The following is a 56,956-nucleotide window of genomic DNA, read 5'->3' as shown; positions in this document are numbered from 1 at the left end:
GGGCGTCGCCAGTCCGCTGCATATCGGGCTGCTGACCGCGATCCCGCATGCGGCGGCGGTGGTGGCCATGCTGATCAACGGCGCGCACTCGGACCGAACGCGCGAGCGCCGCTGGCATATCGTGGTGCCGGTGCTGTTCGGCGCGTTCGGTCTGGTCGCCAGTACCTTCGTCACCGGCCACACCGGCGCCACGCTGGCGCTGCTGACGCTGGCCAACGTCGGCATCGTGGCAACGTTCCCGGTGTTCTGGTGCCTGCCTTCGACCTTCCTGAGCGGCACCGCCGCCGCGGCCGGGATTGCGCTGGCCTGCTCGATCGCCAATCTGGGCGGGTTTGCGGCGACGTATCTGCTGGGGTGGATGAAGGACACGTTCAACAGCCCCAGCGCCGGCTTGATTCTGTTCGCCATTTGCCTGCTGGGAAGCTGCCTGCTGGTGCTGGCGATGCCGGCGAAGACGGTCAATCGATAGGAAGGCCGGGGGTATCGCCGAGCCGGGGCGGCGCCTCGGCCGGCGATGCGCCTATTGATCCCGCCGAAGGTCGGCGAGCAGCGATTGGCGCTCGCTTCGGCGCCTGATCTGCTCGGTCTCGATGGTCGCGCCATGCAGCTGCACCTTGTCGCCCGATACCGCCAGCGCGAAGCGGCGCCGCGCACCGATCGGCAGGTCCTCGGAGCCATAGACACCGACAACCGTGATCGTCACGGCTTCGATCGCCTCGCTCGCCTGCAGCCCCTCGACACGATCGCCGATCTCCCGAAGCGCGGGCGCGATCAGACGATCGAAGGAGCCGATGTCCCGAATCTGCGCGGGCTGAAGCGGACCCTGTCTGGTCCGCTGCAAGGCGTGCGCGTCCCGTTCCGCGTCGTGGATCTCGGTCGCCGGCATGACCAGGGTTCGCTGCGGCGCTTCGAGCTTGACGATGACGCTCTGCACATACACCGGCCCCGCGCTCATGTTGGTCACGAAGCAGCGCGCGGCGAGGCCTTCGCCGGGGCCGCGCGTGATCAGCAGCGTGGCGCGAAGCTGCCGGCGGTAACTGCTGACGAATACCTGCAGATAGATGACCCACACCAGCAGCGTGCCGACGCCTGTCAGCGCGGTGATCAACTGGCTGTGGTCGCTAATCCATTGCAAGAGATCCTCCTCGCGCCATCAGAGCGGGCCGTCGTCGATGGGTTCGGCATGCCCCGGAGCGCGATTGAGCAGAAGCGTGCGCCGGTTGGCGCTCAACGACAGGTAGCGCTCATATTGACGCAGGATGTCGGCGATGATTTCCTCGCCGCGCAGGTACTGGATGTCGTACCCCTCCCGGCCGTCCTCGAAGAAGGTGATGGGCTCGTACACATGCGATCGGCGCTCGCTCGATTCCGCCGCCTCGCGCATCAGGAACGCCGGCAGCGTGCGGCGCACCGGCCTGACGCCGTAGACGAAATCGCGCAGGCCATCGACCGGAATGGTCAGACGCACGCCACCATCGCCCGCTTCTTCGAAATGGACGCTGGAGTCGACGCCGCGGTGCCGCAGTTCCTTGCTGACCTCGTGCAATGCCGGCAGGACAGTCTCGCGCAGGAACTGGCGCACGTCCTTTTCGGTCGGCTCATGGACGATTTGCGCCAGCCGCTTGCGCCAGTGCTGACCGCTCCAGAAATTGGTCGCCGGCGCAAAGTCCCGGGAGTAGTGGGCGCGGTCGGCGACCAGGCCACGCCATAGCCCGTAGCACAGCGCCAGCATGATCAAGGCCACTGGCAATGCCGCGACCAGCGTCATGGCCTGCAGGGCCTTGAGGCCGCCGGCCACCATCAGCACCGCGGCGGTGGTGCCCAGTACCGCGGCCCAGAACAGCCGTTGCCAGGCCGGCGACCCGGGTGCGCCACGGGAAGCGATGGTGTCGATGACGTAGGCGCCGGAGTCGGCGGAGGTGACGAAGAACACCGTGATCAACACGATCGTCAGCCACGACAGCACCGTGGTCAGCGGCAGATAGTCGAAGAAGCGGAACAGCAGCGCATCGACGTTGGTCGCCGATTCGGCCAGCGCACCCATCGCGGCATGGGTGTCGAGCCAGATCGCGCTGTTGCCGAACACCGTCATCCACAGCAGGTTGAACGCGGTCGGCACAAGCAGCACGCCAACGACGAACTGGCGAATGGTGCGGCCTCGCGAAATACGCGCGATAAACATGCCGACGAACGGCGACCACGAAATCCACCACGCCCAATACAGGATCGTCCAGCCGCCGAACCAGCCCGGCTCTTGCGTGGGCGTGTACGAATAGGTGCGGAACGACAGATCGACGAGGTTGGTCAGGTAGTTGCCAATGTTGTCGCTCAGCGCCTCGAACAGGAATTGGGTGGGGCCGCTGATGGCGACGAACGCGAGCAGCAGGAAGGCCAGTATCAGGTTCATTTCGCTGAGCCGGCGCACGCCCTTGTCCAGGCCCGATGCCGCCGAAATGCCCGCCAGCGAGATCACCACCACGATCAGGCCGACGCGGAACGTCGACGAGGATGTCTCCCAGCCAGCCACCGTGCTCAAGCCCGCGCTCAGCTGCAGCACGCCATAGCCAAGCGTGGTGGCGATACCGGCGATGGTGCCCACCAGGCCGAAGGTATCGACTGCGTGGCCCAGCACGCCGTCGATTCGGCCGCGCAGGATCGGATACAGGCCCGAACGCAGCGTCAACGGCAGGTTGTAGCGAAAGCCGAAGTACGCGAGCACCAGGCCCATCACGCCATAAACCGCCCACGCATGAAAACCCCAATGGAAGAAGGTCATCAGCATCGCCTCGCGCGCCGCCGCCGTCGTTCCGCCTTCGGCCAACGGGGGCTTCAGGAAGTGCTGCATCGGCTCGCCGACCCCGAAGTACATCAGGCCGATGCCCATGCCGGCGGCGAACAGCATGGCCGTCCACGACACGAAGCTGAACTCGGGCTTGGCATCGTCGGGCCCCAGCTTGATGTCGCCGAAGCTGCTGGCCGCGATCAGTACCAGGAATACCAGGAACAAGGTGACCGACAGCGTGTAGAACCAGCTGAAATGTCCGGTGACCCACGACTGCGCCGATGAGAACACCGCGCTGGCGCGGTCGGGAAAGAGCGCGCAAAACGCAATCAAGGTGCCGATCAGCAGGATGGAGGGCACCATCACCTTGAAATCGAAGGTCGTGCGGAACCCTCGGGAAGGCACCGGGGAAGTGCGTTCGTCCGCCGTGGCTGACGGATCGCCGGCAGCAGAAGGGTTGGGTGCGGAACGCGGCGGCTCGGCGGTGTTATCGGGGTGGTTTGGCATGATCGAGAATCCTCATGTTGGCCGCCCGGCAAGGCCGAGCAAAATTGCGGGCCTTGTCCAATAGCGAACAAGGCGTGGCAATGCTGAGGCGCCATTATCCCACTCTGGTCGTCATATCGAGCCGCTGGACGGGCCTGCACAGACCGCGCCCGCCGCGCCGACGATGACTTCGACCGCAGCGCAGCGCGGTCCGGCGTCGGGAAGCCGGCGCCGGATGATGGGTCCGGGTCATGCCGGCCAATTCCATGGCATGGAATTGCGGGGCTGTCGGCCGGCGCGGCAGGCCCTAAGCTGTCACCAACAAGAAAGCGCGCCTTGGCAGTCGCTCCGACTGCCAAGGCGCTCCAATCTTCAGGAGACAGACCATGCATTCCACTTCCACCGGACGCTTCCGGCGTTTCGCCATGACCGCGGCCGCCGTTGCCTTGATGATGGCCGCCGCCCCGTCGTCTTCATTTGCCGCCTACCCCGACAAGCCGATCCGCATGGTCGTGCCATTCGCCCCGGGCGGCGGCACCGACCTGATCGCGCGGGCGATGGGCGTCACCATGAGCGAGGACCTGGGGCAGCCGGTGATCATCGACAACAAGCCTGGCGGCGGCACCATCATCGGCACCGAGGCGGTCGCCAAGAGCGCGCCCGATGGCTACACGCTGGTGATGGCCACCATCGCCCACGCAGTCAATCCGAGCCTGCACCGCAAGCTGCCGTTCGACACCGACAAGGCCTTCACGCCCGTGATGCTGGTGGGCCGCTCGCCCAATGTGCTGGTGGTCAAGCCCGACAGCCCGATCAGGACGGTGCAGGACCTGATCGCGGCCGCCAAGGCCAAGCCCGGCAAGATCAACTATGCGTCCCAGGGTGCCGGAACCTCTGCCCACCTCGCCGGCGAACTGTTCAAGAGCATGGCGAAGGTGGACCTGATCCATATCCCGTATCGCGGCGCGGGACCGGCGATCACCGATCTGCTCGGCGGTCAGGTCGACATGATGTTCGCCACGGCGGCCGCGGTGGCGCCGCATCTGGAGAGCGGCAAGCTGCGCGCGGTCGCGGTCACCACCGCGCAGCGCTCGCAAGCCCCCGGCTTGAGCAAGGTGCCGACGATCGCCGAGAGCGGCGTGCCGAACTACGCCGCCGACAGCTGGTACGGCCTGTTCGCCCCGGCCGGCACGCCCCCGGCGGTAATCGCGCGCCTGAACGAGGCGGCGAAGAAGGCCGTGCAGACGGAGTCCTTCCGCAAGCGGGCGGAGCAGGAGGGGCTGATCATCGGCGGCGGCACGCCGGAAGAGTTCGGCCGCTACGTCAAGGGCGAAAGCCAGCGCTGGAGCAAGGTCGTCAAGCAAGCCAACATCACGGTCGACTGAGCGCGGCCGGACACAACGAGAACAGGATCATGGACCAACATTCCCACCAATATTCCCTTATCGAGCTGCGGGTGGAAGCCGGCATCGCGCTGCTGACCTTCAATCGCCCGGACAAGCGCAACGCGATGAGCGACGACATGCGCGCGGAGTTCATCGACGCTCTCGAGCGGGTCGCGGCCGACAAGGCGATCCGGGCGCTGGTGCTCACCGGCAATGGCAAGGGCTTCTGCGCCGGTGGCGACGTGGCCGGCATGCAGCGCCGCATGGAAGCGCCGCAAGGGGAAGTGGCCTTCAACGGCTGGAGCCGCCAGCAACGCGTGCACCACACCGTCAAGCTGCTGCACACGATGCCCAAGCCGACGATCGCCGCGGTCAACGGCGCCGCGGCCGGTCTCGGTGCCGATACCGCGCTGTGCTGCGACTTCGTGCTGGCCTCCGAGGCGGCCTCGTTCTCCTGGTCCTATATCCATCGGGGACTGATTCCCGACGGTGGCGGCATGTATTTCCTGCCGCGCCGCGTCGGATTGTCGAAGGCCAAGGAACTGGTATTCACCGGCCGCAAGGTCGAGGCGCAGGAGGCAATGGCGCTGGGCATCGCCGACCGTCTTAGCCATCCCGATATGCTGATCGCCGACGCGCTCGCCTGGGCAAAGGAATTGAGCCAGGGCTCGGCCACGGCGATTGCGCTGGGCAAGAGCATCATCAACCAGTCGTTCGAACTGCCTGCCGACCAGGTGTTCGCGCAGGGCAGCCAGGCGCAGGGCATCTGCTATACCAGCACCGAGCATCGCGAAGCCGTGCTGGCCTTCCTGAACAAGACCGCCAGCAAGGGCCGAGACAAATGAACGCGATCCAACGACTCGTCAGCCCGCGTAGCGTGGCGGTGATCGGTGCCTCGGCCGATCCCGCCAAGACGGCCGGCCGCCCGGTGTCCTATCTGCGCAAGCATGGCTTCGGCGGGGCGATCTATCCGGTCAATCCCAAGGTCGACTCGATCGACGGCCTGCGCTGCTATCCCGATATCGCGTCGCTGCCCGAAGTGCCGGACGTCGGCATCGTGCTGCTGGGTGCCGAGCGCGCGCATCTGGCGGTGCGCGAACTGGCCGCCAAGGGCACGGGCGCGGCCATCGTGCTGGCAAGCGGCTATACCGAAACCGGGGCAGAAGGCGCGCGGCGCCAGGCGCAGTTGATCGAAGCGGCCGGCAGCATGCGTCTGCTCGGGCCCAATACGATCGGTCTGGTCAACCTGACCGACAACATCCCGCTGTCGGCCAGCGGTGCGCTGGAAATGGACGCGTTCCCCGCCGGCAATATCGGCGTGGTGTCGCAAAGCGGCGGCATCCTCGGCGCGCTGCTGTCGCGGGCCGCGGCGCGCGGCATCGGGCTCTCCAAGCTGGTCTCCACCAGCAACGAGGTCGACCTGGATCTGGCCGACTTCATGGACTACCTGGCCGACGACGCGGCGACCCGGGTAGTGGCGCTCTACATCGAGAGCGTGCGCAACCCCGAAGCATTTCGCCGCGCCGCGCTCAAATGTGCCCGTGCCGGCAAGCCCGTGGTGGCCTTCAAGGTCGGCCGTTCCGAAAGCGGCGCGCGTGCCGCGGTGTCGCATACGGGCGCACTCGCGGGCGCGGACCGCATGTACGACGCGTTGTTCGAGCAGCTGGGCGTGATTCGCGCGCAATCGTTCTCCGACCTGCTGGACATTCCCGCGGCGCTGGCCACGGGGCGCAAGCTCAAGGGCAGGCGCATAGCGATCCTGACATCGACGGGCGGCGCCGGCACGCTGGTATCCGACAGCCTGGGGATGGCCGGCTTCGATACGCCGCCGCCGGACGAGGCTACCGCGCCGAAGCTGCGCGCGCTGCAGAAGGGCGATCATGCCGCGCTGGATCGCAACCCCATCGACGTCACGCTGGCGGGTCTGCAGCCCGATCTGCTGCGCGCGGCGATTCGTACCCTGCTCGATAGCCCGGGCTACGATGCCGTGGCGGTCATCGTCGGCTCGTCGGGCGTGGCCATGCCCGACCTGATGGCCAATGCGATCGGCGCTTGCCTAGCCGACACCGACAAGCCGGTGGTCGCCTACGTCAGTCCGCATGCGCCGCAGGCGCTGGCGCTACTGAACCGCAACGGGGTGCCGGCCTTCGCCGACCCGGAGGGCTGTACCGTGGCGTTCGATGCGATGCTGCGCTCCGCACAGCTCGGTGTCGATGACGACGCCGGTACCCCGCTGTTTGCCGTACCGGCGCTGGATCGCTTTGGCACAGGCTCGCTGGACGAGGCCGCCGCCAAGGCCCTGTTTGCCCGCTTCGGCGTACCGGTCGCGAGGGAAGTCGTGGTTGGCAATGCCGGGGAGGCCGCCGCCGCGGCGCAGCACTTCGACGGCAACGTCGTGCTCAAGATGCTGTCGGCCGAGATCACGCACAAAAGCGATATCGGCGGAGTCGCGGTCAATGTCCCGCCTTCCGCGATCGCCGCGCGGCTCGACCGAATGGCCGCCGACGTCCAGCGTGCGACCGGCAGCGCTCCGGAGCGCTACCTCGTGCAGGAAATGGTCCAGGGCGGGGTCGAGGTCATTCTCGGCATGCACCGCGACGCGATCGGCACGGCGATCCTGCTTGGCATGGGGGGCGTGACGGCGGAGCTGTTCGGTGACACCACGCTGCGTCTGCTGCCAGGCAAAGGAGGACTGACGCGGGACGCTGCCCTGCAGATGGTGCAGCGGCTGAAAACCGCGCCGCTGCTGCAGGGCTTTCGCGGACGGCCCAGGGCCGATATCGATGCGCTGGCCGATGCCATCGTGGCGTTCTCGAGCATGGTGGCGACGCTCGGCGACAAGCTGGTCGAGGCCGAGATCAACCCGCTGTTCGTGCTGCCGCAAGGACGGGGCGTGGTCGCGGCGGACGGCGTGGCAGTACTCGCCGATGGCGACGGGCGTTGAGCGGCATCGGCCTCGGCCTCGGCATGGATGACACGGCCGCTATCATAGGCAGCCTCTTCCATGCCGGTCCTTCTTCATGCCGAACAGTCCTCCCACGCTCGACCGGACCATGCCCGGTCAGGGCAAGGCGACGCCGAACCGCTCCCTGGAGCGCGGCGTGGCGATCCTGCGCGCGTTCCGTGCCGGCTCGTCGATGCTCGGCAATAGCGAGATCGCGGAACGCACCGGTCTGTCACGCTCGACCGTCAGCCGCCTGACGCAGACGCTGGTCGAAACCGGCATGCTCGACTACATCCCGCAAGCCCGCGCGTACCGGCTGGGTGTGCCGGTGCTCAGCATGGCGCATGCGATGCGGGACAGCTCGCAGGTCCTCAAGGTCGCCACGCCGATGATGGCCGACGTCGCGATGCGCCACAGGATCAATGTCGGTCTGGCCGTCGCCGACGGCGACGAGATGGTCTACCTCGAATCGTTCCGCTACAACCGCCGCCAGTCGCTGCGCACGGTCGTGACGGGCCAGCGCATTCCGATGGAACTGACATCGCTGGGCCGCGCGCATCTGGCGACGCTCGGCTCCGACGATTTCGCCCGGATGATGGCTTCGTTCGCCGAAAAGGGCCGGGGGCGAGGATGGCGAGAGCTGCGCCGGGAGATTGACGCGGCCCTGCAGTCCGTGCATCGGCGCGGGTACTGCGCCGCATCCTGGCAGCCCGAGGTGGTCGCCCTTGCGACGCCGATGCGGTTCGACGGCTATGCCGTCCATGTGCTGAACGTCAGCGTCTCGGGGCAGCAGGACAAGGCGGCTGCGGAAGCCGCGCTGGCCGGACCGCTGATGTCGTTGGCGGAGGCGATACAGGAGCGGGTGCGCAGCGCGCAGTGGTGATGACTGGGGCGAACCGATGCCGCCGGTGCAGCAATCGACCGCGCGCTGCGGCCGCTAACGCCGCTCAACCGCCATGGCGAAGCGCCGCGCGAAATCGCGGCGCCGCCTTGCCCAGATGCTCCCACAGCCTGTTCGCGACAGGCCCATGCGGGCGATCGCGCCGGCGGGCCGCGACGAGCTCCTCGACACGGCCGGGAAGATAGCGCCCGGCGATCGACAGCAGTTTGCCTTCTGCCAGCTCCTGCTCGATCAGGAAGCGGGGCAAGTGGCCCCAAGCCAATCCCTGCAGGATGACTTCCTTTTTCATCATCGGATCGGGCACCGTGCATTGCGGCGCGCCCGCAATGACGAAATGCTCGACAGCCAGTGCTTCTCGGGCACTGTCGCGGATCACGCACTGCGTCAGCGCGCGCATTTGCTCGGGGCGGATCGCACGCGAAACCGGAAACGGCAGAAAACCGGGCGCCACCACCGGAACCAGCTCGATCTTGCACAGATCCACCCATTCGATCCGCGTATCGCTTTTATCGACGCGATGCACGATCAGATCGGCCTCACCTTCGAACAGCCGCTCCCACGGTCCGGTCACCGCCTCCACATGCAGGTCCAGCCGCGTTGCGGCGTGTTCCGCGAAGAACGGACCCAAGAGCCGTAGCGTCTGCGACGGCGGACACAGGTCGCCGATCACCACCCGCAGTTCGCTTTCCTCTCCCAGCGCCAATTGCTCGGCGTGAAGCTGCAAGGCGTGCAACTCGCGCAGCAGCGACTGCGCGTGCCGATGAAAGGCTCGGCCGGCTTCCGTGGGCGCGACCCGGTACCCGCTACGATCGAGCAGCGCCAACCCGAGCTGCCGCTCCAGGCGCGCGACTGCCGCGAACACCGCCGGATGCGTTCGATGCAGGACCGCGGCCGCGGCCTGGAAGCCGCCTTCCCGGACGACGGCATCGAAGCATTGCAGGTCTTGCAGCGTAAAGCGGGACATTGTTTGTTCCTCTGACAATGATGTTGCGGACTTTGTAATTTTCTCAGATTCGATCCGCCACTACGATGGCTCCTGTGATGCCCCCGGCCTCGACCAACGCCGGGCCACTACCCTTCCAGGAGAACCGAGATGCAAGCGTTTTCGACTTTCACGACCAGCGACGCCCAACGGATTGCCTACCGGCTCGAAGGTGAGGCTGGCCGCCCCGTGCTGATGCTGTCCAATTCGATCGCGACCGATATGTCGATGTGGGACGGCGTGATGCCCCACCTGCTGGAACGCTTCCGCGTGCTGCGCTACGACATGCGCGGCCACGGCGCCTCCGACGTGCCAGCCGGCGGCTACTCGCTGGATCGACTCGGGCGTGATGCACTGGAACTGATGGATGCGCTCCAACTCGAACGCGTCCACTTCCTCGGGCTATCGCTCGGCGGCATGGTCGCGCAATGGCTCGGCATTCACGCGCCCGAGCGAATCGACCACCTGGTGCTCGCGCATACCGCCGCCTACCTCGGCCCGGCGTCGGAATGGGAGCCCCGCATTCAAGCCATTCTCGCCGCGACGCCGGGCGAGACTGCGGACGCCTTCCTCGCCAATTGGTTTCCCGCCGAGATGCGGGAAAAGAACGATCCGGCGATTCATCCGTTCAGAGAGGTTCTGCTGAAGACGGACGCCCGCGGTATTGCGGGCGCGCTGGCAGCGGTTCGCGATATGGACATGCGCAAGACGATCGCGCTGATCGCGCGGCCGACATTGGTGCTTGGAGGCAAATTCGACACCGTTACGCGCGCAGAGCACAGCGAGGAGATTGCGGCCGCAATTCCGGCGGCGAAGCTGGTGTTGCTGCCGGCGGTGCATATGTCGAATGTGGAGATGCCGCAAGTATTTAGGATGGCCCTTGACTCGTTCCTGCCCTGAACTATTCTGGCGGGGCCGCCACCGCGCACAACGATGCCGACGGCAGCCGCATCGATTCCTAACTGCTCCAGGAAAAATTGCACCGCGTTTTCAACTCCGGTTCCTTAGGGGCAATGTCGACCAGACCAGGCACCACAGCGATGTTGTTCTTCAGGTATGAGGCGGCCTCGTCGAAACGTCCGAGAGAACACAGAATTTTGGTGGCATTGAGGGCCACGTTTCGTCGGAGACGGTCGCTTTCAGGTTTACGGGAGATAGAGGTCGCGATACTTGCAAATGCCGCTTCGTTGTCGCCCAGACGCATCTGGACGTACGCCTTGCTATTCCATGCTTCCGCGCTATGAGGAGCCAGCGTAGTCGCGCTATCGAAGTATTGGAGAGCTAAGGCGAGCTCGTTCTTAACAAGAGCCTTTGTTCCGGCGGCTATGTATGCGTCGGCAGAGGTGGCCGGAGTAGACGAGCGCGACGTCACGGATGCACTAGAGCGCAATTGTCGAATCTTGGCGGTGACGGCGGCCGCTTCCCCTTCGTCAGGGAAAACAACGTGCGCGAGCGCTACTACACTGTCTTCTGATCCGGAGTCTTGGCTTACGATTTGCTGATAGTTTTGAACAATGAATGTCGATTGGCGGATGTCCCGAGCGAGTTTCGCATCGTCGCGACGCAGTCCAAGGTCCTGCTCTCTTTGATGGAGTTCTTGAGTTTTTGCATTGATGTCGAACTCTAATCGTCTATTGGAGTGTTCTTTGTTGCTAAGGAATGTGGCATATGCCACTACCGCCATGCAACCAGAAATTAATAGTTTCGGGACAAGGTCAGCCCAAAATGTCCGCTTGATATAGGCGAGCTTCTCCTTCTCCAGTCGTAGCTTTTCCTCTTCGATACTTTGGTTTTCGCTCATCGCTCTTCCAGTGCTAGTGAGAAGATGGATATCGGCTGCGAGAGTGCTGCTATTGAGTCTTCTGATGGCGGAAGAACCAGGAGTCTTCGCGGCTAGTCTGTCGTCGTAGCGGGGATTGGTTCGACACGGAACTTGTATCCGCTACCAATACGAAACGAGGTTCGGCGCTGAGACCGCTGCTTGGTGCCTCATCCAAAAAAAAGCGCCGCCCAAAGGCGGCGCAATCAGGCTTCGTCCATTAGCCCAAGTGTCGATAATCTTCCCGGGCCGGATCAGAACCGGTAGGTAACGCTGCCCACCACCGTCCGGCGGGCGCCGAAATAGCAGTCGCCGCGGGCCAGGCAGGTACTGATGTACTCCTTGTCGAACAGATTCGTAAAGTTCAGCGCGACCCGCACTGGACCGTGGTCGTAGGCAAGCATCGCATCCACCAGCGTCGCGCCGTCGACCTTGTTGTTGTCCGTGCCGTCATAGCTTGCGCTGAAGTAGCGCACGCCGGCACCCGCGGAGAACCCCGGCGTATCGAACAACTTGAATTTGTAGGTGCCCCACAGCGAAGCCATATGCTTCGGAATGCTGGCGAGCCGCTTGCCGGTGTCGGCTGCCGTGCCCTGGAGGATGCGCGCGTCCAGGTACGTGTAGTTCGCGATGACATCGAAACGGTTGTTCAGCGATGCCAGCGCTTCCACTTCGACTCCGCGCGTGCGAGCCTCGCCGACTTGCACATTGTCGGGCTGTCCGTTCACCACGCCCGCTACCTTGCGGTTCTTCTCGCGCATGTCGAACACGGCCATCGTCACCATCGCGTTCTTGCCGGGTGGCTGGTACTTGATACCGGCTTCCCATTGCTTGCCGCGCAGCGGTTTGAAGGGTTCTCCGGCGCGGTTGAACCCGGCTTGGCCCTGGAACGATTCCGAGTAGCTGATATACGGGTTCAGGCCGATATCGGAGCGATACATCAGCCCGGCGCGCTTGGTCAGTTCGTTGTCGTCGCGGGAAGCCGATGGCGTGTTGTCCTGCCCGGCGCGCGACCAGTCATAGCGCAGGCCGACCATCAGCAACCATTTGTTCCACGACATCTGGTCCTGCATGTACAGGCCCGTCTGGATTTGCTTGCTTGGGTTCATGTCCCTGAACGAGGTCGGGCCCGTGTAGTTGCCATAGACCGGGTTGAATACATCGATGGGGGCGGCGGTCACACCTACGCCGGTCCGGCCGGTAATTTCCGAGTGCTGGTAGTCCACGCCGGTCAAAAGCGTGTGATCGAGGCTACCGGTGCGGAATTTCGCCTGTGCTTGGCTGTCGACGACGAACGCGTTAAGCGTTGGCTGGCTGAAAGTGGCGGTGCGCCTCAACAGCCGATCGCTGCCTGGCACCCAACCATGACCGGCTCCGTTGAACCCAGCCGTATAAATGCTGCGGTAATCCACGGTGCTATGCGAATACCGGAGGTTCTGCCGGAATGTGAATACTTCATTGGCCTTGTGCTCGAACTGATAGCCCACCGCCGCCTGTTCGGCCTTGTATCGATCGAAACCAGGTTCGCTGACGAAGAAGCTGTCGGGAATTTGCCCAGCCGGGTTGTTGTACAGCATGCCGCGCCACGGCAGGAAGCCCGCAGTGGTATTGCTGTCATCGCGCTGGAAATTCGCCAGCAGCGTAAACGACGTATCGCTGTTTGGCCGATACGTCAGCGACGGCGCAATCAGATACCGGTTGTCCTGCGCGAAGTCGACATGCGTGTCGCTGTCGCGCGCCAGCGCAACCAGTCGATACAGCCATTTGCCATCCGCATCGAGCGGGCCGGTGAGGTCAGCCTGCACCTGTTTGCGGTTGTTGTTGCCGAACTGCACGCCGATTTCGCGGGCGGCTTCGGGCTGCGGCCGCTTGCTGACCAGGTTCAGGATGCCGCCGACCGCGCCCTGGCCAAACAGCATCGACGACGGGCCGCGCAGGACGTCGATCCGCTCCAGCGCGTACACATCGGGGCGGACATTGTTGTAGAAGCCGACCGCGTTCAGCAGCCCATCCTGGTATTGCGTGAAATCGGTGCCTCGGAATCGTCCCCAGTCGCCGCGATTGTCGTTGCCGTAGAGGCCCGCGTGGACGCCCGCGGTATAGCCGATCGCCTGCTGCACGGACTGCGCGCCTTGCGCCTCGATGCGGTCGCGGGTGATCACGGTGATCGACTGCGGCGTTTCCATGACCGGGGTATCGGTCTTGGTCGCGGTGGCGCTGCGCTTGGCGACGAAGCCGAACACCGGGCCGGTCGCGGTTTCGTTGTCGCTGGTGGCGCGCACCGTGACAGCGGGCAATTCGCCGGCCGCCGTTGCGGTAGCCGTGGCGGTGGTGGAAGCAGCGGAGGCGGGGGCAGCAGCCGGTGCCGATGCATCGGCAGGGCCGGACTGCTGGGCCCAGACCATGCCGGCGGCTTGCAAGCCCAGGGCGAGAGTCGTCAGGCGAAGGGCATGGCCGCGGTGGCGGCCGCGGCGAAGGGTTGCACGCTGTGGCATGGTCGGTTCCGTCTATATTTTTTTCAGAACGCCCGCGGAATGCCGCCGCGGTGCGGCGGCGCGGATCGTGACGTCGATCCGTGCGGGTCGAAGGCTCAGGTCGCGAACGATAAATGCGAATCGTTCTTGTTAACCTTCGCATTGTAACGGTATGTGTCGAGCCCGACATAAAAGGGTGACCGCGTCACGGGGTTAATCGCGGGGCGTGCCCATCGCGATGTCGTGTCGCGGCATGACGCGCCCGGGAGTACCAAACAGGACAGGAGGGCCGCGATGCCGCTGCCGCCGTTTTTCGCCGATCGCCGGGAAGCCGGCGTCCATCTGGCGCGTCGCCTCAGTGAACTGGGCTATGGAAGGCGCGAGGGCGCCGAGCCGCCGCTGGTGCTGGCCCTGCCGCGCGGCGGCGTGCCCGTCGCGTTCGAGGTTGCCCGCGCGTTGGGGGCGACGCTGGACATCCTGCTGGTGCGCAAGATCGGCGCGCCCGGTTATCCCGAACTGGCGCTGGGGGCGGTGGTGGAGGGCGATGCCACCGGCTCGCCGCCGCATACCGTGGCCAACGACGACGCATGGACGCGCCGCGCGGTCGACAGCGGCGCCTTCGAACTGGAGCGCGGCCGGCAATTGGGAGAGATCGCCCGGCGCCAGCAGCGCTATCGCGGCGGCGCGCCGGTGGCGGCGATGCGTGGGCGGGTCGTCATCATGGTCGACGATGGCGTGGCGACGGGTGCGACGATGCGCGCGGCGCTGGAAAGCGCGCGCCATGCCGGGGCGGCTCGGGTCATTGCGGCGGTGCCGGTCGCTTCGGTCGAAGGGCTCGCGTCGCTGCAGGATGCGGCGGACGAATGCGTTTCGCTGTGGGTGCCGGAGGGCTTCGGCGCGGTGGGCGCGTACTACGCCGATTTCGAGCAGACCACCGATGAGGAGGTGATGGCGCTGCTGCGGGAGGCCCGCAACGCCTCGCGCGGTTGAGTGCGGGGGTCAGGGCTGTTGCTGCGCCAGCCGCCGCTTCAGATGCGGAATCAGCCCGCCGGCGCGCAGCATCTCGAGCAGGAACGCGGGGATCGGCTCGCACGGTACGTGGCTGCCATCGGCGAGCACGACCGCGGCGCCGTCCAGATCCAGCCTCGCGCGCTTGCCATCGATCAGTCGGCTGGTATCCGCGCAGACCAGCGCCGGCAGACCGAGATTCAAGGCGTTGCGATAGAACAGGCCGGCGAACGATGGCGCGATCACCGCCGCCACGCCGAGATGGCGCAACGCCTGCGGGGCCTGTTCGCGCGACGAGCCGACGCCGAAATGCCTTCCGCCGACGACGAGGTCGCCCGGCCGTACGGTCGAAGGGAATTCCGGACGCAGGCCGGCCAGGCAGTGGCGCGCGATCTGCTCGATGCCGCCTTTCATCTGCGTGGCGGGGGCCATCGCATCGGTATCGACGTTGTCGCCGAAGCGCCAGATTCGGCCTGCGGCTCGGTCTTCGGATGCAGGGTTGCCTGACGTATCCATGCGGACTTCGGTCCTTACAACAGCGTGCGTGGGTCGGTGATGCGGCCGGTCACCGCCGATGCCGCCACGGTCATCGGCGAGGCCAGCCAGACGGCGCTCCCGGCATCGCCCATGCGCCCCGCGAAATTGCGCGCGGTCGAGGCAATCGCCCGCGTACCGGCGGCGAACCGCGTGGGCCCGTAGCCGGCGCAGGCATTGCACGCATTGGGCAGCAGCTGCGCGCCGGCATCGAGCAGCGCCGCCAGCGTGCCTTCGCGCTCGGCCTGCTGCTGATCGCGCAGCGAGGCCGGTGCGACTTGCAGCGCGACGCCCGGCGCGACCTTGCGCCCACGGAGCATCCGCGCGGCCATGCGCAGGTCGTCGAGCTTGGCGCCGGTACAGGCGCCGAGATAGGCGATATCGATCGCTTCGCCCTCGGTCTCGGTGACTGGCACGCCATTGGCCGGCGAGTGCGGCGCGGCGACCTGCGGTTCGAGTGCGGCAGCGTCGAAGCGATGCACCGCCAGCACCGGCGCGCCGGCATCGCTGCGCCAGTGCTGAAGATCGATCTGCGCCAGCGTGGCGGCGGGCACGCCGGCCTGTTCCAGCCACTGCAGCGTGGCGGCATCGGGCGCCACCAGGCCGGTCTGCGCGCCCAGCTCCGCGCTCATATTGGTCAGCGTCATTCGCTCGTGCATCGACAGCGCGCTTACCGCCGTGCCGGCATATTCGATGGCCTCGTAGCGGCCGCCACCCAGTCCGAGCCGGGCGCACAGGAACAGCATGATGTCCTTGGCGCAGACGCCGTCGGCCAGCGCGCCATGCCATTCGATGCGGATGGTCTGCGGCACGCGCAGCCAGATCTCGCCGGTGGCCAGCACGCCGGCCATCTCGGTGGCGCCGATGCCGAACATATAGGCGCCGAACGCCCCGCCGGTCGGGCTGTGGCTGTCGCCGCCGACGATGAACTGACCCGGCAGCACGTAGCCGCGCTCGGGCAGTACCACGTGGCAGATGCCTTCGTTGTCGATCAGATGCGGCAGGCGCTGCTCGCGTACCCAGTCGCGGGTGAAGCGGACGATCGCCTCGGCCTCGGCATCCGCGGCCGGCACGAAGTGATCGGTCACGACGACGAAGCGCTCGGGGTCCCATACCTTGGCGCCGAGTTCGCGCAGCAGCGGTGCGACCCGGCGCGGTCCGCTGGAATCGTGCGACATCGCCAGATCGACCTTGCAGGTCACCACGGTGCCGGGCGTCACGTTGTCGAGGCCCGCGGCGCGGGCAACCAGCTTCTGCGCGAGGGTTTGCGCCGGCGCGGTTCCGGCGCGGGCACGGGTCATTCCACCTTGGCTCCCGAATACCGGACCACGGTGGCCCAGCGCTTGATGTCCTGCTTGACGAAGGCGCTGAAGGCCTCTGGCGTACTGGCCACCGGTTGGGCGCCATCGCTTTCGAGGCGTCTGGCCACCGATGGCGTCTCGAGGCCGCGGCGCGCGGCCTGATAGAGCGTGCGCGTGACCTCGGGCGGCAGCCCCGCCGGACCGAACAGCCCGAACCAGGCATTGGACTCGAAGCCCTTGACGGTCTGCGCGATCGGCGGCACGCCGGGCAGCTGCGGCAGCGGCGCGGGGCTGGTAACGCCAAGCGCCTTGAGCTTGCCGGTCTTGATATGCGGCAACACGTTCAGGGTGCTGGCAAACATCAGCTCGACGCGGCCCGACAGCAGATCGGTGACGGCCGGCGCCGTGCCCTTGTACGGGATGTTGACGATGTAGGTGCCGGTCAGCATCTTGAACATGTCGCCGGCCAGATGCACCGACGAACCGACCGCGCCGATGCCGAAGTTCAGCTTGCCGGGGCGGGATTTGGCCAGCTGGATCAACTCGGCGACATTGTTCGCCGGCAGCGAGGGATGGGCGACCAGAACGCTCGGCACGCTGGCCACCAGCGTGATCGGGGTGAAATCGGCCACCGGATCGAAGGGCAACTGCTTGTACAGCGTCGCGTTGATCGTATGGCTGGTGAAACTCATCAGCAGCGTGCTGCCGTCCGGCGCGCTCTGCGCCACCAGCTCGGCGGCGATATTGCCGCCGGCGCCCGGGCGGTTCTCGACCACGACCGACTGGTCCAGCAGCTTGCCCATCTCGTTGGCGATCGTGCGGGCCAGCGTATCGGTGGTGCCGCCGGCCGGCGCGCCGACCAGGATGCGGATGGTCTTGCCGCCGGCGATCTGGCCAAGCGGGGCGGCCGTGCCGGTTTGCGCGCCATTTCCGCCGGCGGCGCCGGTGGCCCCCAACGCGTTGGACGGCACCAGCAGCGACAGCATTGGCGTCAGGGATGACAGCAGCGACGACAGCAGCGTTGCCGCGCCGAGGCTGAGCGCTGCGCGGCGGGCCTTGACGTGGCCAGCGGTGTGAGCCAATGGCGGCAGGGAACGGCTAACTCGGTGCAGCGGCATGACGCGAGTCTCCTTGTCTGATCGTCAAAGCGCGCAGCATGGCGCGCCTGCGTCAGTCGCGCAAGCTGGTCCGGGTCCCGTTGTCGACCCAGACGTTGGCGCTGTCGCCGCCGGCCGGCGAGAGTTCCATCCGGTATTCGTAGCGGTCGGGACGGTACTGGCCCAGCAGCAGCTGAATCGGCCGGCCCGACTTGTCCTGCACCACCCGGCGCGTGGCCAGCAGCGCCGCGCCGACCGGCACGTCGAGCAGCGGGGCCACCACCACGTCGGCCAGCCGGGCCGACAGCACCTGCGTGGCGCGGCCCAGCTTCAGGCCGCCGCGGTTCTCCAGCAGCCGCAGGATCGGCGTGGTCTCCAGATCCTTGCGGGTCAGATGGCGGCCCAGATCGGCAGGCACATAGACGGTGATATGGGACAGCGGCTCGCCGTGGTAATGGCGCACCCGCACCACCTTGGTGACCGGGTCGCCGGGCTGCAGGCACAGCGATTCGGCGACATCGGGGGCGGCCTGTACCTCGTCGATCGAGATCACGTTGACCGAGGTCTTCTGGCCCATGTCCAGCAGGTTGTCCAGCAGGCTGACGGTCTGCGGCGCGTTCGCTGCCGGCGCGATCGGATGCGGATTGACGAAGGTGCCCAGACCGCGATGGCGGCGCACCAGTCCTTCCTGAACCAGGCGATCGAACACCCGGCGCATGGTCACGCGCGATGCATGAAATTGCTTGGCCAGGTCGATCTCGCCCGGCAGAGGCCCCTGGCCAAAACGGCCTTCCACAATCTGTTGGCGCAGCACCACGTAAATCTGGTGATACAGGGGAACGACGGCTTCACTCATGGTTTCCCTTGCGAGTCGACGACAGGTCGGCAATAAGTTTAATGTACTTTAAATCAGACATGGAACATAGTAACAATGCACTGCGTCTGGCCGTGTGAATTCGCACATTGGCTTGGCAAGGGTGTCCCGGGCCTTGTCAGAGCAACGTCGGCGCAATGTCGACGCGATACCGATTCCATTCGGCGGGCATTTTTTTGCCGGGTTTTCGTGCTCGGAGGCGGCGCATCGAGCGCCCTGCAGCGACGGTCGCCTATGATCGGCGATGCGGTCCATCGGAAACATCCCCCCAATGCAGGACGTGCTTAAAAAAACACCGCCTGAACCCCGCCGGATTGCTCGTTTCAATTCCGTAACGCGTGGACTGCCACTCCGGCTTTATCGGTGTCACGACTTAACTATCCGGCGATAAACATATTTTTTTCTGCTGGCCGGGATCACGGCGCCGCGATGCTTTCCGTGCGCTGTCACACCAATGTGACATGTCTGTTCCGGTTCACAGTATTCGCGCTCCCAGTGTCGCACCGAAAGCGGGATTTTGCACCGCAACAGGGCTATTTTGGCCTTGTTTTACAAGGGGAAGAGGCGCCTTCATGGGGCGCTGGCACTGAATATGCGCAGGGCGCTTCGGTTTGGCCAATGCCGGACCATGACCCGGCTACCGCTTCGTTTTCCGTCTGACGAAGGCTGTGCCCGGGCTGAGTCGCAGAGAACATCCTCCTGGGAGCTATGTATGAAAAAGACCTTACTCGCGTCCGCCGTCGCCCTGGCTTTCGGGGTGACAGGGCACGCCTTGGCACAGACCGCAACCGACGATGCCGTGGCGGTGAATGTCAATGTCACCGACAACGACACCACCACCACGACCAAAACCAATTCGGAGAACCGCGGACGCGCATGGGCCGAGGGCCTGGGCACGACAGCGGCAAACAACGGCTCCACTTCGACCGCCAACTTCTCCAATGCCTTCAACACGAGCCGCGCGGTCGCCACGACGCGCCTGAACGGCACGGTCAGCGGCCTGACGGTCAGCCACATCGGCAACGTCGCCCGTCAGCTGGGTAATGCCAGCGGCGGCGCCGGCGGCCGCGGTGGCGCGGGCACCGGCGGCAATGCCATGGGCGGTACCGGCGGCAATGGCGGCAACAGCGGCAATGGCGGCGCCGGCGGTAACGGCGGTGCCGGCGGCCTGGCAACGATCGGCGATGCGACCGCGGGCGATGCCAACAACGGCAGCGCGACCGCGGGCCGCGGCGGCTACGGCGGTAACGCCAACGGCACCGCCGGCCGTGGCGCCAACGGTGTCGGCACCGGTGGCGGTGCATTGGCGGCCAGCGTCGGCGTGGGAGCGCGCGGCGCCAATGGCACCGGTGCCGGCGGCAATGGCACCGGCGGCAGCCTTGCCGGCGGCGGCGATGGCGGCGGAGCCGGTGCGGCATCGGGCGGATCGCTCGGCGCGAGCGCGGGCCTCGGCGGCAGCAGCAGCTCGAGCGGCGGCGGCGCACGCGGTCCTGGCGCTGACACCACGGCGACCACCGCTGGTGCGGGCGGCGCCGGTACTGGCGGCGCAGTCACCACCGCCGGCGGCACGTCCGGCGCCTCGGGCGGTGCCGGCGGCGCAGGCACCACCGGCGCGGTGGCGGCGACTGGCGGCACGGGCACCGGCACCGGCGGTGCGGGTGGCGCGGGCACCGGCGGCGCGGCGACCGCCTCGGGTGGTGCCGGCACCGGCACCGGCGGCGCCGGCGGCGCGCAGACCAGCGTCGCGGGTAACGGCGGTACCGGCGGCAATGCCACCAACGGCGGCGCGACCACCACGGCCAGCAATGGCAACGCGACGGCCGGCGCTGGCGCAGTCGGCGCGGCTGGCGCGGCCAGCGGTGCGGGCGGTGCCGGTGGCGCGGGCGCCGGCGGTACCGGCGGCGTCGGCAACGGCGCGACCGGCGGCGCCGGTGGTGCAGGCGGCGTGGCGCTGGCCGATGCGGGCACGTTCAACATGTCCAACGCGATGAGCAGCGTCGGGCAGGCGGCGGCCGGCATCATGATCGCCAACCAGAACAGCGGCCTCGGTTCGCTGGTGCAACAAGCCGTCACGGTCCAGGCCAACCTGGCTGTAGGCAGGTAAGACGCTGCGCGGGCGCGCATGCCGGCGCGAGGATGGCGCGCCGGCATCGCGCCTTGCTCGGTGTTGCTCTGCAGGAGTGGGCGTCCCGGCCTGCGTCGGGACGCCCGTTCGACGGAACGTCCGGTCGTCCGCCACGCGGAGACGGGACACGAGGAGGCACCATCATGCGAGCGGTCCGCACCGCTGTCGGCGCTTTGACGACAGCAATCCTGCTCTGGCCCGGCCTGCACGCCGCGGCAGAGCCGCCTGCCGCGCCTGAAGCGGCGAGCCCGACGGCCGCGATGCCGACCGGCGTCACCACGCCGGAGGACAACAGCAAGGACACCGCCGTCGCGGCGACACCGGCGCCGGTCGAGGCATCGGCGCCCACGCAAGCGCAAACGCCAACGCAGACGCAAGCGCGCACCGTGCTGGCCGGATTCGGCAAGCCGGTCGGCACCGACGCGCTGGCCGATATCCGCGGCGGCGCCGAAGTGGTGGTCAACGACATGCGCCTGGCCGGCGTGGTGGCGGACAACACCGCCAATCGCGTCATCACGGGGAGCAACGCCATTTCGGACGGGGCGTTTGCCAATGCAAGCGGCCTGCCCACGGTGATACAGAACACCGGCGCCAACACGCTGATCCAGAACGCGACGATTCTGAACGTGCGATTCGGGCCATGAAGGGGACCATGAAGCTGCCACGCCTCGCCGCGCTGGCGGCGCTCGCCTGCGCGTCGGCCATGGTGCCGGCGCATGCCGCCGACACGGTGGTGATTCCACCGGCGGGCAGCGAGTACAAGGTCCGGACGGTGAGCCTGAAGGAAGCACGCTTCAAGACCACCATCCGGCAGCAGTACGACTTCAGCTGCGGCTCGGCCGCAGTGGCGACCCTGCTTACCTATCAGTACGGCCATCCGGTCACGGAAGCCGAAGTGTTCCAGCAGATGTACCTGACTGGCGATCGCGCCAAGATTCAGCGCGAGGGCTTCTCGCTGCTGGACATGAAGCGCTTCCTCGAGTCGCGCGGCTTCATCGCCGACGGCTTCGAGCTGCCGCTGTCGAAGCTCGAGGAAACCCAGGTCCCGGCGATCGTGCTGGTGGTCGAGAACGGCTACCACCATTTCGTCGTGGTCAAGGGCGTACGCGGCAACCGGGTGCTGGTCGGCGATCCCGCGCTCGGTACGCGAGCGTTGTCTCGCGAACACTTCGAACGGATCTGGGACAGTAGTCTTCTGTTCGTGATCCACAACCGCACCGATCTCGCGCGCTTCAACCAGGCTTCGGACTGGCGCGTCGCACCCAGTGGGCCGTACTGGATGGGGGTCAATCGGGACAGTCTGTTCTTTACCGTCATGCCAAAGCATGGCGCTGGAGACTTCTAAGGACCCGTCACCATGTATCGACAAGCCATGACTACGCGGCCGGCGCGCCGCAGCGCCGCCCGTGGCGCTGCGAATTCGGCCGCGGCAGCGGTGCTGCTCGGCGCGGGGCTGGCCTGCGCCGGCCAGGCGTGGAGCGCGCAGGCCCCGCGCGATGTGGGGCGCGACAGCGGCCTGGACGCCGGCCTGGCGTCGCACCCGGCCGCGGATCCCCATCACGAAGCCATCGCGGCCGCGCGCAGCGGCATGGCCGGCTGGAAACCGGTCGCATCGGCCCGATTGGAAGCACTGCGCGGCGGCTTCGAGACCGCCGGCCTGCAGGTGTCGTTCGGCATCGAACGCGCCGTCTATATCAACGGCAATCTGGTGGTGCAGACCAGCCTGGTGATTCCCGACGTCAGCCGCATTACCTCGGAGCAGGCCGGGCGGCTTGCCGCGGCGCTGCAGACCGCCGCCAATGCGGGCTCGGTCGCGGCCAACGCGCTGGGTGACCAGCCCGGCCAGGGCACGTCGACGCCCGGCAGCGGCGGCGTCAGTTCGTCGGCCAGCGCAGGACAGCCGGGCACGGCCACGTCCACGCCGGGCAGCGCCACGGCCGCGGCGCCATCGCCGGCGCCGGCATCCGGGGCGCCAGCGATGCCGGCGCCGGCGGTGATCGCCACCGCCACCGGTTCGGTCAGCACCAACGGCTTGCTGAACCTGATCCAGAACGGGCCGGGCAACAGCTTCAACGCGGGGACGCTGGCGGGTACGCCGGCGACCGTGATCCAGAACTCGCTCAACAACCAGTCGATCCAGAGCCTGTTGACCATCGATGCGGGCGTGAACACCTTGCAGGCGTTCCGCGCGGGGGTCGCCGGGGCGGCATTGAACAGCGCCCTGCAACGGGCGGCGAGCATGCGGTAGAGCCAGACGCATACGGGACCACACGGGACCACACGGGACCACACGGAACTACGCGGAAGCAACGGATGCAGACGGTCGCATCCGGTCACACAGGGGTGCAGAGCAACAACGCAAAGCAGGTCGCGGACTCCTGAATCAGTCCGCCATCCGGGGGAGGAGAGCCATGAGAAAAAGGTCGATGCAGGGCATCCGGCAGGCGGGATGTTCGACCTTGCTATTGCTCGGGGGATTGGCGCATGCGCAGAATCTGCCCGACGACGGACCGACGGCCGCCAAGCTCGAGGCGTTGAAACGCGAGGTCGCCGAACAGGCGGCGGTGCTCGATGCGATGAAGCGATCGATGGCCCAGCAAGAGGCCACGATTCGCGAGTTGCGCAGCATCGTCGGCGCCGATGCGCTGTCCAACAAGCGCGGCGGACAGCGCGGGCCGGGCGTGACCGGCGGCGATATCGCGACCGGCGCTGCCACGGCGCCGGCTGCGGCCAGCGGCAATACCGGCCTGCCGAATACGACCAACGTGCCGGTGAATCAGGCGCAAGCACCGGCACCGGCACAGGGACCTTCGAATGGCGGCGCCACGGTCGCGCAAGTTCAGGAACCGGTCGGGCGGCCGCCAGAGCGCGAGACCCGTCCGCCGGAGATCGCGCCGATCTTCGATCAGCCCGGCGTGCTGACGCCGCCCGGCCGGCTGGTGGTCGAGCCGGCGTTCCAGTACGGGTACTCGTCCAACAACCGCGTCGCGCTGGTCGGCTACACGGTGATTCCGGCGATTCTGATCGGCCTGATCGATGTGCGCGAGGTCAAGACGTCCACCTATGTCGCCTCGGTCGCCTTCCGCTACGGCATTACCAAGCGGCTCGAGATCGAAGCGAAAGTCCCCTGGGTGCACAGCTCCGGCTCGACCATCAGCCGCGAAGTCTTCACCGGCACCGCGGTGGACAACGTCTTCAATTCGAGCGGCAGCGGGCTGGGCGATGTCGAGGCGACGCTGCGCTATCAGCTGAACTACGGCAACGACCGCATGCCGTTCTTCGTCGGCTGGCTGCGCTACAAGTCCAACACCGGCAAGAGCCCGTTCGAGGTGGTGACCGACTGCGTGCAGCGCTGCATCGGCAATACCACCGGCACCGGGCTGCCGCTGGGCATGCCGACCGGCACCGGCTTCCATGCGATCCAGCCGGGCATCACGTGGCTGTTGCCGACCGATCCGGCGGTGTTCTTCGGCAGCTTCAGCTATCTGCACAACTTCGGCCGCGACAACGTCAGCCGGACCGTGCTGAACGGCCAGAAGGAGCCGCTGGGCAAGATCGAGCCGGGCGATATCTTCGGCTTCAACTTCGGCATGGGCCTGGCGCTGAACGAGCGCGCGTCCTTCAGCATCGGCTACGACCAGAGCATCATCTGGCCGACCAAGCAGAACGGGCAGACCGTGCCCGGCTCGGTGCGGATCACGCAGGGCTCGCTGCTGGTGGGCTATTCGTACCGCTTCAGCGACCGCTATACGCTCAATATCTCGGTCGGTGCAGGGCTGACGCGCGATACGCCGGACCTGCAGGTCAACGTGCGGCTGCCGATCACGTTCTGAGCGCGGGTTCGGGGCGATCCTGCCCTTGTCCTGGCGTCATCACCGTCACGTCGGCCCGGTGCCGGCGTGACGGCTACGTGACGTCGCGCCGGCCCGGTACACCGCACCCCACGGCCGCGCTTGCGATTCCCTGCCTGGTGGCGTACAAAAGTAAAACCCGCCCCGCTGGCGGAATCTGCCGCCACCTGCCAGCCTCGGCAGCCCACGGACGGGACCTCGCCCGGAGGAATCCGTCATGCGCAAACGCATCTATTGGTTATTGCCCGACGTGGTCAGCGCGAAGCGCACCATGGACGATCTGCTTGTCAATCGCGTCGAACACCGGCACATCCACTTCGTCGCCCGCGACGGCATGGACATGACCGGTCTGCATGAAGCCAATCTGTTCCAGACCTCCGATATCGTTCACGCCGCCGAAATGGGTTTGATGATCGGCGGTGCGGTGGGCGTGGTCGCCGGCGTGGTGGTGGCGATGTTCCCGATCGTCGGCGATACCCCGCAATGGGGCCTCGTTGGCGTGCTGGCCGTGCTCGGCGCGGTGTTCGGTGCCTGGGCCTCCAGCATGATCGGCAGCTCGGCGCCCAACAGCCGGCTCAAGCCCTTCGAGGCCGATATCGCCGACGGCAAGATCCTGCTGATCGTGGATGTGCCGCGCGGCCGTTGCGAGGAAATTGAAACCCTGCTGCGCAGCGCGCATCCGGAAGCGCGCTTCGCGGGGATGGACCCGGCGGTGCCGGCGTTCCCCTGATTCCGGCGCGCTGCATCGCTTCGACAGTCTGACGAAACGTGGTGCACGAGCGTCGTCGCCCGTGCACCACGTTCCCTCTCTTCGCGCCGGCTCGGCGCCGCTCCCTGTGGATTGACCCCCCGCCAGGAAACCGGTAGTTTCCGTGCGACCCTTCCATCTCGCTTGAAGATCGATGAATCGCATGCTGCCGGGCACGCGCGCCCTCCGGACCTTTGAAGCGGCCGCGCGGCATTTGAATTTCACGCGCGCGGCCGACGAGGTCGGCCTGACGCCTGCGGCGGTCAGCTACCAGATCAAGGAAATCGAAGACCAGCTCGGCCTGGCGCTGTTCACGCGCACCAGCCGCAGCATCCGGTTGACGCCCGCCGGCGCGGTCCTCTACGAGGCCACCGCCGAGGCGCTGGACACGCTGCGCCGCGCCACCGCGCGGGCCCGACGCATGGCGCGCGGCGCTGCCCATCTGCGTGTATCGCTCGAAGCGAGATTCGCGACCAACTGGCTGCTGCCTCGGCTCCCGCAATTTCGCGCCGCGAATCCCGGCCTGGAACTGACGTTCGATATCAGCGAGCAGGTCCGCGATTTCGAGACGGACGATATCGACGTCGCCATCCGCTTCGGTGCCGGCCAGTACGACGGCGCGCGCGCCGACCGTCTGTTCGGCACGGTGGTGGTGCCGGTCTGCAGTCCTCGCCTGCTCGAGGCGGGTCCGCCGCTGCGCGAGCCGCGCGATCTGCTGCACCACACGCTATGCCATGTGGATTGCCGCACCGAAGGCATCGTCTGGCCGGATTGGCCGATGTGGATGGCGGCCGCCGGCATCGAGAACTTCGACGACAGCCGCTGCATGGCCTTCGCCGATTCCACGCACGTCGTGCAGGCGGTGCTCGACAGCGGTGCCGTCGGTCTGGTCGAACTGCCGATGGTCGCCAACGACCTCGCGGCGGGCCGGCTGGTCCGGCCGTTCGACATCGGTGTCAGCGTGGCGCAGGACTATGCCTATCACCTCGTCTATCCGGAAAGTAGCAGCGAGGATGCGCGTGTGGTGGCGTTTCGCGAGTGGATTCTGAACGAAGCTGGACAGTGAGCGGAGTGACCACCCGTGGCACGGCCGGTAGCGTGGCACGTCACCCTACCGTCGCAGCCGCACCGTCATTTTCTGATGACTCACAATGGCGTACGACCTGCGCCTTGAAGCGCCACGGGCGCGCAATATGGCTTGCCCTGAATCAATTTGGTTGCGGTCTGATTCTGATGGAGCCATTCGGCCGTGATGGCACATCGATACGCCACAAGATTCCGGATCCTCCGATAGTCGTCGCCGAGCGTACGGCCGAAGATTGGTTCATGGTGTGCGATCCGATTGCGCAGTTTTCGGACTTGCTCGAGGTCGCCGTAGACTGCATGTCGTCGTTCGGCAATTGTTCCCCCAACCGGTATGCCTGGGAGTACGCGCTTGAGATGAGGCGTCCAGAGACGAGCGTCATGACGACCGGTGAACATCTTCTGCCAGAACACGAACGTGAGCTCCGGGATAACCTTGCCCGCGGTTTCCTCTTGCTTCCTCGCGCTCCGCAAGTCCTTACGGGGACTATAGCCCGCCGGCGGATCTGGCAAGCTTCGCTCAAAACTCGCCGACCAAGGCCAGAACTTGCCGTAGACGGCCTCCAGGGCGTCTGCAACGGCGTTCCGAATAACGACTTCGCAGACATGCAGCGGCGCCAGGAGGGCGCCTGAAACTTCGGCGTTCCACGCGTAGAGGGCCAGGGCCGCGGGATCATCGTTGCCGACCACGCCTGCCGCCGTCTCGTAGGTTCCCATCCGTGCGGGCGACAACGCCGCTCTCACCGCATCGATCGTCAGCCTGTCTTGAATTGACGCCATTCTTTGGACGCTATATATTTCGGACACTTGCCACGGGACTTGCGGGCGCAAGCCTCCCCCCGAGGACAGACGATAGTGCCGAAAGAACCCGCCGTGTGCGGGTTTTTTCATTTGTTATCGGCGTGCGCAACGTGGTCGTGTCTCATCGCCTGCTCGTGGGTTCCTTCATGACGCGATGATCGAGCACCACTGCGGTATATTCCCCCGCATGTCCGCGCATACCTCCCCCCATCCCTTCTCCCTGACCGACCGCGTGGCGCTGGTCACCGGCGGCGCGCAGGGCCTTGGACTGGCCATTGCGAAAGGCCTGATCGCCGCCGGCGCCACCGTGCTGGTGGCCGCGCGCAGTGCGCAGCGGGTCGAGCAGGCCGTGGCCGCGCTCGGTGAGGGCGCCTATCCGCTGGTGCTCGACGTCACCGACGAGGCCGCGGTAGCCCAGGCGTTCGACAGCATCGACAGGCAATACGGCCGGCTCGACATCCTCGTCAACAACGCCGGCGCGCGCAATCGGCAGGCCATGGCGGAGCTCGATACCGGCGACCTGCGCGCGATGATGGAGACCAATCTGGTCGCGCCGTACAACCTGTGCCGGCATGCGGCGATGCGGATGCGCCGTGGCGGCTACGGCCGCATCATCAATGTCAGCTCGATCGCGGGACAGGTCGCCCGCGGCGACGACGTGCTGTACCCCGCCACCAAGGGCGCGCTCGATGCGCTGACGCGTTCGCTATCGGCGGACCTGGGGCGCGATGGCGTCACCGTCAACGCGATTGCGCCGGGGTTCTTCGCCACCGAACCGAACCAGCCGATGGTCGGCGACGCCGGCGTCAAGGACTGGCTGCAGCGCCGTACCTCGCTGGGCCGCTGGGGACAGCCGGACGAAATCGCGGGCGCCGCAGTGTTTCTGGCTTCGCCGGCGGCGTCCTATATCACCGGCCACGTGCTGGCCGTCGACGGCGGCTATCTCGCTCACTTCTGACGCGTCCGCCGCTCGGTATCCTGCGTGCCGCGCCGCTTGCGGAAGTGGGCATGGACGTAGTCGAGCATCGCGCTGGCCGCGGCCGAATCGCCGCGGTCGCGCAGCCGGACCAGGCAGATATCGCGCACCAGCGATTCGAGCCGCAGCGGTCGGATCGCCAGGTTCGGCAGCTGGAACTGGAACAGTGCCAGCGACGGCACCACCGTGACGCCCAGCCCGGCTGCCACGAGGCCCGCCACCGTGGCCAGATGCTCGACCTCCATCACGCCATTGAGCCGCGTCGGATGCAGCGCGGCATCCAGATGCTGGCGCACGCTGCTGGTCCGCGACAGATGGATGAAGGGCAGGCCGGCGAGCGCGGACGGCGCGATGCTGCGGCGCGTGGCCAGCGGATGATCGGCCGGGCAGACCACGTGGAAGGAGTCCGCCACCAGCGGCTCGATCTTCAGGTCCGCATCCTGGCCGGGCGCCGGCGCCAGCGCGAAGTCGACGCGGCCGCGCCGGACCAGATCGATGCAGCCGTCGGCCAGCACATCGTGAAGCGCCAGCGCGATGCCCGGGTAGCGCTCGCGGAAGGCGGCGAGGACCGGCGGCAGATCGCCGGCGGCGATCGACGGCAGCGCCGCGATCGCGACCCGCCCCTTGCGGCGCTCGGCATGGTCGCGCAGATCGGCGAAGGCGTCCTCGAAATCCGCCAGCAGGCGCTCGGCCACCTCCTCGAAGCGGCGGCCCTCGGCGCTGAGTTCGACAAATCGCGTGGTGCGCTCGAACAGCCGGGCGCCCGCCTGCTCTTCCAGCGTGCGGATCAGCGCGCTGAATGCCGACTGCGACAGATGGCAGGCCTGCGCCGCGCGCGTGAAATTGCGCTGCTGGGCCAGTGCGACGAAGGCGCGCAGATGCTTGACGGACAGGTTCATGGCGGCGGATCGCTCGGAGAATTCATCCAGGACCTCGCTAGATTAATCCAAATAATCCGTTTTTCCGAATTGGCCATCGTGCCTAGAATGCCGAGATCGGCTGCGTAGTTGCGCCGTCCCTTGTTCCGACTGACGTCCTGCTGATATCGCGCCTGCCATGGTTTCTCCGCTCTCGATCGGCTCCGGTGCCGGCTTCTCCGGCGATCGCATCGACGCCGCGCTGCCCGTGGTGCGTACGCTGATCGCCGACGGCGGCCCATCCGCGCTGATCTTCGAAACGCTGGCCGAGCGCACGCTGGCGCTGGCCCATCTGGCACGGCGCGCCGATCCGCAGCGCGGCTACGAGCCGCTGCTCGACGCGCTGCTGACGCCGGTGCTGGGCCTGTGCCTGGCGCACGGCATTCCGATCATCGGCAACTTCGGCGCGGCCAATCCGCACGGTGCGGCAAGGCGCGTTCAAGCGCTGGCGGCCGAACTGGGCCTGCCGAGGCCCCGCGTTGCCGTGGTCGAGGGCGACGATCTCTCCGGCGACGCCGGGCGCGCATTGCTGTCCGGCATCCTGGGCGAGGCGTTCCCCGAGCGCCGCTTCGTCTGCGCCAACGCCTATATCGGCGCGCAGGGCATTGCCGATGCGCTGGCCGCTGGCGCCCAGGTGGTGGTATGCGGCCGCGTCGCCGACCCGGCGCTCGCGGTGGGTCCGGCGATGGCGCATTTCAAATGGTCCTGGCAGGACTGGGACCGCATCGCATGCGCGACCATGGCGGGCCATCTGCTCGAATGCGGGGCACAGGTGACCGGCGGCTACTTTGCCGACCCTGGCCTCAAGGACGTTCCCGACGTGCATGCCCTGGGCTATCCGATCGTGCGCCTCGACAACAATGGCGACATCGAGATCGGCAAGGCATCGGACACCGGCGGCTGCGTCGACCTGCGTACCGTCAAGGAACAGCTGCTGTACGAAGTGCACGACCCCGCCGCCTATCTGACGCCCGATGTGATCGCCGACATCAGCGCGGTCACGGTCGAGCAGCTCGGCCCGGACCGCGTCGCGGTGCGCAATATCCGCGGCCATGCGCGGCCGGCGCAACTGAAAGCCAATCTGTTCCACGAGGGCGGCTGGATCGCCGAAGGCGAGATCTCCTACGCCGGACCGAACGCCGCGGCGCGCGCCCGGCTGGCGGGCGACATCGTGCGCAAGCGGATGGCGATGCTGGGCCACGAAGTGCCCGTGCGGCTCGACCTGATCGGCGTGCTCAGCGTGCTGGCCGACGATGGCGGGGCATGGCTGGCCGCGCCGCAACCGCACGAGGCCCAGAGCCAGGACGTGCGGCTGCGTGCGGCGCTGGCGCACGAGGACAAGGCCGTGGCCGAGGCGCTGCTGCGCGAGGTCAATGCGCTGTACTGTTGCGGCCCTGCCGGCGGCGGCGGCGTGCGCACGGCGCTGCGGCCGCGACTGAACGCGATGTCGTGCCTGGTGCCGCGCGATGCGGTGTCGCCGCGCCACACCCTGATCGAAGGCTGAACATGACGACGCCCGACACCATTGCGCTCTATCGTCTCGCCCACGCCCGCACCGGAGACAAGGGCGACCGCTCGAACATCAGCGTGATCGCCTACGACGAGCGCGATTTCCCGCATCTGCTGCAGCACGTCACCGAGGACGCGGTGCGGGAGTTGTTTCGCCATCGCCGTCCCGCCGCAGTGACGCGCTACGTCGTGCCGAGCCTGCATGCGATGAACTTCGTGCTCGACGGCGTGCTCGACGGCGGCGTCAACGATGCGCTCAATCTCGACGCGCACGGCAAGGCGCTGTCGTTCCTGCTGCTGCAGCTGGAGCTTCCCTTGCCGCCGCGCCTGCACGGAGGCGGCTGACGCGGTCCCACGCATCGGCCCACCTTGACCCGATAAAACACCCAGAGGAGACCCAACCATGCCATCCCGCTTCCTGCCTGCCGCCATGCGAACGCAGCCGATGCCGCGCCTGAAGACGCTGCTCCCGGCGCTGGCCGCACTGACGGCCTTCACCGCGCTTGCGCTGCCGTCCGCACCGGCGCGCGCGGAATTCCCCGACAAGCCGGTCCGCTTCGTCGTGCCCTTCGCCGCCGGCAGCGCCACCGACCAGCTGGCCCGCGCGATCGGACAGGCAATGACCACCGATGCCAAGGTCACCGTCCTGGTCGACAACAAGCCCGGCGCCAACGGCTTCATCGCGGCCTCCGACGTGGCCAAGGCCGCGCCCGACGGCTATACGGTGCTGATCACGACCAACACCACGCATGCGGCCAACGAGCATCTGTTCAAGAAGCTGCCCTACGATCCGGTCAAGGACTTCACGCCGATTACCGCGCTGGGCAAGGGCGGACAGATCATGGTGGTCAACCCGCAGTTGCCGGTGAAGACGGTGGGCGAGTTCATCGCGCTGGCCAAGCAGCAGCCTGGCAAGCTGAGCTTCGGCAGCGGCAGCTCGTCGTCGCGCATCGCGGGTGAGCTGTTCCAGCAGATGGCACAGGTCCAGCTGCTGCACGTGCCCTACAAGAGCAATCCGCTGGCGGTGACCGACCTGCTCGGCAACCAGATCCAGATGATGATCACCGATACCGCGACCGGCCTGCCGCAGGTCAAGAGCGGCAAGTTGCGTGCGCTGGGCGTGTCGGGCAAGACCCGCTCGCCGCTGGCGCCCGATGTGCCGACCATCGACGAGGCCGGCGTCAAGGGCTACGAGATGAGCTACTGGTTCGCCGCGTACGCGCCCGCGGGCACGCCGCAGCCGGTGGTGGCCAAGCTGAACGACCTGCTGGTCAAGGCGGCGCGCAGCCAGACCGCCAGCACGTTCTATCGCAGCACCGGCACCGAGATCTTCACCAGCACGCCGGCCGAGCTGGCCACCTTCCAGCAGCAGGAATCCGCCAAGTGGGGGCGCATCATCCGCGCCGCCAATATCCAGCCGGAGTAAGCGGAGGTGGTCGTCCCCGCCTTCGCGGGGACGACGTGGCGACAGTTTCCCGAGTAGCCAGTACGGTCGTGTGCCGGGCACGTGCGGGCCGGAGTATGATCGTCGCCATGCAAGCCTCGATCTTCTCTTCCGCCCATCCGGCCGACCAGTTGGCCGAATTCACGGACCCCGAAGCCGCGCTGGCGCGCATCGGCGAAATCTACGATAGCGCGGTCGGCGCGGTGCGCGCGCGCTTCGATGCCTTTGCCCGCGGCGAGCCGCTGCCGTCCGCCGCCCACGCCTGTTATCCCTATCTGGGCATCTCGGTCAATATCGAAACGATGGTCACCGACAGCCGGCCATCGTGGGGCACCGTGGCGTATCCCGGGGTTTATGGCACCACCGTGACACGGCCCGATCTTTTTGCGGACTACTACCGCGACCAGATCGAACGGCTGATGCGCTATCACCGCGTGCCGGTGGTGGTCGGCACCAGCCGGCGGCCGATTCCGCTGCCCTTCGTGATCGAGGCCTCGACCACCGACATCAGCTATACGCAGGCCCGCGAACTCGAGGCGTCGTTCGTGCTGCCCGAGCTCAGCCGCATCGACGATGCGATTGCCAACGGCACCTACGAACCGGTGCCTGGCGAAGCCTGGCCGCTGTCGCTGTTTCCCGCCGAGCGCGTCGATCTGGCGCTGCAGCGCCTGTACCACTACACCGGCACGGCGCCGCAGCACTTCCAGCGTTTCGTGCTGTTTACCAACTACCAGCGCTATGTCGACGAGTTTGTCGCGCTGGGCCGCTCGCTGATGAGCGGCGCCGATGGGGCCGATGGCGACGAGTACGTCCGCTTCGTCGAGCCGGGCGATATCGTGCAGAACCACGGCGAGGCCGACCCCGATCTGGCGCTGTATCCGCGCGCGCTGCCGCAGATGCCCGCCTATCACCTGGTGCGCGCGGACCGGCTCGGCGTCACGCTGGTCAATATCGGCGTGGGCCCGTCCAACGCCAAGACGATGACCGACCATCTGGCGGTGCTGCGCCCGCATTGCTGGCTGATGGTGGGCCACTGCGGCGGCCTGCGCCGCTCGCAGCAGCTCGGCGACTATGTGCTGGCGCACGCCTATGTGCGCGACGACCACGTGCTCGACCAGGACCTGCCGCCGTGGGTGCCGGTGCCGCCGATCGCGGAGATTCAGGTTGCGCTGCAGGAAGCGGTGGCACGCATCACCGGCCTGCCCGGCAACGAGATGAAGACGCGGATGCGGACCGGCACCGTGGTCTCCACCGACGATCGCAATTGGGAACTGAAGTCGAAGACGCTGTACGCCCGCTTCAACCAGTCGCGCGCAATCGCGATCGACATGGAAAGCGCGACGGTGGCCGCCAACGGCTTCCGCCTGCGCGTGCCCTACGGCACGCTGCTATGCGTGTCCGACAAGCCGCTGCATGGCGAATTGAAACTGCGCGGCATGGCCAACGCCTTCTATCGCCAGCGCGTCAGCCAGCATATGACCATCGGCCTCGAAGCGATTCGCATCCTGCGCGAGAACGGCGTCGAGGCGCTGCATTCGCGCAAGCTGCGCAGCTTCGACGAGCCGGCATTTCGATAGAGCGCGTCGCCGCTTGCTCTTCGATGGTGTACCCCTCTCCCGCTTGCGGGAGAGGGGTAGGGGAGAGGGCAAAGGGCGCCCGCAATCCTCTAGCGGTATCGCCAGCGCGAAAGCCCTTCCCTCTCCCCCGGCCCCTCTCCCGCGAGCGGGAGAGGGGAGCAAACAGGCGGCTCAACTGAACCGCCACGCAGAATCAAGCGGCACGCTGCTCAGACCCCCGCTGCTCCGCCTCCGCCCGCAAATGCCGATTGACCCCCGACACCACCGCCTTCAGCGACGCCGTGACGAGATTCGCGTCGATGCCCGCGCCGAAGCCGGTCGCTGATTCGCCGACCCGTACTTCGACATAGCACGCCGCGCGCGCGTCGGCGCCCGACGACTGTGCGTGCTCGTGGTAGTCCATCACACGCACCGGCATACCGAGCGCGCGCACGAAGGCGTCGATCGGGCCATTGCCCTTGCCGCGCACCACGCGCGTGGCGCCATCCTGTACCAGCGTGGCCTCGATCTCGACCTGATCGTCCGCGCCCGACATCATCCGGTGCGACACATAGCGCAGCGGCGCTTCGACATCGAGATACTCGCGGCGGAACAGCGCATACAGATCGTCGGCACTGGCCTCGGCGCCGGTCTGATCGGTCATCCGCTGCACCGCGCGGCTGAATTCGATCTGCAGCCGGCGCGGCAGATACAGCCCATGCACCTGTTCGAGCAGATACGCCATGCCGCCCTTGCCGGACTGGCTGTTGACGCGGATCACCGCGTCGTAGCTGCGGCCCAGGTCCGCGGGATCGATCGGCAGATACGGCACCTCCCAGATCGCGTCGGCCTGCTGCTGCGCGAAGCCCTTGCGGATCGCATCCTGATGCGAGCCCGAGAACGCCGTGAACACCAGATCGCCGGCATAGGGATGGCGCGGATGCACCGGCAGCTGATTGCAATGCTCGACGCATTGGCGCACCTCGTCGATATCGGAAAAGTCGAGCTGCGGATCGACGCCCTGCGTATACAGGTTCAACGCCAGCGTCACGAGGTCGACGTTGCCGGTGCGCTCGCCATTGCCGAACAGGCAGCCTTCGACGCGATCGGCGCCTGCCATCACCGCCAGTTCGGCCGCCGCCACCGCGGTGCCGCGATCGTTATGCGGATGGACCGACAGCACGATGTCGGCGCGGCGCGCGAGATGGCGATGCATCCATTCGATCTGGTCCGCGAACACATTGGGCGTGCTGCATTCGACCGTGCTCGGCAGATTCAGGATCATCGGCCGCGACGCGCTCGGCTCCCAGATATCCGCGACGGCATCGCTGACCTCGAGCGCGAAATCGAGCTCGGTCATGCTGAAGGTCTCGGGCGAGTATTCGTAGGTCCAGGCGGTATCGGGAATCGCATCGGTCAGTTCGCGGATCAGCCGTGTGCCGGCCAGCGCGATCTGCTTGACCTCGTCGCGGCTCGCGCCGAACACGATGCGGCGAAAGGCCGGCGCGATCGGGTTGTACAGGTGCACGACCGCACGTGGCACGCCGCGCAGCGAATCGATGGTGCGGCGGATCAGGTCGTCGCGCGCCTGCGTCAGCACGACGATGGCCACGTCGTCGGGAATGCGGTTCTGCTCGATCAGCATCCGCACGAAATCGAAATCGGTTTGCGATGCCGACGGAAACGCGACCTCGATCTGCTTGAGGCCGATCTGCACCAGTTGTTCGAAGAAGCGCAGCTTGCTGGCCGCGTTCATCGGCTCGATCAGCGCCTGGTTGCCGTCGCGCAGATCGGTGCTCATCCAGATCGGCGCGCGCGTGATGCGCTGGTTGGGCCAGGTGCGATCGGGCAGATCGACGGTGGTGGCGGGACGGTATTTGACGGCGGGGTTGCGCAGCATGAACGGGTCCTCCTCGCGAGAAATCGCGATGGCAAAAGGGAAAAGCGGGGACGCATGGCGAACGAACGATCGAATGCCGATCAGGATCGCAATCGAAGCGGATTGCGGCGCGCCAAAGCGAACGGAAAGGTGGCGACAGGCTGCCGAACTGCCACGGGGCGCTAGGCCCGGCAACCGGTCGGTAGGTCTAGTTGTAGCGAGGAGGGAGCGCTGACGAGCGCGAGGACCACGGAGCCGCAGGCGTCGATGGCGACCGCACGACGCGCGTGCGCCGACGCAGCGATGCGCAGGGCATCGGCAGCTTGGCGGTGGGCGGTCGGCGAAACGGACATCGTGCTGGCTGGTGTGAGGGTGTCGAGATTCGACAGTGCAGAAGCGACACCAAGCGTAGTGCATCGAGCGTCGACTCGTCAAGCGAGCCGCTGTGCGTGTGCGGTGCGCCGCCGCTCAGTGGCCTCGCCCAAATGGACGAGAACGCGATCGCGGCTCGTACCTCAACGCGCGCTGCCACACGCAAACGGCGGCAATCGTCCACCGCCTGGCCGGTACAGCGAAGCCGCCGACGCGCCTAGCCTGAAGGGGGACATTGGCCCAGCAAACGGGGAGACATCATGAGAACGGGGATGGGGTCGAAGGCGCTCGCCTGGGTCGGGGCGGCGCTGACAGCGATGGTATTGGCCGCATGTGGCGGCGGTGGCGGGGGCGATGGCGCAGCAGCGAATCCGAGTGCGGGCCCGGGTTCCGGTTCCGGTGGAGTTTCGGGACCCGGGTCCACGGGCTCGCCCACGACGCTCAGCTATACCGTGACGCTCGGGCAATCGGCGGGGCAGGTTGGCGTGGGCCGCACGCTGACGCTGGCCGCCGTGGTGGTCGACAGCAACGGCAAGGACGTCACCGCCCAGGGCAGCTACGCGTGGAGCTCGTCCAACCCCGCGGTCGCGACGGTAACGCCGAGCACCACCGTCGCCGGTGCCGCGGTCGTGACGGGCATCGCACCGGGTACCGTCAATGTGCAGGTCGCCGCGACCATCAACGGCGCCGACGGCAAGGCGATCGTCCTGCCCGTGCAAAGCGCCACCATCGCCGTCGCCGCCAGCGGGCAATACAGCCTGGCGGTCTCGCATTCGCTGCTGTCGCTGGCCCACGGCGAAACACGGCCGATTCGCGCCACGCTGCTCGACGGCGATGGCATCGACGTGTCCGCCGCCGTGCATGACTGGGCCTGGGCGAGCTCGGCCGCCGGAATCCAGCTCAGTGCCGACCGCGAACATGCGACGCTGCACGGGGTCAACGCCTCGACCACGAGCACGGTCGAAGGCACGGTGACGGTCGGCGTGACGGCGCCCGATGGCGTCGCGCTCGCCGCGCGTATCGCCGTGGTCGTGCTGAGGAACGGCAGCTACGCCTACACGCTGGAACTGCTGCGCAACGGCGCGCCGATCGACGCGATCTCGATCCTGAACGGCTATCCGGCCACGCTGTCCGCGCGCGTGATGCGCAGCGACGGCACCGATGCGACCGTGCAGTTCGATGGTCAATGGTCGTACGCGAGCACCTCGCCGTCGCTGTCGGCGCAGCCTGATGCGAGTGGGAGTGGCTTCACGCTGAACACCGGCCGCCCCAATGGTGCCGATCCGCTGCAGAGCCTGTTGAAGGTCACCGCCACCAGCAGGACGCTGGATGCCACGCCGAGCGCCGGCCTGACCGTGACCGAGCAGCCGGCCTGGGCGCTGGTGTACGACGGCCCGCAACCGCTGCGCATCACGACGATGCCGCCGTTGCCGATCCCGGTCACCGCAACGGTCAGGCATCGCGGCAACGCGCTGACCTTCCTCGAGTGCGAGGCCTGGGACTGGCAGCACGCCGGCAACATCGCCGTGACCCCCGCCACGCATCCGGGCCAGGTCGGCGTGACGCCATTGACCCGCGGCGACTTCTCGCTGACCGCCAGCTGCAGCGTCAGGAAGACCGGGCAACGGCTGTCGGTGACGATTGCGGGCACGGCGATCTGAGTCGGACACAGCTTGCGCGCCGTGCCGTGCCGAACCGCCCCCATGGCGATACGCCCTGGGGGCGTCTTGTCGGTCCGCCACGGAGGCGCGGAGAGACGAGCGTACCCGTTTCTGCGTGGCAAAAGGACGCGATCTCAGAACCGATATCCCACGCCGACGCTGAACAGCCACGGGTCCAGCTTGACCTCCGACACCTTGGCGCCGGCGGCCTTCACATCGCTGGAGAGCCACACCTTCTTGATGTCCGCATTGAGATACCAGTTGCGCGTCAGCCGGTAGTCCATGCCGATCTGCAGCGCGGGCGCGATGCTCCAGCGGTCCAGCGACAGCGTATTGCCGGCGATATCCGCGCCCCAGATCCGCGTGAAGTTCAGCCCCGCGCCGACATACGGCCGGAAGGTGGCGTGCGGCCGCAAGTGGTACTGCAGCAGCAGCGTCGGCGGCAGATGCTTGAACGTTCCGATCTTGTTGCCGTCGAGATAGACGTCGTGCTTCTGCGGAATGGTCAGCACCAGCTCCGCGGCGATATGCGGCGTGAAGAAATAGGTGACATCGAGCTCGGGGATCCACTTGTTGTTGACGCCGATCCGGTCCGAGGGACCGACACCGCCGACGGGATCGGACTTCTGCGCAACGTCGAGATAGGTGCCGCGCAGGCGGACCATCCAGTTGCCTTCCGGTTGGCTACCGGCTGGCGTGTCGGCTGCGGTGCCGACCGCATCGGCGGCGGTGGCATGCAGCGGGGAGAAGGCCATCATCGCGGCGATCAGGCCGGCGACGGCGGCGGTCGAACGGAGACGAGGAGATTGCATCGGGCTCATGTTGTTATCGACAGGACTGGGAAAGACCCCACGCCGAGTGTGCCCCTGGTGCCCGAGGATCCGTTTGACCTAAAGCAAAGGGCCAGCAAAAGCTGGCCCTCTGTCACTACGGCGCACGACAGCGAACGGGTATCGCGTCCTACCCCTTGCCCTGCGGCTTGCGCACGATGCGAATCGGTTTTTCCTCGGGCAGCGGCGTGGCGTTCGACGTATTGCCCGACGTATTGCTGTCGCAGCTGTTGCAGCCGCCGCTGTCGCACCCAGTCGCGCAGCCCGACGCTACCGCCTGCGGCGCCAGCCGGGCCACCAGCCGCGCGCGCCAACCGCGCGCCTGCGCGCCGCCGAGGCTGGCGGCGAGCGCGGCCTTGGCGCGCTCTCGCGTGCGCGGCATGTAGCGCGCCGCCACCGACAGCGCGCATACCAGCACGATCAGCGGCACCAGCACGGATTCGACGGCCTGATAGAGCGACATGACGGCTTCCCGATGCCTCAGCTGAACAGCAGCGCCACGCGATAGGTGACGAACGCCGCCAGATAGCCAAGGCCAGCCAGATAGAGCGTGGAGGCCGCCATCACCTTCCACGAGTTGGTCTCGCGGCGGATCACGGCCAGCGTCGAGATGCACTGCGGCGCGAACACGAACCACGCCAGCAGCGCCAGCGCGGTGGCCAGCGACCACTGCGCGGCGATCATCGGCGCCAGCTGCGCGGCCACCGTGTCCTCGCTGCCCGACAGCGCGTAGACGGTCGCCAGCGCGCCGACCGCGACCTCGCGCGCGGCCAGGCCGGGCACCAGCGCGATACAGATCTGCCAGTTGAAGCCGACCGGCGCGAATACCTTCTCCAGCGCATGGCCGATCATGCCGGCGAAGCTGTAGTCGATCGGCGGCAGCGTCGCGCCTTCCGGCGGGGCCGGGAAGGTGGCCAGGAACCACAGCAGCACGGTCAGCGTCAGGATCACCTTGCCCACGCGCGACAGGAAGATGCGGGCGCGTTCCCACAGGCCGATCAGCACGTCGCGCGGATTCGGAATGCGGTAGGCCGGCAGCTCCATCAGCAGCGGATGCTCGGTGCGGTCGCGGCGGAAGAACTTCAGCGCATAGGCCACCGCCAGCGCGCTGACGATGCCGGCCACATAGAGTGCGAACAGCACCAGCCCCTGCAGGTTGAACACGCCCATCACCGTGCGCGCCGGGATGAAGGCGCCGATCAGCAGCGCATAGACCGGCAGCCGCGCCGAGCAGGTCATCAGCGGCGCGACCAGGATCGTGGTCAGCCGGTCGCGCGGATCCTGGATCGTGCGGGTCGCCATGATGCCGGGAATCGCGCAGGCGAAGCTCGACAGCAGCGGGATGAACGAGCGGCCAGACAGCCCGGCGCCCATCATCAGCCGATCGAGCAGGAAGGCGGCGCGCGGCAGGTAGCCGGATTCTTCCAGCGTCAGGATGAACAGGAACAGGATCAGGATCTGCGGCAGGAACACCACCACGCTGCCGAGGCCGGCGATCAGGCCGTCGACGATCAGGCTGCGCAGCAGGCCGTCGGGCAGCAGGCCGCCGACCAGTTCGCCGGCATACGCCACACCGCCCTCGATGCCTTCCATCACCGGCTCGGCCCACGAGAACACGGCCTGGAACATCAGGAACAACAGCACGGCCAGAATCGCCAGCCCGAACACCGGATGCAGCACCACGCGGTCGATGCGGTCTTCCAGACTGGCCGATGCGGTCGGCATCGCCACCGCGGCGTCGAGCAGGCGCTTGACCTCGGCATGCGTGTCGAAGTCGTCAGCCGGGGCCGGCGGAGGCGGCGGGGCCGACGGCAGCGCGCCGTCGAGCAGCGACAGCAGTGCTGCCGCGCCACCGCGCCGCACGGCCACCGTCTGCACCACCGGCACGCCCAGCGCCGCGGCGAGCTTGTCGCGGTCGATGCGGATGCCGCGGCGTTCGGCCGCATCGCTCATATTGAGCACCACCACCATCGGCAGGCCGAGGCGGCGCAGTTCCAGCACGAAACGCAGATGCAGCCGCAGATTGGTGGCATCGACCACCGACACCAGCAGATCCGGCCGCGCCTCGCCGGGGCGGTTGCCCATGCAGACGTCGCGCGTGATGGCTTCGTCGAGGCTGGTCGCGTGCAGGCTGTACGCCCCGGGCAGATCGAGGATGCGCACCTGCCGGCCGGATGGCGCGACGAAATAGCCTTCCTTGCGCTCGACCGTGACGCCGGCGTAGTTGGCCACCTTCTGGCGGCTGCCGGTCAGCCGGTTGAACAGTGCGGTCTTGCCGCAATTGGGATTGCCGACCAGCGCGACGCGCAGCGGCGCCTGCGCCGTGGCGGCGGAAGCGGGAGTGGCGGGAGAAGTTGCGACGGACATGGCGTAATTCGAATCGGTCCGCTTCACGCGGTACGAGCGGTATCGGCGGCGTTGGCCATATTGCCGGTGCCTGCGCCCTCGGGCTGCACCGTCACGCGGGCGGCTTCGGCACGGCGCAGCGCGAAGCGCGTGCCGCCGACCTGGGCGACCAGCGGGTCCTTGCCGAACGGTCCGAAGGTGATGATCTGCACGGCCTCGCCGGGCACGAAGCCGAGTTCGCGCAGGCGTCGGGCGATGGGATCGTTCGGGGTGCTGTCGTCGACCGACAGTACGATGGCCGCGGTGCGCCGCGGCAAATCTGACAAGCGCATGAGCTTTGGTCCCGCGGGCGGGTTTCCGGCGTGGCGCCGGCACTACCTGACCGCTTGCTTAGTGATGAATCAGCGAGCGTAGATGAGAATCGTTTGCATTGTACTGCATATGCTCACGCTCGATGTGCCGTACTGGCGTGGGGTGCGACAAGTAGACCGCAAAACGAGAGCGCAAGAGAAGGGCCCATAAGAAGAGCGGCCCGGCCAGCGCAACCGTTGCCGGGCTGCGCTGGCCGGGCCGTGCCGTTGCCCCGCTCAGCCGCCCAGATAGGCGCTGCGCACCTGGTCGTTGGCCAGCAGATTCGCGCCGGTATCGGCCAGCACCACCTTGCCGGTTTCCAGCACATAGCCGCGGTCGGCCACCTGCAGCGCCTTGTTGGCGTTCTGCTCGACCAGGAACACCGTCACGCCTTCCTCGCGGATCGTACGGATGATGTCGAAGATCTGCGCGATGATCATCGGCGCCAGACCCAGCGTCGGCTCGTCCAGCAGCAGCAGGCGCGGGCGGCTCATCAACGCGCGGCCGATCGCCAGCATCTGCTGCTCGCCGCCCGACATGGTGCCGGCGCGCTGCGAGGCGCGCTGCTCCAGCCGCGGGAACAGCTTGAACACATGGGCGATGCCCGCCTCGATCTCGTCGCGCCTGGCGAAGAACGCGCCCATCTTCAGGTTCTCCAGCACGGTCAGGCTCGGGAACACGCGCCGGCCCTCGGGCGAGATCGCCATGCCCATGCGCATGATCTCGTGCGTCGAGCAGCCGGTGATGTCGCGGCCTTCGAACAGCACGCGCCCGCTGGAGGCGCGCGGGCTGCCGCAGATCGTCATCATCAGCGTGGTCTTGCCGGCGCCGTTGCTGCCGATCAGCGTGACGATCTCACCCTGGTTGACCTCGATCGATACGCCACACAACGCCTCCACGGCGCCGTAATGGGTATGGACCTGTTCCAGCTTCAGCATCAGTCCTCTCCCAGGTATGCCTTGATCACGCGCGGGTCGTTGCGCACGTCCTCGGGTTTGCCGATGGTGATCGGGCGGCCGTGCTCCATCACCAGGATGCGGTCGGACACGCCCATCACCAGGCTCATGTCATGCTCGATCAGCAGCACGGCGATGCCGAACTCGCGCCGCAGCTGGTCGATCAGCATCTTCAGCTCGGTCTTTTCCTGCGGGTTCAGACCGGCGGCGGGCTCGTCCAGCATCAGCAGGCGCGGCTGCGTGATCATGCAGCGGGCGATCTCGAGCCGGCGCTGATGGCCGTACGACAGCGTGCCCGCCTCGCGGTTGGCCACCGCGCGCAGGCCCATGCGGTCGAGCCATTCGGCCGCCCGCTCCAGCGCCTCGCGCTCGGCGCGGCGATAGGCGGGCGTGGCGAACAGCCCGGGCAGCAGCCCCGCCTTGACGCGACGATGCTGCGCCACCAGCAGGTTCTCCACCACCGTCAGGTTCTTGAACAGGCGGATGTTCTGGAACGTGCGGACCAGGCCCTGGCGCGCCACGATATGGCTCGGCAGGCCGGCAATGGGCCGGTCGTCCAGCATCACCTCGCCCGCGGTGGGCTTGTAGAAGCCGCCGACGCAGTTGAAGACGGTGGTCTTGCCCGCGCCGTTCGGGCCGATGATGGCGAACACCTCGTCGTTGCGGACGCTGAAATCGATGCCGTCCACCGCCAGCAGACCGCCGAAGCGCATCTGCAGGCCGGACACTTTCAACAGTTCTGCGCTTTGTGCACTCATTGCGGCAACTCCACGTGCGGGCGGCTGGCGGGCAACAGGCCCTGCGGGCGCCACATCATCATCAGCACCATCACCAGGCCGAACAGCAGCATCCGGTATTCGGCGAAGCCGCGCGCAACCTCGGGCAGCACCGTCAGCAGGATCGCCGCGATGATCACGCCCAGCTGCGAGCCCATGCCGCCCAGCACCACCACGGCCAGGATCAGCGCCGATTCGATGAAGGTGAACGATTCGGGATTGACCAGGCCCTGGCGCGCCGCGAAGAACGCCCCGGCCAGGCCCGCGAAGGTTGCGCCCAGCGTGAAGGCCGACAGCTTGATGCGGGTGGGGTTCAGGCCCAGCGAACGGCAGGCGATCTCGTCCTCGCGCAGCGCCTCCCAGGCGCGCCCCATCGGCATGCGGATCAGCCGGCTGGTGACGAACAGCGTCACGCCGACCAGCAGCAGCGCCAGCAGGTACAGGAAGATCACCATGTGCTCGCCGCTGTAGTCCAGGCCGAACAGGTCGTGGAAGGTGCGGGCGCCATCTTCGCCGGCGCTGCGGGTCATCGGGATGCCGAACACGGTCGGCTTCGGGATGCCATAGATGCCGTCCGGACCGCCGGTCAGGCTGGTCAGGTTGTTCAGCAGCTGGCGGATGATCTCGCCAAAGCCCAGCGTCACGATCGCCAGATAGTCGCCGCGCAGGCGCAGCACCGGAAAGCCGAGCAGGAAGCCGAACAGCGCGGCCATGCCGGCCGAGATCGGCAGGCATTCCCAGAACGACAGGCCGAAAGCCTGGTTCAGCAGCGCATAGGTGTAGCCGCCGACCGCGTAGAAGCCGACATAGCCGAGATCCAGCAGGCCGGCAAAGCCGACCACGATGTTCAGGCCCAGGCCCAGCATCACGTAGATCAGCGCCAGCGTGGCGACGTCGACCGCGCCGCGCGAGCCGAAGAACGGCCAGATCAGGCCGACCGCGAGCAGTACCCAGACCGCCGCGCGCTGCTGTCCCGGCGCAAGCGTCGGCAGCGCCGGCAGCTTGACCGCGGACGTGGTGCGGTGGATCAGCGGCTTGAACAGCTGGAACAGGAACACCGCGGCCACGGCGATCCAGACCGGGCGCCAGTGCGGTTCGAGCACCACGCGATAGCCTTCGAGCTTCAGTTGCAGGCCGAGGATGGGGATCGTCAGGATGGCGGTCAGCACCGCCGCCGAGACGGCGTTCTTCAGCGATTGCGTCATCGAAATGGAGGAGTTCATGGCGCGGTCCTCAGACTTTTTCCACGTCCGGCTTGCCGAGCAGGCCGGTGGGACGGAACAGCAGGATCAGCACCAGCAGGGCGAACGCGACCACGTCCTTGTACTCGGCCGGCATATACCCGGAGGCGAAGGTCTCGGCCAGGCCCAGCAGCACGCCGCCGAGCATCGCGCCCGGAATGCTGCCGATGCCGCCCAGCACCGCGGCCGTGAAGGCCTTGATGCCGGCCACGAAGCCGATGAAGGGGTTCAGCTTGCCGATGCTCAGGCCGATCAGCACGCCGCCCGCGGCGGCCAGCATCGCGCCCAGCACGAAGGTGAACGAGATCACGCGGTTGGTATCGATGCCCAGCAGATTGGCCATGCGCATGTCCTCGGCGCAGGCGCGGCAGGCGCGGCCCATGCGCGAGTGGCCGATGAACAGCGTCAGCGCGATCATCAGCACCAGCGTCACGCCGACGATCAGCAGGCGCGAATACGGCACGGTTACCGTGAAATCGCCGCCCATCTGGAGCTCGAGCGCGCCGCTGATCAGCACCGGCACCGACACGTCACGCGCGCCCTGGCCGATCTGCACGTAGTTCTGCAGGAAGATCGACATGCCGATCGCGGAGATCAGGGGCACCAGCCGCGGTCCGCCGCGCAGCGGCCGGTAGGCGACCCGCTCGACCGCGAAGCCGTACAGGCCGGTGACGATCACCGACACCAGCAGCGCGGCGCCGAGCACCAGCGGCAGCGGGTAGCCGGCCGCGACGCCGATGGCCGTCAGCGTCACCAGGCCCACATAGGCGCCGATCATGTAGATCTCGCCGTGGGCGAAATTGATCATGCCGATGATGCCGTAGACCATCGTGTAGCCGATGGCGATCAGCGCATAGATCGCACCCAGCGTCAGGCCGTTGACCAGCTGCTGGGTGAATTGAGGTAGGAATTCGTTCATGGGTACGTCCCGTCTGTACTGCACGTCGGCCGGGGGCGGGCGTGGTCGGCCCGCATCGGTGAAGCCGGCGTGCTGTCGCGGCGGGCCCCTGCCGCGCGGGCAGGGGCGCGATCGAAGCGGCCCGGGATATCAAAACGCCCCGTTCGGCGACGAACGGGGCGTTGGCACGGACCGCGCCGGGCGATCAGTTGGCGGCCGTCTTGGTGGCGTCCTTGTGCCAGGTGAAGACGACGAACTTGAACGACTTGAGGTCGCCCTGCGCGTCGTATTCCACCTTGCCGATCGGGGTCTGGAAGGCGTTCTTGTGCATGTACGCCGCGACCTTGGCCGGATCGGTGCTCTTGGCGCCCGCGATCGCGTCGGCAATGATCTTGACGCCCGCGTAGGCCGGCATCTGGAACGGACCGTTCGGATCGCGCTTCTTGTCGGCAAAGGCCTTGACCAGCGCCGCGTTGGCCGGATCGGCCGAGAAGTCGGCCGGCAGCGTGACCAGCATGCCTTCCGAGGACGGGCCGGCGATCGCGGTGACGTCCTTGTTGCCGACGCCTTCCGGTCCCATGAACGTCGCCTTGACGCCCTGCTCGCGCGCCTGGCGCAGCAGCAGGCCCATTTCCGGGTGATAGCCGCCGAAGTAGACGAAGTCCACGCCTTGCGACTTGAGCTTGGTGATCACGGCCGAGTAGTCCGAATCGCCGGCGTTGATGCCTTCGAACAGCACCACGGGGATCTTGGCCGCTTCCAGGTCCTTGCGCACCGAGGCGGCGATACCCTGGCCGTACGACTGCTTGTCGTGCAGCACGGCAACCTTCTTGGGCTTGACCTTGCCGATGATGTACTGCGCGGCGGCCGGACCCTGCTGGTCGTCGCGGCCGATCGTGCGGAAGATCATCTTGCGCTTCTTGCCTTCGGTCAGCTGCGGCGCGGTGGCCGACGGCGTGACCATCACGACGCCTTCGTTCTCGTAGATGTCGGCGGCCGGAATGGTCGAGCCCGAACAGACGTGGCCGATCACGTAGCGGATGCCCTGGCTGACGATCTTGTTGGCGACCGCGACGGCCTGCTTCGGTTCGCAGGCATCGTCCATCAGCACGACTTCGAGCTTGTTGCCGCCGGCGCCGCCGGCTGCGTTGATCTGCTCGATGGCGGTCAGCGCGCCCGCCTTGACCATGTCGCCGTACTGCGCGACCGAGCCGCTCATCGGACCCGCGATGGCGATCTTGACGGTTTCCGCTTGCGCGACGGCACCGAAGGTGACCAGCGCGGCGGCGAGAGAAAGGGAGGTAAGACGGGAATGCTTCATTGGGAGCTCCTCGATCGTGTTTGTTCGAATCATCCAGGCGCGGGCCTTGGACGTGCGCAAAATCGAAGAACTCCCCGGCGACTTTGACAGGCTGGTCGGGGCGCGCATGCACGACCGCGGCTCAGGCCTGAAAGGGCACTACATGACCACGTTCTTGTTATTGCGCAGGCCAATCGCCCGCCTGCCCTCCGCACCGGTGAGAACTGGGTAAGTCCGTTCGATGTCGGCCAGGTGGCGGCATTATAAGGTGAATCTACGGGCGGCCTATGCGCGCTGCACCAATCCGGCGCGGTTGTGGCTTCCGCGGAACACTCGGGTGCGCCGTGCCCCTGCCAATGGGGGGTAATGCGTGCTGGCGCACGGCTCAACGCCCTGCCGTCGCCATGCCGCGCGTGGCCAGCGCCAGCGCGCTGTGCCGGTGCCCGCCGCGCAGACTGGCCGAAATTTCGGCGGCGGCATGCTGGACCATCTCGGCGAAGGTGCGCACCTTCTGCGGCTTGAAGCGCTCCGCCGGCCCGGACAGGCCGACGGCGGCGAATACCTGGCCATGGCCGTCGACGATCGGCGCGGCGACGCCGTGGACGGACTCCCGCCATTCGCCGCGATTGACGGCATAACCCTGGCGCCGCACCTTCTCCATCTCCTGCAGGAAGCGCGCCGGCTCGACGATCGAGTTGGCCGTGGCGCCCTCCAGCGCGGTCGACATCCGCTGCAGCACGACGGTCGGCTGGAAAGCCAGCATGGCCTTGCCGGTCGCCACGCAGTGCGCCAGCGCGCGCCCGCCGATCTGCGTATAGGCGCGGACCGGATTGGGGCTGTCGATCTTGTGCACGTAGACGACCTCGCCGCGGTCGAGCACCGACAGGTGGACGCTTTCGCCGCTGTCGTTCATCAGCCGTTCCATCCATCCCTCGGCGTGACGGCGCAGATCGAGCCGCCCCAGCACCGCGGAGCCGAGTTCCCACAGCTTGATCGAGGCGCTGTAGGTCGCCGTGGCCTCGTCGCGAATCACGTAGCGCAGCTCGGTCAGCGCCTGCAGCAGCCGATGGACATTGCTCTTGGCCATGCCGAGCCGGTTGGCGATCTCGGTCAGCCCCAGCGGCCGGTCGCTATGGGCCAGCAGCTCGACGATGCCGAGACCTTTGATCAGGGTGTTGTTCATGGTTGCTGGTATGGCTGGGCGCTCACGCGAGTTTGCCCTCTCCCCCAGCCCCTCTCCCGCGCGCGGGAGAGGGGAGCGAAAACCGAGGGCGATGACGTCCGCAATCGGCTCCCCTCTCCCACTTGTGGGAGAGGGGTGGGGGAGAGGGCAGCCCGGGCAGCCGCCGCATCGATCGCCGTTCTCAAATACGGAACCATTGTCCCGTATTCCGGCACGTCCATATAATGCCTCGCATGCCCCGGCGCCCGCAACCGGCCGCCGGCGCGCCTTCTGCCCTTCTGCGCCCACCGCCATCCCATCGCTGCCCTAGTCATGCCCGATCTGAACGAGAAGGATCTGCCGCTCGCCGGCGTCAAGGTATTGGAGTTCTGCACCGTCGCCGCCGGGCCGTTCTGCGGCATGCTGCTGGCCGACATGGGGGCCGACGTCGTCAAGGTCGAGCCGCCCGACGGCGATACGCTGCGGCAATGGCCGCCGATTTCAGCCGGCTTTTCCGAGAACTTCGCCTCGCTGAACCGCAACAAGCGCTCGGTCGTGCTGAACCTGAAGCAGCCGGAAGACGTCGCGCTGGCGCGCCGGCTGATGCTCGAGGCCGATGTGGTGGTGGAGAACAACCGGCCCGGCGTGATGGATCGCCTGGGGCTGGGCTATGCGAGCCTGCGCGACGCGCATCCGCGCCTGGTCTATTGCTCGGTGTCGGCCTACGGCCAGAGCGGACCGCGTGCGACCGAGGGCGGTTTCGACCTGACCATCCAGGCCGCCGCCGGCGTGATGAGCGTGACCGGCGAGCCGGACGGCGCGCCGGTCAAATGCGGCGTGCCGCTCGCCGACTTCGCCTCCGGCCTGTACGGCGCCTTTGCCATCGCCAGCGCGCTGGCCCACGTGCGCGCCGGCGGCGCCGGCATGCATATCGATGTGCCGATGTACGGCTGCACGCTGGGCATCGCCGCGCTGCAGACCAGCGAGTACTTCGGCACCGGCCGCAGCCCGGCCAAGCTCGGCTCGGCGCATCCGCGCAACGCGCCGTACCAGGCGTTCCAGGCCGCCGACGGCTACTTCGCGATCGCGGCCGGCAATCAGAAGCTGTGGCTCGAGGTCGTGCGCGTGGTCGAGATGCCCGAACTGGCCGACGACCTGCGCTTTGCCACCACGCGCGATCGCGCCGCCAACCAGACCGCGTTGAAGGACCTGCTGGAGCAGCGCTTTGCCCGCGCCGGGGTCGATCACTGGATCGCCGCCTTTCAGGCCGCTGGCGTGCCGCACGCGCGCATCAACGACTATGCCGCCGCGCTGCAGGACCCGCAGGTCGAACATATGGAGTGGGTGCGTCCGCTGACGCTGCCGGGCGGCGTGGCGACGCGCACCTTCGTCTCGCCGCTGCGCCTGGACGGCATGGGTTTGCCGGTGCGCCGGCCCCCGCCCGCGCTGGGCGAGCATACCGAGACGATTCGCGCCGCCCATGCCGGAGGCGCCGAGCAGGAGTACGAGCAAACGCAGGAGCAAACGCCATGAGCCGCACCATCGAACCGCTGCGGACCTTCGTCGCCGGCGTCACGTCGCTGATCGAGGGAGGGAACCGCGACGAAGCCGCCTTGCTCGAAGGCACCCGCCCCTTGCTGCAGGCGCTGGTCGCCCGCGATGACTGGCTGCCCGACGAACTGGCGCAGCCGCATCCGACCTATTACCAGCAATACCTGCTGTACGGCGATCCGCTCGATCGCTTCTCGGTGGTCAGCTTCGTCTGGGGGCCGGGACAGCAGACGCCGGTGCACGACCACACGGTGTGGGGCTGGATCGGCGTGCTGCGCGGCGCGGAGATCGACATCCGCTATCGCCGCGATGACGAAGGCATCCATCAGGACGGCGAGGAAACCCGGCTCGAGGCCGGACAGGTGGCGGCGGTCTCCCCCTCGCTGGGCGACATCCACCGCGTACGCAACGCCTTTGACGATCGCGTCTCGGTCAGCGTCCACCTGTACGGCGGCAACATCGGCCGCATCCGCCGCCATGTCTTCGATCCGGCGACGGGCGCGCCGAAGGAATTCGTCTCGGGCTACGTCAATCGCTTCGCGCCGAATCTGTGGGCGGCCCCGGATGTCTGACAGCGCATCGACCGTGGCCGTCACTACCGAGCCGGTGCTGCTGATCGACCGGCAAGGCGATATCGCGCGGCTGACGCTGAACCGTCCGCAACGCGGCAATGCCTTGTCCTCCGAACTCGTGCAGGCGCTGCACGATGCGGTGCTGGCGTGCCGTCGCGACGGCACGCGGCTGCTCGTGATCGAAGGCGCGGGCAAGCACTTCTGCACCGGCTTCGATCTGGGCGACCTCGACAGCGAGACCGACGACACGCTGCTGGCCCGCTTCGTCCGTGTCGAACTGATGCTGCAGGCCATCTACACGGCGCCGTTCACCACCGTCGCGCGCGTCCATGGCCGTGCCACGGGCGCCGGCGCCGACCTGGCCGCGGCATGCGAACAATGCTGGGTCGCCGACGACAGCCGCTTCGCCTTCCCTGGCGCGGCCTTCGGACTGGTGTTGGGCACCGCGCGGCTTGCCGCCCGCGTGGGTCCGACGCTGGCGCGCCAATGGATCGGCGCCGGCGCAACCGTCGATGCCGACACGGCGCTCGCTGCCGGTCTGGCCTGTCGGCACTTCGAGGCGGACGAACACGGCAAGCCCGACACCGCGCTCGAGGCATTGGCCCGTCAGGCGCGCCGGCTCGACAGCGATACGCAGGCCGCGATCCATGCCGCCTCGCGCGTCGACGGCGACGAACTCGCCAGGCAGCTCGCCGCGCTGGTCCAATCGGCGGCGCGGCCGGGCCTGCGCGAGCGCATCCGCGCGTATCGCGAGACGTCGGCGCGCTAGGCGTTGCGCGGCCGCGCGGCCGCGAGCGCGGGAAAGATGTCGACGAAGCGATCGCGCGCCGGATGGTCCGGCGCGGCCTTCCACACGCAATAGACCTCCGACGGCACCGTGCTGTGCTTCAGCGGCCGGAACGCGGCGCCGGCCAGCGCCGAATGCCGCAAGGCCGCCGGCACCACCGCCACGCCCATCCCCTGCGAGACCAGCGACACCACCGACAGCCAGTGACGGACCTCGTGCCGGATCTGCGGATAGAAGCCCTCGGCCGCGCACATGTCGACGATGCGCGCGTAGTAGTCGGGCGAGGCCTTGCGCGAGAACAGCACGAAGGGCTCGCCGCGCAGTTCGGTCAGCGCGACGGTGCGGCGGGTGACTAACCGATGGTCTGCCGGCATGCAGCAGACGAAGGGCTCGCTGTGGATCAGCCGCGCGGCCAGTTCGTCCGGCACACGGCTGGTATGGATGAAGCCGACGTCGAGCTGCCCGTGCAGCAGCGCCTCGATCTGTTCCTGGGAATTGAGCTCGGTCAGCGCGATCTGGATGCCGGGCTGATCGGCCTCGAACTGCTGCAGCTTCTGCGGCAGGCCCCGATACAGCATCGACCCGACGAAGCCCACGCGCAGCCTGCCGACGGCCCCGGCTTCGATCTGCCGCGCCAGCAGCCGCGCCTCTTCGGCCTGCGCCAGCAGCGCGGTGGCCGATTCGCGAAAGGCTCGGCCAGCCGCGGTCAGACGTACCCCCTTGCTGTCGCGCTCGAACAGACGGGCGCCGACCGAGGCCTCGAGCTGCTGGATGTTCAGCGACAGCGGCGGCTGCGAGATCGACAGGCGGCGCGCGGCCCGGCCGAAATGCAGCTCGTCGGCCAGCACGAGGAAATAGCGCAGATGGCGAAACTCCATGACGGGGGCGGCGTGCGATGACGCCTCGGTGGCGGTTGGATGAAGGGTCGGAAAGCGGGCCTCATTCTATGCCCTACAGTTTGCCCGCGGCATGCCGTTATCCCTTCGATGTGCCGGCTGAACAGGTAGCGCAGCAGCAGTGCCGGCTGCGCCGACGGCGAACACAAGGCCCCCGTGACGCTCCATGACCACTACCAGACCCTAGGCGTTGCCCCGACGGCCACGGCGGACGAGATCCGGCAGGCGTATCGGCGGCTGGCCATGCGCTGGCATCCGGACCGCAATCCGGACGATCCGCAGGGCGCGGAAGAGCGGTTCAAGCGGTTGCAGCATGCGTTTGCGGTGCTCAAGGATGCCGGCCGCCGGATGGCCTACGATGCCGAGCGCGCCGCGCCGCAGGGCAAATCGGCCAACGGGGCGGGTAATGGCGCCGGCAACGGCAGGGGCGCCGGTGGCCCGCGTCCCGCACGCGAAGCCTGGCCCCATGGCGGCCCGCGGCGCCACGGGCCGGGCAAGACGGGCGTCGACTATCTGTGCGAGACCAGCATCGCGCTGGAAACCGCCGTGCTGGGCGGCATGGCATCGACCCGGGTCAGGATGACGGTCGATTGCCTGCACTGCGATGCGCGCGGCATCCGCATGATGGCCTGCAAGCCGTGCGGCGGCACCGGACAGGTGCGACGCGGCCTGTTCAACGCGTATGGCACCTGCGAGCGCTGCGCCGGCCGGGGCGTCGAGCCGGCCGCTTGCGATGCCTGCGGCGGCACCGGCAAGGTCCGCGTCGACAAGGCGCTGCGGGTGCAGATCAAACCTGGCGTGATCGACGGCACGGTGCTGCGGGCCCGTGGCATGGGCGGCGCCGGCATCGACGGCGGTCCCAACGGCAATCTGCTGTGCAAGGTCCGCGTGCGCAAGGACCGCGTGTTCGGCGTCGACGGGCTGGACCTGACGCGCGAACTGAAGATCGACTTCGTGCTGGCTTGCCTCGGCGGCCGCGTGCCGGTGGTGCGCTTTCGCAAGACGGTGATGGCCGAGATTCCGGCGATGACGCGCAGCGGTACCGTGATCCGCGTACGCGGCATGGGCCTGCACGATCGCGCCAGGCAAAAGACCGGCGACCTGCTGTTGACGGTCGCCATCGACCTGCCGTCGCGGCTGCGCACGCTGACCGAGTCGCAGCAGACGCTGCTGCGCGAGCTCGGCCGCGGCGCCGGCGAATGAATCGAAGGAGCCCGATGAACCTTACTGGTTCTTCATCGCCTCGGCCAGCCGCTGAATGATCGCCCCCTCGGTCTTGAAGGCCTTCTGCGCATAGGCGGTGTACTGCTCGGGGCCCATGTAGTTGGTCGACATGCCGTATTGCTGCGTCACGGCCAGCAACTTCGGATCCTTCAACGCATTGCGGAACGCCGTATCGAGCTTCTTGACGACTTCGGGCTTCATGCCGGCGGGGCCGACGATGCCGAACGGCGAATTCGACCAGACCGGATAGCCGATCTCTTTCAGCGTCGGCGCATCGGGGAAGTCCGGCGCGCGCTTTTCCGACAGCACCGCCAGCACGCGCAACTGACCGTTCTTCACATAGGGCAGCAGCGTGTTGGTCAGCATCGCCACGTCGCACTGGCCGCCCAGCAGCGAGGTGATGGCCTCGGCGTCGCCCTTGTACGGGACATGCGTCCAGTTCGATTGCGTGATGCGTGCCAGTTCCGAAATCGTCAGATGCTGGCTGCCGTAGATGCCGGTGGTGCCGTAGCTGATGCCGCGGCTCGATGCCTTGGCCTCGGCCACCAGCTCCTGCATGGTCTTCCACTTGGCGTCGGTACGGACCGCGACCGCGAAGTTGTAGTCCGCGATCATCGAGATATAGGTCAGGTCCTTCAGCGGGTCGTAGCGCATCTTCTGCACGTGCGGCAGACGGAAGATCACCACCGGCGCCATCGTCAGCGTATAGCCGTCCGGCTCGCTGGTCGCCATCTGCGTCGCGCCGAGCGTGCCGCTGACCCCCGGCTTGTTCTCGACGATGATCGTTTGGCCGAGCTCGCGTCCGGCCGCATCGGCCAGCGCCCGGCCGATCTGATCGGTGATGCCGCCGGCCCCGTAGGGCACGATCAGCTTGAGCGGACGGGTGGGAAAGTCCTCGGCGTGCAGGCGTCCGACCGGCAGGCCGGCCACGCCCGCCGCCCATGCCGCGCCGGCGAGGCGCAGGATCTGGCGTCGTTGCATCGTTGTCTCCTTTGTATGCTTGTCGAATCGACGGCCAGGCTGTCCCGCCCGGCTCGGCACGGCGCTGCGCCGTGGCGGGACAGTATGCAACGCGTTGCGGTTCGGTGGTGGGGGAGGGCGGGTATTTCCCTACCGGCTGCCCCGTACCACGCTACCCAATCATCATCGAATTGGGCGCTAGTTATCTCCACCCGGCTGTGCATAGGTAATCGAAAGGGGCCGGAATTGAGTCGAATACGATTGTCGAAATATTGTCGCAAGGAGAAAAGATGCGATCGGGCGGCGAAGGATCCATTTCAGAGTTGTTCGACAAATCCGAGGAATTCGAGCAAGCCATTGCATCGCAAGGAGAAGCTGAGGCTTTGCGGCATTTGTCTAGAGGGAGGCCGGTGTACTACGCGATCGACCAGTTTCCCGGACTACTCGTTCAAAGGGCTTCCGACGGGAGCGAAGCACTAGTGCGCGTGGATTCCGAAGGGCGCATTGTCTTTGTGCGGCTGCTGTGACGGAGAAGATTTCACCCCTTACACATAGAGGACGCACCGGTTCAATACAGAAAACATATCGTCCAAGCCATTCTTAGTATTGGACGCAAATCGTCGTTTCCTCGAACATTCCATCATCCATCGAGCCCTGTCCGGGCCGGATCGACAAGTTGGAAGAGGAGACAAGCATGCCGACCAGCGCCGTCCGTCAGGACGTTTCATCGCAACCTGCCGCCGCGGCGACGCCAGCCGTGCATCCGGTGCCGGACCAGCATGGCGTCAACCTGTTCGCCAGCGATCCGGACCTGCGCGCGTTGTTGCCGCTGTATCTGCCTGCGGACCTTTACCAGCACCTGCTGCCGCATCTGGACCGTATGGGCGCCCTGGCTGGCGGCGTGCTCGATGAACTGGCCAACACCGCCGACCACCATCCGCCGACGCTGACGCATCGCACGCGTACCGGCATCGATGCGCAGCGCATCGACAAGCATCCCGCCTATGTCGAACTCGAACGTGTGGCCTTTGCCGAGTTCGGCCTGGCCGCGGTATCGCATCGCGGCGGCGTGCTGGGCTGGCCGCAGCCGATGCCGGCGGCGGCCAAGTACGCGCTGACCTATCTGTTCGTGCAGGCCGAGTTCGGCCTGTGCTGCCCGCTGTCGATGACCGACTCGTTGACGCGCACGCTGCGCAAGTTCGGCGATCCGGCGCTGGTCGAGCGCTTCCTGCCGAACCTGACCACGCAGGTGTTCGAGGACCTGTATCAGGGCGCGATGTTCATGACCGAACAGGGCGCGGGCTCCGATGTGGCCGCGACCGCCACGCGTGCGATTCCCGATCCCGACGCGCAAGGCGGCTGGCGCCTGACCGGCGACAAGTGGTTCTGCTCGAATCCCGACGCCGAGCTGGCGATGGTGCTGGCGCGACCCGATGGTGCGCCGGAGGGCATCAAGGGCGTGTCGCTGTTCCTGCTGCCGCGCCGCCTTGCCGATGGCAGCCCGAACCACTATCGCATCATCCGCTTGAAGGACAAGCTGGGCACGCGTTCGATGGCGAGCGGCGAGATCCGTCTCGAAGGCGCGCACGCATGGCTGGTCGGCGAGCCTGGCCGCGGCTTCGTGCAAATGGCCGACATGATCAACAACTCGCGGTTGTCCAACGGCGTGCGCGCCGCCGGGCTGATGCGCCGGGCGTTGTCTGAAGGGCTGTTTATCGCGCGCGAACGGCGCGCTTTCGGCAAGCGCCTGATCGACATGCCGCTGATGCGGCGCCAGCTGCTGAAGCTGACGCTGCCGACCGAACAGGCCCGCACGATGGTGTTCCAGACCGCCGAGGCGCTGCGCCGCGCCGATGCGGGCGAGGCCGACGCCTATCCGCTGATGCGCATCCTGACGCCGCTGATCAAGTTCCGCGCCTGCCGCGACGCGCGCAAGGTCACCGGGGATGCGATGGAGATGCGCGGCGGCTGCGGCTACATCGAGGAGTGGAGCGATCCGCGGCTGGTGCGCGACGCCCACCTCGGTTCGATCTGGGAAGGCACCAGCAATATCGTCGCGCTGGACGTGCTGCGCGCGATCCGGCGCGAGGGCGCCCTGCCGGTGCTGCGGGCCCATCTGCAAGCGCTGCTGGCGCAGACGCCGATGCATGCCGACGCGCGCGCGGCGTTCGACACTGCGCTCGAGCGCGCGTGCAAGCTGGCCGGCGAAGCCGCGCAAGCCGAGGCCGCAGGCGATGTGCTCGCGCGCCAGGCCGCGTCCGCGCTGTACCACGTCGCCAGTGCGGCCGCGATGGCGTGGGAGGCCGGCCGCATCGGCTCGGTCCGCCGCATGCGCCTGGCTCAGCTGGTGCTGATCCACCGCGTGCTGCCGCGCGATCCGCTCGCCGGTGATGTCGAGCCAGATTGGCTGGCCGACACCGTGGCGCCGGCGGCCGAAGGCGCCGTGCAGCCGGCCGGTGCGGTCGATCAGATCGATCTGTTCTGAAAGACGCGCGGACCGTCGATCTGCCCGTCGCGAGGCGCGCTGCCTCGCGACCCATCCCCCAACGCAACAACGAACCCAACAAGCGCCCGGGACGATGAATCCCGATGGCGCATGGCCCGACAAGGAGACATGAGATGACCGCCTGGCAACGACTCGCGGCGATCGCCGCCGCTTCCACGCTGACGCTGTGCGCCGGCATCGCGCCGGCCTTCGCGCAGAAGGACTACCCATCCAAGCCGATCATGATGGTGGTGACCTACCCGCCGGGCGGCCCGACCGACGCGATGGCCCGCACGCTGGCCGCCTCGCTGAAGAACACGCTGGGCCAGCCGGTGGTGGTGGAGAACCGCGCGGGCGCTGGAGGCAATATCGGCGCAGAGGCCGTCGCTCGCGCCGAGCCCGATGGCTACACGCTGATGTTCGGTACCTCGGCGCCGTTGGCGATCAACGTCAGCCTCTATCGCAAGATCAACTACGACCCGGTCAAGAGCTTCACGCCGGTGATCCAGATCGGCCATCTGCCCAACGTGCTGGTCGTCAATCCGTCGGTGCCGGCGAAGAACGTCACCGAGCTGATCGCTTATGCCAAGGCCAATCCGGGCAAGCTCACCTATGCCTCGTCGGGCAACGGCGCGTCGTCACACCTGGCGGGCGTGCTGTTCAACAATCTGGCCGGCACCGACTTTCAGCACATTCCGTACAAGGGCACCGGCCCGGCGCTGAACGATCTGCTGGGCGGCCAGGTCAGCATGACCTTCACCGACGTGCTGACGGCGCTGCCCTTCATCAAGAGCGGCAAGCTGCGCGCGCTGGGCGTGACCACCAGCGAACGCTCGCAGGCATTGCCCGATGTGCCGACCGTCGCGGAGCAGGGCGTCGCCGGCTTCGACGTGTCCGTATTCTTCGGCGTGGTGGCGCCGGCCGGCACGCCGAAGGAAGTCATCGGCAAGCTCAATGCCGCCTTCGCGGACGCGCTGAAGCAGCCGGAGGTCCGCAAGACGCTGCAGGGACAGGGGCTGGAGTTCGCGCCGTCGACCAGGCCCGAGCAACTGGGCGGCTTCATCAAGGCCGAGGTCGGCAAGTGGCGGGCGGTAGTGCAGAAGTCCGGCGCG

Annotated in this window: 50 protein-coding genes (2 of these 50 running past the window's edge); 26 read left to right on the top strand and 24 right to left on the bottom strand. The window is 67.2% G+C overall.

Annotated features, from left to right (window positions below):
* On the top strand, positions 1-469 hold the 3' portion of the coding sequence (locus J5T34_RS16805; protein WP_208580925.1) for an MFS transporter. The gene continues 842 nt to the left of window position 1, outside the view; the window shows 469 of its 1,311 coding nt (coding positions 843-1,311); its start codon lies beyond the left edge, outside the window; the stop codon is at positions 467-469.
* Positions 470-520: 51 nt separating this feature from the next.
* Here the strand turns inward: J5T34_RS16805 and J5T34_RS16800 are convergent, their stop codons facing one another.
* Together J5T34_RS16800 and J5T34_RS16795 are read right to left on the bottom strand one after the other, a co-directional pair.
* Entirely contained in the window at positions 521-1,108 is a 588-nt protein-coding gene (locus tag J5T34_RS16800) for a hypothetical protein (RefSeq protein ID WP_244258998.1), read from the bottom strand.
* A gap of 45 nt (positions 1,109-1,153) precedes the next feature.
* A complete protein-coding gene (locus tag J5T34_RS16795; RefSeq protein WP_432207676.1) occupies positions 1,154-3,289 on the bottom strand; it encodes a BCCT family transporter in 2,136 nt (711 codons plus the stop codon).
* Positions 3,290-3,654: 365 nt separating this feature from the next.
* Between J5T34_RS16795 and J5T34_RS16790 the strand changes: the two genes are divergently transcribed.
* The 4 genes from J5T34_RS16790 to J5T34_RS16775 all read left to right on the top strand — a co-directional run bounded on the left by J5T34_RS16790 (position 3,655) and on the right by J5T34_RS16775 (position 8,480).
* Positions 3,655-4,653 carry a tripartite tricarboxylate transporter substrate binding protein gene (locus J5T34_RS16790; protein WP_208580921.1) on the top strand — a complete coding sequence of 333 codons (999 nt, stop codon included), beginning with the start codon at positions 3,655-3,657 and terminating at the stop codon, positions 4,651-4,653.
* Positions 4,654-4,682: 29 nt separating this feature from the next.
* Positions 4,683-5,498: an enoyl-CoA hydratase/isomerase family protein gene (locus J5T34_RS16785; RefSeq protein ID WP_208580919.1), complete on the top strand. Its 816-nt coding sequence runs from the start codon at positions 4,683-4,685 to the stop codon at positions 5,496-5,498.
* Positions 5,495-7,597: an acetate--CoA ligase family protein gene (locus J5T34_RS16780; RefSeq protein ID WP_208580917.1), complete on the top strand. Its 2,103-nt coding sequence runs from the start codon at positions 5,495-5,497 to the stop codon at positions 7,595-7,597. Before J5T34_RS16785 ends, J5T34_RS16780 begins: the two co-directional genes overlap by 4 nt.
* 76 nt (positions 7,598-7,673) lie before the next feature.
* Complete coding sequence (locus tag J5T34_RS16775; RefSeq protein ID WP_208580915.1) at positions 7,674-8,480, top strand: IclR family transcriptional regulator; 807 nt, start codon at positions 7,674-7,676, stop codon at positions 8,478-8,480.
* 64 nt (positions 8,481-8,544) lie between these two features.
* Here J5T34_RS16775 and J5T34_RS16770 read toward each other — a convergent pair whose 3' ends face one another.
* On the bottom strand, positions 8,545-9,462 hold the full coding sequence (locus J5T34_RS16770) for a LysR family transcriptional regulator (protein ID WP_208580913.1): 918 nt from the start codon (positions 9,460-9,462) through the stop codon (positions 8,545-8,547).
* A gap of 129 nt (positions 9,463-9,591) precedes the next feature.
* On the opposite strand from J5T34_RS16770, the gene J5T34_RS16765 reads away from it, so the two are divergent.
* The gene (locus J5T34_RS16765) at positions 9,592-10,380 is read left to right on the top strand and encodes an alpha/beta fold hydrolase (protein WP_208580911.1); all 789 of its coding nucleotides are present in this window, start codon (positions 9,592-9,594) and stop codon (positions 10,378-10,380) included.
* Positions 10,381-10,438: 58 nt separating this feature from the next.
* Here the strand turns inward: J5T34_RS16765 and J5T34_RS16760 are convergent, their stop codons facing one another.
* Together J5T34_RS16760 and J5T34_RS16755 are read right to left on the bottom strand one after the other, a co-directional pair.
* Entirely contained in the window at positions 10,439-11,281 is an 843-nt protein-coding gene (locus J5T34_RS16760; RefSeq protein ID WP_208580909.1) for a tetratricopeptide repeat protein, read from the bottom strand.
* A 272-nt stretch (positions 11,282-11,553) separates the two neighbouring features.
* Positions 11,554-13,794 carry a TonB-dependent siderophore receptor gene (locus tag J5T34_RS16755; RefSeq protein ID WP_244258997.1) on the bottom strand — a complete coding sequence of 747 codons (2,241 nt, stop codon included), beginning with the start codon at positions 13,792-13,794 and terminating at the stop codon, positions 11,554-11,556.
* 273 nt (positions 13,795-14,067) lie between these two features.
* Here J5T34_RS16755 and J5T34_RS16750 point away from each other — a divergent pair, with 273 nt between their 5' ends.
* Positions 14,068-14,763, top strand: coding sequence for a phosphoribosyltransferase (locus J5T34_RS16750; RefSeq protein ID WP_208580907.1), 696 nt, complete (start codon positions 14,068-14,070; stop codon positions 14,761-14,763).
* A 9-nt stretch (positions 14,764-14,772) separates the two neighbouring features.
* On the opposite strand, the gene J5T34_RS16745 is transcribed toward J5T34_RS16750, so the two are convergent.
* Genes J5T34_RS16745 through J5T34_RS16730 form a run of 4 tightly spaced genes read right to left on the bottom strand, consistent with a single transcriptional unit; the run spans position 14,773 to position 18,569 of the window.
* Entirely contained in the window at positions 14,773-15,297 is a 525-nt protein-coding gene (locus J5T34_RS16745; protein ID WP_208580905.1) for a 3-isopropylmalate dehydratase, read from the bottom strand.
* A gap of 14 nt (positions 15,298-15,311) precedes the next feature.
* On the bottom strand, positions 15,312-16,616 hold the full coding sequence (locus J5T34_RS16740; RefSeq protein WP_208580903.1) for a 3-isopropylmalate dehydratase large subunit: 1,305 nt from the start codon (positions 16,614-16,616) through the stop codon (positions 15,312-15,314).
* Positions 16,613-17,734 (bottom strand): tripartite tricarboxylate transporter substrate binding protein, encoded by a 1,122-nt coding sequence (locus J5T34_RS16735; RefSeq protein ID WP_244258995.1) that lies wholly within the window; start codon positions 17,732-17,734, stop codon positions 16,613-16,615. The genes J5T34_RS16740 and J5T34_RS16735 overlap by 4 nt, the downstream gene beginning before the upstream one ends.
* Before the next feature lie 52 nt (positions 17,735-17,786).
* The gene (locus tag J5T34_RS16730; protein ID WP_174106225.1) at positions 17,787-18,569 is read right to left on the bottom strand and encodes a GntR family transcriptional regulator; all 783 of its coding nucleotides are present in this window, start codon (positions 18,567-18,569) and stop codon (positions 17,787-17,789) included.
* Positions 18,570-19,299: 730 nt separating this feature from the next.
* On the opposite strand from J5T34_RS16730, the gene J5T34_RS16725 reads away from it, so the two are divergent.
* The 7 genes from J5T34_RS16725 to gcvA all read left to right on the top strand — a co-directional run bounded on the left by J5T34_RS16725 (position 19,300) and on the right by gcvA (position 26,377).
* Positions 19,300-20,691: a hypothetical protein gene (locus J5T34_RS16725; protein ID WP_208580901.1), complete on the top strand. Its 1,392-nt coding sequence runs from the start codon at positions 19,300-19,302 to the stop codon at positions 20,689-20,691.
* A gap of 164 nt (positions 20,692-20,855) precedes the next feature.
* Positions 20,856-21,356 (top strand): hypothetical protein, encoded by a 501-nt coding sequence (locus J5T34_RS16720; RefSeq protein WP_208580899.1) that lies wholly within the window; start codon positions 20,856-20,858, stop codon positions 21,354-21,356.
* 8 nt (positions 21,357-21,364) lie between these two features.
* Positions 21,365-22,057, top strand: coding sequence for a C39 family peptidase (locus J5T34_RS16715; protein ID WP_208580897.1), 693 nt, complete (start codon positions 21,365-21,367; stop codon positions 22,055-22,057).
* A gap of 12 nt (positions 22,058-22,069) precedes the next feature.
* On the top strand, positions 22,070-22,960 hold the full coding sequence (locus J5T34_RS16710) for a flagellin (protein ID WP_244258993.1): 891 nt from the start codon (positions 22,070-22,072) through the stop codon (positions 22,958-22,960).
* 163 nt (positions 22,961-23,123) lie between these two features.
* Positions 23,124-24,545 carry an acetate kinase gene (locus tag J5T34_RS16705; protein WP_208580895.1) on the top strand — a complete coding sequence of 474 codons (1,422 nt, stop codon included), beginning with the start codon at positions 23,124-23,126 and terminating at the stop codon, positions 24,543-24,545.
* A 235-nt stretch (positions 24,546-24,780) separates the two neighbouring features.
* Positions 24,781-25,293, top strand: a complete 513-nt coding sequence (locus J5T34_RS16700) for a DUF1269 domain-containing protein (RefSeq protein WP_208580893.1) — start codon at positions 24,781-24,783, stop codon at positions 25,291-25,293.
* A 172-nt stretch (positions 25,294-25,465) separates the two neighbouring features.
* Entirely contained in the window at positions 25,466-26,377 is a 912-nt protein-coding gene (gene gcvA / locus J5T34_RS16695) for a transcriptional regulator GcvA (protein ID WP_208580891.1), read from the top strand.
* Between the two features lie 80 nt (positions 26,378-26,457).
* On the opposite strand, the gene J5T34_RS16690 is transcribed toward gcvA, so the two are convergent.
* Complete coding sequence (locus tag J5T34_RS16690) at positions 26,458-27,285, bottom strand: hypothetical protein (RefSeq protein ID WP_208580889.1); 828 nt, start codon at positions 27,283-27,285, stop codon at positions 26,458-26,460.
* Between the two features lie 97 nt (positions 27,286-27,382).
* Between J5T34_RS16690 and J5T34_RS16685 the strand changes: the two genes are divergently transcribed.
* Positions 27,383-28,153, top strand: coding sequence for an SDR family oxidoreductase (locus J5T34_RS16685; protein WP_208580887.1), 771 nt, complete (start codon positions 27,383-27,385; stop codon positions 28,151-28,153).
* On the opposite strand, the gene J5T34_RS16680 is transcribed toward J5T34_RS16685, so the two are convergent.
* Positions 28,144-29,070 (bottom strand): LysR family transcriptional regulator, encoded by a 927-nt coding sequence (locus tag J5T34_RS16680; protein WP_208580885.1) that lies wholly within the window; start codon positions 29,068-29,070, stop codon positions 28,144-28,146. The two genes, J5T34_RS16685 and J5T34_RS16680, sit on opposite strands and share 10 nt — an antisense overlap.
* A gap of 157 nt (positions 29,071-29,227) precedes the next feature.
* Here J5T34_RS16680 and J5T34_RS16675 point away from each other — a divergent pair, with 157 nt between their 5' ends.
* The 4 genes from J5T34_RS16675 (at position 29,228) to J5T34_RS16660 (ending at position 33,618) form a co-directional block, all read left to right on the top strand.
* Positions 29,228-30,592, top strand: a complete 1,365-nt coding sequence (locus J5T34_RS16675; protein WP_208580883.1) for an acyclic terpene utilization AtuA family protein — start codon at positions 29,228-29,230, stop codon at positions 30,590-30,592.
* A gap of 2 nt (positions 30,593-30,594) precedes the next feature.
* A complete protein-coding gene (locus J5T34_RS16670) occupies positions 30,595-30,942 on the top strand; it encodes an AtuA-related protein (protein WP_208580881.1) in 348 nt (115 codons plus the stop codon).
* Between the two features lie 100 nt (positions 30,943-31,042).
* Entirely contained in the window at positions 31,043-32,023 is a 981-nt protein-coding gene (locus tag J5T34_RS16665) for a Bug family tripartite tricarboxylate transporter substrate binding protein (RefSeq protein WP_208581056.1), read from the top strand.
* Between the two features lie 95 nt (positions 32,024-32,118).
* Entirely contained in the window at positions 32,119-33,618 is a 1,500-nt protein-coding gene (locus J5T34_RS16660) for an AMP nucleosidase (protein WP_208580879.1), read from the top strand.
* A 193-nt stretch (positions 33,619-33,811) separates the two neighbouring features.
* On the opposite strand, the gene leuA is transcribed toward J5T34_RS16660, so the two are convergent.
* The gene (gene leuA / locus J5T34_RS16655; protein WP_208580877.1) at positions 33,812-35,497 is read right to left on the bottom strand and encodes a 2-isopropylmalate synthase; all 1,686 of its coding nucleotides are present in this window, start codon (positions 35,495-35,497) and stop codon (positions 33,812-33,814) included.
* 803 nt (positions 35,498-36,300) lie between these two features.
* Here leuA and J5T34_RS16650 point away from each other — a divergent pair.
* Positions 36,301-37,509: an Ig-like domain-containing protein gene (locus J5T34_RS16650; RefSeq protein ID WP_347880663.1), complete on the top strand. Its 1,209-nt coding sequence runs from the start codon at positions 36,301-36,303 to the stop codon at positions 37,507-37,509.
* 134 nt (positions 37,510-37,643) lie between these two features.
* Here the strand turns inward: J5T34_RS16650 and J5T34_RS16645 are convergent, their stop codons facing one another.
* The 10 genes from J5T34_RS16645 to J5T34_RS16600 form a co-directional block, all read right to left on the bottom strand.
* Positions 37,644-38,267, bottom strand: a complete 624-nt coding sequence (locus tag J5T34_RS16645; RefSeq protein WP_208581051.1) for an OmpW family outer membrane protein — start codon at positions 38,265-38,267, stop codon at positions 37,644-37,646.
* 202 nt (positions 38,268-38,469) lie between these two features.
* Positions 38,470-38,802, bottom strand: coding sequence for a DUF6587 family protein (locus J5T34_RS16640; protein ID WP_208580875.1), 333 nt, complete (start codon positions 38,800-38,802; stop codon positions 38,470-38,472).
* Positions 38,803-38,819: 17 nt separating this feature from the next.
* Positions 38,820-40,706 (bottom strand): ferrous iron transporter B, encoded by a 1,887-nt coding sequence (gene feoB / locus J5T34_RS16635; protein WP_208580873.1) that lies wholly within the window; start codon positions 40,704-40,706, stop codon positions 38,820-38,822.
* 23 nt (positions 40,707-40,729) lie between these two features.
* Positions 40,730-41,017, bottom strand: a complete 288-nt coding sequence (locus J5T34_RS16630) for a FeoA family protein (protein ID WP_208580871.1) — start codon at positions 41,015-41,017, stop codon at positions 40,730-40,732.
* Between the two features lie 255 nt (positions 41,018-41,272).
* Positions 41,273-41,974 carry an ABC transporter ATP-binding protein gene (locus J5T34_RS16625; protein ID WP_208580869.1) on the bottom strand — a complete coding sequence of 234 codons (702 nt, stop codon included), beginning with the start codon at positions 41,972-41,974 and terminating at the stop codon, positions 41,273-41,275.
* On the bottom strand, positions 41,974-42,750 hold the full coding sequence (gene livG / locus J5T34_RS16620) for a high-affinity branched-chain amino acid ABC transporter ATP-binding protein LivG (protein WP_208580867.1): 777 nt from the start codon (positions 42,748-42,750) through the stop codon (positions 41,974-41,976). Before livG ends, J5T34_RS16625 begins: the two co-directional genes overlap by 1 nt.
* A complete protein-coding gene (locus J5T34_RS16615) occupies positions 42,747-43,991 on the bottom strand; it encodes a high-affinity branched-chain amino acid ABC transporter permease LivM (RefSeq protein ID WP_244258992.1) in 1,245 nt (414 codons plus the stop codon). The genes livG and J5T34_RS16615 overlap by 4 nt, the downstream gene beginning before the upstream one ends.
* A gap of 10 nt (positions 43,992-44,001) precedes the next feature.
* Positions 44,002-44,928: a high-affinity branched-chain amino acid ABC transporter permease LivH gene (livH, locus tag J5T34_RS16610; protein WP_174106207.1), complete on the bottom strand. Its 927-nt coding sequence runs from the start codon at positions 44,926-44,928 to the stop codon at positions 44,002-44,004.
* 184 nt (positions 44,929-45,112) lie between these two features.
* Positions 45,113-46,228, bottom strand: coding sequence for a branched-chain amino acid ABC transporter substrate-binding protein (locus J5T34_RS16605; protein WP_208580865.1), 1,116 nt, complete (start codon positions 46,226-46,228; stop codon positions 45,113-45,115).
* 364 nt (positions 46,229-46,592) lie between these two features.
* On the bottom strand, positions 46,593-47,390 hold the full coding sequence (locus J5T34_RS16600) for an IclR family transcriptional regulator (protein WP_208580863.1): 798 nt from the start codon (positions 47,388-47,390) through the stop codon (positions 46,593-46,595).
* Positions 47,391-47,702: 312 nt separating this feature from the next.
* Here J5T34_RS16600 and J5T34_RS16595 point away from each other — a divergent pair, with 312 nt between their 5' ends.
* From J5T34_RS16595 to J5T34_RS16585, 3 genes are read left to right on the top strand one after another with little or no spacing between them, the layout of a single operon-like run.
* Entirely contained in the window at positions 47,703-48,902 is a 1,200-nt protein-coding gene (locus J5T34_RS16595) for a CaiB/BaiF CoA transferase family protein (RefSeq protein ID WP_208580861.1), read from the top strand.
* A complete protein-coding gene (locus J5T34_RS16590) occupies positions 48,899-49,492 on the top strand; it encodes a cysteine dioxygenase (RefSeq protein WP_208580859.1) in 594 nt (197 codons plus the stop codon). Before J5T34_RS16595 ends, J5T34_RS16590 begins: the two co-directional genes overlap by 4 nt.
* A complete protein-coding gene (locus tag J5T34_RS16585; protein ID WP_208580857.1) occupies positions 49,485-50,261 on the top strand; it encodes an enoyl-CoA hydratase/isomerase family protein in 777 nt (258 codons plus the stop codon). Before J5T34_RS16590 ends, J5T34_RS16585 begins: the two co-directional genes overlap by 8 nt.
* On the opposite strand, the gene J5T34_RS16580 is transcribed toward J5T34_RS16585, so the two are convergent.
* Positions 50,258-51,157, bottom strand: a complete 900-nt coding sequence (locus tag J5T34_RS16580; RefSeq protein ID WP_208580855.1) for a LysR substrate-binding domain-containing protein — start codon at positions 51,155-51,157, stop codon at positions 50,258-50,260. The genes J5T34_RS16585 and J5T34_RS16580 overlap by 4 nt on opposite strands.
* A gap of 174 nt (positions 51,158-51,331) precedes the next feature.
* Between J5T34_RS16580 and J5T34_RS23955 the strand changes: the two genes are divergently transcribed.
* Complete coding sequence (locus J5T34_RS23955; RefSeq protein ID WP_208580853.1) at positions 51,332-52,378, top strand: DnaJ C-terminal domain-containing protein; 1,047 nt, start codon at positions 51,332-51,334, stop codon at positions 52,376-52,378.
* Positions 52,379-52,399: 21 nt separating this feature from the next.
* Here J5T34_RS23955 and J5T34_RS16570 read toward each other — a convergent pair whose 3' ends face one another.
* Positions 52,400-53,380, bottom strand: a complete 981-nt coding sequence (locus J5T34_RS16570) for a tripartite tricarboxylate transporter substrate binding protein (RefSeq protein WP_208580851.1) — start codon at positions 53,378-53,380, stop codon at positions 52,400-52,402.
* 673 nt (positions 53,381-54,053) lie between these two features.
* On the opposite strand from J5T34_RS16570, the gene J5T34_RS16565 reads away from it, so the two are divergent.
* Together J5T34_RS16565 and J5T34_RS16560 are read left to right on the top strand one after the other, a co-directional pair.
* Entirely contained in the window at positions 54,054-55,844 is a 1,791-nt protein-coding gene (locus tag J5T34_RS16565; protein ID WP_208580849.1) for an acyl-CoA dehydrogenase family protein, read from the top strand.
* Positions 55,845-55,978: 134 nt separating this feature from the next.
* Positions 55,979-56,956 carry the 5' portion of a Bug family tripartite tricarboxylate transporter substrate binding protein gene (locus J5T34_RS16560; RefSeq protein WP_208580847.1) on the top strand. Its footprint extends 12 nt past the window's final position, so the window shows 978 of its 990 coding nt (coding positions 1-978); it begins with the start codon at positions 55,979-55,981; the stop codon falls past the right edge of the window.

This window comes from Cupriavidus gilardii (genome assembly GCF_017598945.1).
In the GTDB taxonomy this organism is placed as follows: domain Bacteria; phylum Pseudomonadota; class Gammaproteobacteria; order Burkholderiales; family Burkholderiaceae; genus Cupriavidus; species Cupriavidus gilardii_E.
This window is presented reverse-complemented; position numbering and strand designations above follow the sequence as displayed.

Excerpts from the sequence above, each read along its gene's own strand:
- J5T34_RS16725 (WP_208580901.1), top strand. The coding sequence starts at position 19,300 with ATGAAAAAGACCTTACTCGCGTCCGCCGTCGCCCTGGCTTTCGGGGTG.
- J5T34_RS16745 (WP_208580905.1), bottom strand. The coding sequence starts at position 15,297 with ATGGATACGTCAGGCAACCCTGCATCCGAAGACCGAGCCGCAGGCCGA.
- J5T34_RS16690 (WP_208580889.1), bottom strand. The coding sequence starts at position 27,285 with ATGAAAAAACCCGCACACGGCGGGTTCTTTCGGCACTATCGTCTGTCC.
- J5T34_RS16640 (WP_208580875.1), bottom strand. The coding sequence starts at position 38,802 with ATGTCGCTCTATCAGGCCGTCGAATCCGTGCTGGTGCCGCTGATCGTG.
- J5T34_RS16770 (WP_208580913.1), bottom strand. The coding sequence starts at position 9,462 with ATGTCCCGCTTTACGCTGCAAGACCTGCAATGCTTCGATGCCGTCGTC.
- J5T34_RS16735 (WP_244258995.1), bottom strand. The coding sequence starts at position 17,734 with ATGCCGCTGCACCGAGTTAGCCGTTCCCTGCCGCCATTGGCTCACACC.
- J5T34_RS16570 (WP_208580851.1), bottom strand. The coding sequence starts at position 53,380 with ATGCAACGACGCCAGATCCTGCGCCTCGCCGGCGCGGCATGGGCGGCG.
- J5T34_RS16670 (WP_208580881.1), top strand. The coding sequence starts at position 30,595 with ATGACGACGCCCGACACCATTGCGCTCTATCGTCTCGCCCACGCCCGC.
- J5T34_RS16710 (WP_244258993.1), top strand. The coding sequence starts at position 22,070 with ATGTATCGACAAGCCATGACTACGCGGCCGGCGCGCCGCAGCGCCGCC.
- J5T34_RS16675 (WP_208580883.1), top strand. The coding sequence starts at position 29,228 with ATGGTTTCTCCGCTCTCGATCGGCTCCGGTGCCGGCTTCTCCGGCGAT.
- J5T34_RS16625 (WP_208580869.1), bottom strand. The coding sequence starts at position 41,974 with ATGCTGAAGCTGGAACAGGTCCATACCCATTACGGCGCCGTGGAGGCG.
- J5T34_RS16600 (WP_208580863.1), bottom strand. The coding sequence starts at position 47,390 with ATGAACAACACCCTGATCAAAGGTCTCGGCATCGTCGAGCTGCTGGCC.
- J5T34_RS16595 (WP_208580861.1), top strand. The coding sequence starts at position 47,703 with ATGCCCGATCTGAACGAGAAGGATCTGCCGCTCGCCGGCGTCAAGGTA.
- gcvA (WP_208580891.1), top strand. The coding sequence starts at position 25,466 with ATGAATCGCATGCTGCCGGGCACGCGCGCCCTCCGGACCTTTGAAGCG.
- J5T34_RS16660 (WP_208580879.1), top strand. The coding sequence starts at position 32,119 with ATGATCGTCGCCATGCAAGCCTCGATCTTCTCTTCCGCCCATCCGGCC.
- J5T34_RS16740 (WP_208580903.1), bottom strand. The coding sequence starts at position 16,616 with ATGACCCGTGCCCGCGCCGGAACCGCGCCGGCGCAAACCCTCGCGCAG.
- livG (WP_208580867.1), bottom strand. The coding sequence starts at position 42,750 with ATGAGTGCACAAAGCGCAGAACTGTTGAAAGTGTCCGGCCTGCAGATG.
- J5T34_RS16720 (WP_208580899.1), top strand. The coding sequence starts at position 20,856 with ATGCGAGCGGTCCGCACCGCTGTCGGCGCTTTGACGACAGCAATCCTG.
- J5T34_RS16790 (WP_208580921.1), top strand. The coding sequence starts at position 3,655 with ATGCATTCCACTTCCACCGGACGCTTCCGGCGTTTCGCCATGACCGCG.
- J5T34_RS16665 (WP_208581056.1), top strand. The coding sequence starts at position 31,043 with ATGCCGCGCCTGAAGACGCTGCTCCCGGCGCTGGCCGCACTGACGGCC.
- J5T34_RS16705 (WP_208580895.1), top strand. The coding sequence starts at position 23,124 with ATGAGAAAAAGGTCGATGCAGGGCATCCGGCAGGCGGGATGTTCGACC.
- J5T34_RS16590 (WP_208580859.1), top strand. The coding sequence starts at position 48,899 with ATGAGCCGCACCATCGAACCGCTGCGGACCTTCGTCGCCGGCGTCACG.
- livH (WP_174106207.1), bottom strand. The coding sequence starts at position 44,928 with ATGAACGAATTCCTACCTCAATTCACCCAGCAGCTGGTCAACGGCCTG.
- J5T34_RS16645 (WP_208581051.1), bottom strand. The coding sequence starts at position 38,267 with ATGATGGCCTTCTCCCCGCTGCATGCCACCGCCGCCGATGCGGTCGGC.
- J5T34_RS16780 (WP_208580917.1), top strand. The coding sequence starts at position 5,495 with ATGAACGCGATCCAACGACTCGTCAGCCCGCGTAGCGTGGCGGTGATC.
- J5T34_RS16730 (WP_174106225.1), bottom strand. The coding sequence starts at position 18,569 with ATGAGTGAAGCCGTCGTTCCCCTGTATCACCAGATTTACGTGGTGCTG.
- J5T34_RS16605 (WP_208580865.1), bottom strand. The coding sequence starts at position 46,228 with ATGAAGCATTCCCGTCTTACCTCCCTTTCTCTCGCCGCCGCGCTGGTC.
- J5T34_RS16765 (WP_208580911.1), top strand. The coding sequence starts at position 9,592 with ATGCAAGCGTTTTCGACTTTCACGACCAGCGACGCCCAACGGATTGCC.
- J5T34_RS16715 (WP_208580897.1), top strand. The coding sequence starts at position 21,365 with ATGAAGCTGCCACGCCTCGCCGCGCTGGCGGCGCTCGCCTGCGCGTCG.
- J5T34_RS16580 (WP_208580855.1), bottom strand. The coding sequence starts at position 51,157 with ATGGAGTTTCGCCATCTGCGCTATTTCCTCGTGCTGGCCGACGAGCTG.
- J5T34_RS16750 (WP_208580907.1), top strand. The coding sequence starts at position 14,068 with ATGCCGCTGCCGCCGTTTTTCGCCGATCGCCGGGAAGCCGGCGTCCAT.
- J5T34_RS16785 (WP_208580919.1), top strand. The coding sequence starts at position 4,683 with ATGGACCAACATTCCCACCAATATTCCCTTATCGAGCTGCGGGTGGAA.
- J5T34_RS16615 (WP_244258992.1), bottom strand. The coding sequence starts at position 43,991 with ATGAACTCCTCCATTTCGATGACGCAATCGCTGAAGAACGCCGTCTCG.
- J5T34_RS16680 (WP_208580885.1), bottom strand. The coding sequence starts at position 29,070 with ATGAACCTGTCCGTCAAGCATCTGCGCGCCTTCGTCGCACTGGCCCAG.
- J5T34_RS16630 (WP_208580871.1), bottom strand. The coding sequence starts at position 41,017 with ATGCGCTTGTCAGATTTGCCGCGGCGCACCGCGGCCATCGTACTGTCG.
- leuA (WP_208580877.1), bottom strand. The coding sequence starts at position 35,497 with ATGCTGCGCAACCCCGCCGTCAAATACCGTCCCGCCACCACCGTCGAT.
- J5T34_RS16585 (WP_208580857.1), top strand. The coding sequence starts at position 49,485 with ATGTCTGACAGCGCATCGACCGTGGCCGTCACTACCGAGCCGGTGCTG.
- J5T34_RS16755 (WP_244258997.1), bottom strand. The coding sequence starts at position 13,794 with ATGCCACAGCGTGCAACCCTTCGCCGCGGCCGCCACCGCGGCCATGCC.
- feoB (WP_208580873.1), bottom strand. The coding sequence starts at position 40,706 with ATGTCCGTCGCAACTTCTCCCGCCACTCCCGCTTCCGCCGCCACGGCG.
- J5T34_RS16700 (WP_208580893.1), top strand. The coding sequence starts at position 24,781 with ATGCGCAAACGCATCTATTGGTTATTGCCCGACGTGGTCAGCGCGAAG.
- J5T34_RS16565 (WP_208580849.1), top strand. The coding sequence starts at position 54,054 with ATGCCGACCAGCGCCGTCCGTCAGGACGTTTCATCGCAACCTGCCGCC.
- J5T34_RS16795 (WP_432207676.1), bottom strand. The coding sequence starts at position 3,289 with ATGCCAAACCACCCCGATAACACCGCCGAGCCGCCGCGTTCCGCACCC.
- J5T34_RS16685 (WP_208580887.1), top strand. The coding sequence starts at position 27,383 with ATGTCCGCGCATACCTCCCCCCATCCCTTCTCCCTGACCGACCGCGTG.
- J5T34_RS16760 (WP_208580909.1), bottom strand. The coding sequence starts at position 11,281 with ATGAGCGAAAACCAAAGTATCGAAGAGGAAAAGCTACGACTGGAGAAG.
- J5T34_RS16775 (WP_208580915.1), top strand. The coding sequence starts at position 7,674 with ATGCCGAACAGTCCTCCCACGCTCGACCGGACCATGCCCGGTCAGGGC.